41 protein-coding genes and 1 rRNA gene are annotated in these 41047 nt (G+C 51.2%); 13 read left to right on the top strand and 29 right to left on the bottom strand.

The genetic code is table 11. The features are described 5' to 3' along the window. Both D3P07_RS26615 and D3P07_RS26610 read right to left on the bottom strand, forming a co-directional pair. A 16S ribosomal RNA gene (locus D3P07_RS26615) occupies positions 1-329 on the bottom strand; the annotation flags it as partial. A gap of 371 nt (positions 330-700) precedes the next feature. Then, entirely contained in the window at positions 701-1582 is an 882-nt protein-coding gene (locus D3P07_RS26610) for a nucleotidyltransferase-like protein (protein WP_119804030.1), read from the bottom strand. Positions 1583-1737: 155 nt separating this feature from the next. On the opposite strand from D3P07_RS26610, the gene D3P07_RS26605 reads away from it, so the two are divergent. After that, positions 1738-2100 (top strand): YgzB family protein, encoded by a 363-nt coding sequence (locus D3P07_RS26605; protein ID WP_259391702.1) that lies wholly within the window; start codon positions 1738-1740, stop codon positions 2098-2100. Between the two features lie 74 nt (positions 2101-2174). On the opposite strand, the gene D3P07_RS26600 is transcribed toward D3P07_RS26605, so the two are convergent. The 11 genes from D3P07_RS26600 to D3P07_RS26550 all read right to left on the bottom strand — a co-directional run bounded on the left by D3P07_RS26600 (position 2175) and on the right by D3P07_RS26550 (position 14258). Continuing rightward, entirely contained in the window at positions 2175-3908 is a 1734-nt protein-coding gene (locus D3P07_RS26600) for a glycosyl hydrolase family 18 protein (RefSeq protein ID WP_259391701.1), read from the bottom strand. Between the two features lie 118 nt (positions 3909-4026). Continuing rightward, positions 4027-4458, bottom strand: coding sequence for a peroxide-responsive transcriptional repressor PerR (perR, locus tag D3P07_RS26595; RefSeq protein ID WP_119804028.1), 432 nt, complete (start codon positions 4456-4458; stop codon positions 4027-4029). Positions 4459-4538: 80 nt separating this feature from the next. Beyond that, entirely contained in the window at positions 4539-6593 is a 2055-nt protein-coding gene (locus D3P07_RS26590) for a DUF4097 family beta strand repeat-containing protein (protein ID WP_119804026.1), read from the bottom strand. Continuing rightward, entirely contained in the window at positions 6575-7291 is a 717-nt protein-coding gene (locus D3P07_RS26585) for an MgtC/SapB family protein (protein WP_119804050.1), read from the bottom strand. Before D3P07_RS26585 ends, D3P07_RS26590 begins: the two co-directional genes overlap by 19 nt. A gap of 143 nt (positions 7292-7434) precedes the next feature. Beyond that, positions 7435-8874: an Asp-tRNA(Asn)/Glu-tRNA(Gln) amidotransferase subunit GatB gene (gene gatB, locus D3P07_RS26580; RefSeq protein WP_119804024.1), complete on the bottom strand. Its 1440-nt coding sequence runs from the start codon at positions 8872-8874 to the stop codon at positions 7435-7437. A 42-nt stretch (positions 8875-8916) separates the two neighbouring features. After that, the gene (gatA, locus tag D3P07_RS26575) at positions 8917-10374 is read right to left on the bottom strand and encodes an Asp-tRNA(Asn)/Glu-tRNA(Gln) amidotransferase subunit GatA (protein ID WP_119804022.1); all 1458 of its coding nucleotides are present in this window, start codon (positions 10372-10374) and stop codon (positions 8917-8919) included. Between the two features lie 32 nt (positions 10375-10406). After that, positions 10407-10694, bottom strand: coding sequence for an Asp-tRNA(Asn)/Glu-tRNA(Gln) amidotransferase subunit GatC (gene gatC, locus D3P07_RS26570; protein WP_119804020.1), 288 nt, complete (start codon positions 10692-10694; stop codon positions 10407-10409). Between the two features lie 213 nt (positions 10695-10907). Beyond that, positions 10908-11288 carry an ATPase gene (locus D3P07_RS26565; protein WP_119804018.1) on the bottom strand — a complete coding sequence of 127 codons (381 nt, stop codon included), beginning with the start codon at positions 11286-11288 and terminating at the stop codon, positions 10908-10910. Positions 11289-11418: 130 nt separating this feature from the next. Next, complete coding sequence (locus D3P07_RS26560; RefSeq protein ID WP_119804016.1) at positions 11419-12159, bottom strand: GTP pyrophosphokinase; 741 nt, start codon at positions 12157-12159, stop codon at positions 11419-11421. A gap of 204 nt (positions 12160-12363) precedes the next feature. Continuing rightward, positions 12364-13380: a Gfo/Idh/MocA family protein gene (locus D3P07_RS26555; RefSeq protein WP_310732581.1), complete on the bottom strand. Its 1017-nt coding sequence runs from the start codon at positions 13378-13380 to the stop codon at positions 12364-12366. 35 nt (positions 13381-13415) lie between these two features. Next, positions 13416-14258, bottom strand: coding sequence for a sugar phosphate isomerase/epimerase family protein (locus D3P07_RS26550; protein ID WP_119804014.1), 843 nt, complete (start codon positions 14256-14258; stop codon positions 13416-13418). Positions 14259-14430: 172 nt separating this feature from the next. On the opposite strand from D3P07_RS26550, the gene D3P07_RS26545 reads away from it, so the two are divergent. Further along, complete coding sequence (locus tag D3P07_RS26545; protein ID WP_119804012.1) at positions 14431-15336, top strand: helix-turn-helix transcriptional regulator; 906 nt, start codon at positions 14431-14433, stop codon at positions 15334-15336. Positions 15337-15528: 192 nt separating this feature from the next. Further along, positions 15529-16275 carry a cupin domain-containing protein gene (locus D3P07_RS26540; protein ID WP_119804010.1) on the top strand — a complete coding sequence of 249 codons (747 nt, stop codon included), beginning with the start codon at positions 15529-15531 and terminating at the stop codon, positions 16273-16275. Positions 16276-16399: 124 nt separating this feature from the next. Here D3P07_RS26540 and D3P07_RS26535 read toward each other — a convergent pair whose 3' ends face one another. Both D3P07_RS26535 and D3P07_RS26530 read right to left on the bottom strand, forming a co-directional pair. After that, the gene (locus tag D3P07_RS26535; RefSeq protein WP_119804008.1) at positions 16400-17017 is read right to left on the bottom strand and encodes a hypothetical protein; all 618 of its coding nucleotides are present in this window, start codon (positions 17015-17017) and stop codon (positions 16400-16402) included. Between the two features lie 207 nt (positions 17018-17224). After that, positions 17225-18592, bottom strand: a complete 1368-nt coding sequence (locus tag D3P07_RS26530) for a dicarboxylate/amino acid:cation symporter (RefSeq protein WP_182914528.1) — start codon at positions 18590-18592, stop codon at positions 17225-17227. A 444-nt stretch (positions 18593-19036) separates the two neighbouring features. Here D3P07_RS26530 and D3P07_RS26525 point away from each other — a divergent pair, with 444 nt between their 5' ends. From D3P07_RS26525 to D3P07_RS26495, 7 genes are all read left to right on the top strand, one after another. Continuing rightward, on the top strand, positions 19037-19825 hold the full coding sequence (locus tag D3P07_RS26525; protein WP_119804006.1) for a hypothetical protein: 789 nt from the start codon (positions 19037-19039) through the stop codon (positions 19823-19825). A 30-nt stretch (positions 19826-19855) separates the two neighbouring features. Further along, entirely contained in the window at positions 19856-22774 is a 2919-nt protein-coding gene (locus D3P07_RS26520; protein WP_119804004.1) for an S-layer homology domain-containing protein, read from the top strand. A 295-nt stretch (positions 22775-23069) separates the two neighbouring features. Continuing rightward, positions 23070-24368, top strand: a complete 1299-nt coding sequence (gene uraA, locus D3P07_RS26515) for a uracil permease (RefSeq protein WP_119804002.1) — start codon at positions 23070-23072, stop codon at positions 24366-24368. A gap of 147 nt (positions 24369-24515) precedes the next feature. Then, positions 24516-24719: a PLDc N-terminal domain-containing protein gene (locus tag D3P07_RS26510; protein ID WP_119804000.1), complete on the top strand. Its 204-nt coding sequence runs from the start codon at positions 24516-24518 to the stop codon at positions 24717-24719. Positions 24720-24909: 190 nt separating this feature from the next. Then, on the top strand, positions 24910-25536 hold the full coding sequence (locus tag D3P07_RS26505) for a bifunctional transcriptional activator/DNA repair enzyme AdaA (RefSeq protein ID WP_119803998.1): 627 nt from the start codon (positions 24910-24912) through the stop codon (positions 25534-25536). Continuing rightward, positions 25533-26072, top strand: a complete 540-nt coding sequence (locus D3P07_RS26500; protein ID WP_259391700.1) for a methylated-DNA--[protein]-cysteine S-methyltransferase — start codon at positions 25533-25535, stop codon at positions 26070-26072. Before D3P07_RS26505 ends, D3P07_RS26500 begins: the two co-directional genes overlap by 4 nt. Beyond that, positions 26050-26868 carry an SPL family radical SAM protein gene (locus D3P07_RS26495; protein WP_119803996.1) on the top strand — a complete coding sequence of 273 codons (819 nt, stop codon included), beginning with the start codon at positions 26050-26052 and terminating at the stop codon, positions 26866-26868. The genes D3P07_RS26500 and D3P07_RS26495 overlap by 23 nt, the downstream gene beginning before the upstream one ends. Before the next feature lie 108 nt (positions 26869-26976). Here the strand turns inward: D3P07_RS26495 and D3P07_RS26490 are convergent, their stop codons facing one another. The 7 genes from D3P07_RS26490 to D3P07_RS27255 all read right to left on the bottom strand — a co-directional run bounded on the left by D3P07_RS26490 (position 26977) and on the right by D3P07_RS27255 (position 33441). Continuing rightward, entirely contained in the window at positions 26977-27180 is a 204-nt protein-coding gene (locus D3P07_RS26490; protein WP_259391699.1) for a DUF6199 family natural product biosynthesis protein, read from the bottom strand. 43 nt (positions 27181-27223) lie between these two features. Beyond that, positions 27224-28393: a MalY/PatB family protein gene (locus D3P07_RS26485; RefSeq protein ID WP_119804040.1), complete on the bottom strand. Its 1170-nt coding sequence runs from the start codon at positions 28391-28393 to the stop codon at positions 27224-27226. 165 nt (positions 28394-28558) lie between these two features. Then, positions 28559-29428, bottom strand: coding sequence for a MetQ/NlpA family ABC transporter substrate-binding protein (locus D3P07_RS26480; RefSeq protein WP_119803994.1), 870 nt, complete (start codon positions 29426-29428; stop codon positions 28559-28561). Positions 29429-29467: 39 nt separating this feature from the next. Then, a complete protein-coding gene (locus D3P07_RS26475) occupies positions 29468-30073 on the bottom strand; it encodes a methionine ABC transporter permease (RefSeq protein WP_397334626.1) in 606 nt (201 codons plus the stop codon). Between the two features lie 92 nt (positions 30074-30165). After that, on the bottom strand, positions 30166-31173 hold the full coding sequence (locus D3P07_RS26470) for a methionine ABC transporter ATP-binding protein (protein WP_119804036.1): 1008 nt from the start codon (positions 31171-31173) through the stop codon (positions 30166-30168). 340 nt (positions 31174-31513) lie between these two features. Next, on the bottom strand, positions 31514-32731 hold the full coding sequence (locus tag D3P07_RS26465; RefSeq protein ID WP_310732580.1) for a GTP-binding protein: 1218 nt from the start codon (positions 32729-32731) through the stop codon (positions 31514-31516). A 557-nt stretch (positions 32732-33288) separates the two neighbouring features. Further along, positions 33289-33441 carry a hypothetical protein gene (locus D3P07_RS27255; RefSeq protein ID WP_182914527.1) on the bottom strand — a complete coding sequence of 51 codons (153 nt, stop codon included), beginning with the start codon at positions 33439-33441 and terminating at the stop codon, positions 33289-33291. 139 nt (positions 33442-33580) lie between these two features. Here D3P07_RS27255 and D3P07_RS27825 point away from each other — a divergent pair, with 139 nt between their 5' ends. Continuing rightward, positions 33581-33832 (top strand): transporter, encoded by a 252-nt coding sequence (locus D3P07_RS27825; RefSeq protein ID WP_310732579.1) that lies wholly within the window; start codon positions 33581-33583, stop codon positions 33830-33832. Here the strand turns inward: D3P07_RS27825 and D3P07_RS26455 are convergent. After that, positions 33819-34733 (bottom strand): hypothetical protein, encoded by a 915-nt coding sequence (locus D3P07_RS26455; RefSeq protein ID WP_119803992.1) that lies wholly within the window; start codon positions 34731-34733, stop codon positions 33819-33821. The two genes, D3P07_RS27825 and D3P07_RS26455, sit on opposite strands and share 14 nt — an antisense overlap. A 197-nt stretch (positions 34734-34930) precedes the next feature. Next, positions 34931-35509: a TetR/AcrR family transcriptional regulator gene (locus D3P07_RS26450; RefSeq protein ID WP_182914525.1), complete on the bottom strand. Its 579-nt coding sequence runs from the start codon at positions 35507-35509 to the stop codon at positions 34931-34933. A 150-nt stretch (positions 35510-35659) separates the two neighbouring features. Between D3P07_RS26450 and D3P07_RS26445 the strand changes: the two genes are divergently transcribed. Then, complete coding sequence (locus tag D3P07_RS26445) at positions 35660-35944, top strand: DedA family protein (protein ID WP_259391697.1); 285 nt, start codon at positions 35660-35662, stop codon at positions 35942-35944. A 650-nt stretch (positions 35945-36594) separates the two neighbouring features. On the opposite strand, the gene D3P07_RS26440 is transcribed toward D3P07_RS26445, so the two are convergent. From D3P07_RS26440 to D3P07_RS27745, 3 genes are all read right to left on the bottom strand, one after another. Then, positions 36595-37374 carry a pirin family protein gene (locus tag D3P07_RS26440; protein WP_119803988.1) on the bottom strand — a complete coding sequence of 260 codons (780 nt, stop codon included), beginning with the start codon at positions 37372-37374 and terminating at the stop codon, positions 36595-36597. Positions 37375-37448: 74 nt separating this feature from the next. Continuing rightward, a complete protein-coding gene (locus D3P07_RS26435; RefSeq protein WP_119803986.1) occupies positions 37449-37844 on the bottom strand; it encodes a DoxX family protein in 396 nt (131 codons plus the stop codon). A 735-nt stretch (positions 37845-38579) separates the two neighbouring features. Next, positions 38580-38816, bottom strand: a complete 237-nt coding sequence (locus tag D3P07_RS27745; protein WP_259391696.1) for a hypothetical protein — start codon at positions 38814-38816, stop codon at positions 38580-38582. 121 nt (positions 38817-38937) lie between these two features. Between D3P07_RS27745 and D3P07_RS26425 the strand changes: the two genes are divergently transcribed. Continuing rightward, positions 38938-39717: an alpha/beta fold hydrolase gene (locus tag D3P07_RS26425; protein WP_119803984.1), complete on the top strand. Its 780-nt coding sequence runs from the start codon at positions 38938-38940 to the stop codon at positions 39715-39717. A gap of 441 nt (positions 39718-40158) precedes the next feature. Here the strand turns inward: D3P07_RS26425 and D3P07_RS26420 are convergent, their stop codons facing one another. Then, positions 40159-40737 carry a hypothetical protein gene (locus D3P07_RS26420; protein WP_119803982.1) on the bottom strand — a complete coding sequence of 193 codons (579 nt, stop codon included), beginning with the start codon at positions 40735-40737 and terminating at the stop codon, positions 40159-40161. A gap of 225 nt (positions 40738-40962) precedes the next feature. Beyond that, entirely contained in the window at positions 40963-41046 is an 84-nt protein-coding gene (locus D3P07_RS27995; protein WP_397334621.1) for an IS3 family transposase, read from the bottom strand. Between the last annotated feature and the right edge of the window lies 1 nt (position 41047).

Below are 41047 nucleotides of genomic sequence, written 5' to 3'. Positions count from 1 at the left end.
CCAGTGTGGCCGATCACCCTCTCAGGTCGACTACGCATCGTCGCCTTGGTGAGCCATTACCTCACCAACTAGCTAATGCGCCGCAGGTCCATCTGTAAGTGACAGATTGCTCCGTCTTTCCCGAATCAGCCATGCGACCGATTCGCGTATCCGGTATTAGCATCCGTTTCCGAATGTTATCCCAGTCTTACAGGCAGGTTACCTACGTGTTACTCACCCGTCCGCCGCTAACCATCAGGAGTGCAAGCACTCCATCAAGTCCGCTCGACTTGCATGTATTAGGCACGCCGCCAGCGTTCGTCCTGAGCCAGGATCAAACTCTCCATAAAAGTGTTTGACTTGCTCAATAACGTTTGTTGCTTTTCTATCAATTCCTTAGAATTAACAGGGCATTTTCGCTCGTTGTTCAGTTTTCAAAGAACAATCTTATGTCTTTCGTCGTCTTACTTGTCAGCCCAATGTCTCAGCGGCGACTTTTATAATATATCACAGGTGCCTATCTTATTGCAAGTACTTTTTTTCGACTTTCGACATTTTTTTATCCATGTCTCTTATCGATTTTGATCACTCGCAAAAGCGGCGAGTTCTAATGTATCACAGAGACCTAGAGCTCGTCAACACCAAATGACATATTTCTCACGTTATAAATGAAAAGAGACGCACCAAGCTTATTCGCTCAGCACATCTCCCTTTAACCCACCTATGATGTGGCGGCTACCATGTATCTAAGCTCAAGGGCTCCAGACTCTTTGGGCTCTTGCATAATGGCAACTTCTCTAATGTAAGCACGCTTGACCAGTTTGTGAATGATCAGGGACAGCTCGATTTGCAAAGGACTGATCGACGGATGGTTTTGCAGCTCCCCGATACTCCAAGGCTCCTCGCGGCTGTTCATTATATCCAATAAAATCGAACAGCATGCTTTCATCTTGCTCATAACGGAGAACTCGCAAGCTAACATAACAAGCTGCACACGCTGCTCCAGCGTCTCGGGACTTGCTGTCAACTCTTCGTACAACTTATATACGCCGGGATGCACCCGTCTGAGCTGCTTCCATACGGTAAGCTCCGGATGTCTTCCTTCTTCTATAAGCACAATATGCGCCCAGTGATGAAGGGCCGTCAGCACATGACTGTACGCATCCAGCAGATTGCCATCCAATAGATCTTGCTTTGCCTGCAAATACGTTCTCAGAAATCCGGTAAACTCGATGAATTGCTTTTGCTCACGCATGGATTCAGGGAACAGAAGCAACCGTTCACGTACGCCTGCCAGATAACCGTCGCGATCCAACCATATCTCCCCCCGCACTAACCATTCAATAATATTGCGATTCTCGCCGCCTGTAATCCACTTATCCAGTTCATCACGATGTACCAATCGAATAAGCGCTCGTTCATCATCCAGTTGAACATGCTCCGCGGATTCCACGTCGACAGATCGCTCGGTCACGAGAAGCACCAACATATCTAAACCATCAATAAGCGGGTTATAGGAGTACGGGTTCTTGATGACAGATATGGCCAACAATCCAGGCAGTTCCCGATAGGTGTCTATTACATGCTCTCTGATATGCTCCACTGGGTTCCTCCGTATAGCTAATCGAAGTAGATTAGGCTATAATAATAATCTACAGATTTATTCCTTTTCGACAAACCGGATGCACTTTCCTGCTTTCCGTCGTAGAAATTGCGTCTTATTTTCGTAAGCCAATAGTCACAGGAAGGGTATGAATGATGAAAAAGATCTTTTTTAAATCGGCAAAAATCAATGAATTCCGCCTTTGGGGACTTGTCTTTACACTAGTCGGCATGGGGATTATGATACTGGGGACCGCCGGTATTGTCCTCTGGGGACAAGCAGGCAAAATCATTGCGGGAATCTTCATGGTGCTCGGCATGATAGCACTGCTCATTAGTGTCGCGATTTATTTCTGGGCCGGCATGATGTCGACAAGTGCGACGATGCTGCAATGCCCGGAATGCGGACGACAAACCAAGATGCTGGGCAAAACCGACCGCTGCATGTTCTGCCGTACGATCCTTACGCTAGACCCGTCCCAAGCAACCGATCTGAAGGTGGAAGAGGTTAAAGCGTAACCTATCTGTTCTACATAACAAGACCTCCGAGCGCTAGCGCCCGGAGGTCTTGTTTTAGTTTATGAAGCAAAACATTATGGCATTTTGGTCAACGCTTCATTAATAGCTCCCCATATGGAAGGCGTCTGGAATGCTCTCTGCCAGGTGGCGACTCCAGCCAAATCATATTTTCGCGCAATCTCCACTCTCGACTTCATGGAGAGCTCATCTTCGATCCAGATCCGCTTAAGCGCCCCGTCCTCCTGGTATTCCACATAGTTCTGGCCAGCAGCCTCATCCAGTACAGGCTTCAGCTTCTTCTCGCTAATGATGGTTTTCACCGTCTCCATGCCTACGGCTTTCGAAGAAACCTTCACCGCCCCGGACTCATCCTTCTGCTCGGTCCAAATTCTCGTATACAGCGGCATGCTTAGAATAAGCTTGCTTGCAGGCACACCGTCTTCCTCCAGAATACGGGTAATCGATTTCTCTACCCAAGGGAGCGAGGCGACGGAACCCGCTTTCGGACTGGAAGCCCAATGCTCATCGTAAGCCATCACCATCATATAATCGACGACTTTGCCAAGTGCAGGACGGTCCAGGAAGACCGACCACATCTCGCTGTTCGACTTCGGCGTCACATCGATGGAGACGACCAGTCCCTGCTCATGGAGCAGCGGCGTCATTTCCTTCACGAATTGCACCAGATTTTCCTTATCCTTCGTATAGACGTTCTCAAAGTCAATGTTGATTCCTTGCAAATTGTAGATTTCGGCGAATGCCAACAGCTGTTGGATCATAGAGAATCGCGTCTCAACAGTCGACAGCGCTTCTGTCGTCTGCTTCGGCTCAAATCCATTGCTGAAGAGCCCCCACACCTGATAACCTCGATTATGCGCCCATTTCACGTAAGCCGGATCCGCTTTTCCTTCAATGGTGCCTTTGCCGTCCTTCAGCTCAAACCAGGTCGGGCTGACGACATTGACGCCCGGCATGTCCCCAATCTTGGACGTATCCGTCTTCCGGTTATAGACCGCTTCCCAGGTCAGATTGATTTTGCTGCCCATGACCTTCCAGGGGATAAAGGCTTTTGGCTTCTCCCGCTCTGGAATCTGGTCGATCTTCGTTAGTCTCAGATCCTTTTTGTTCATATACCCGACATGGCCTGCCGTGTTCTGGACTAGCATCCATCCGTCGGCTTCTTCCCATATGCGCACGGTATCTCCTTGAGCAAGCTTGAACAAATACGGCTCTCTGATGGAAGGCGCGACTCGAATCGCCGCTCCATCCTTCGGCGCTGCTTCCGCCAGCTGGATCACATCAGCTTCCCGAACGATCGTAATAATCGAGCTGGTCTCGTCATGTTCGGCATGAATGCCGAACAATTCCTCAAGCGGTTCCGTAGGGATATATACGGTGTTGTCCACTACTTCAGCCGCTATCGTAAGCTTATAGTCACTTTGATTCATAATGCCAGTCAAAGCATCCGTCTTCAGTCGCAGCACCTTGTCTGCCGTAGTCATCACAAGCGTCTTCGTCTCTTCTTCATAATGAATCGGCTTGTCCTCTCCAAGTAACGTCTCAAGCAACGGAAGCGGAAGCTTCACTCCCCCGTCGTCTATGATCGCCCCGTACCCCGTATCCTTGCCGGAAACGACAATCGGATTCGCGGAGCTATAGCTTGGCGCTTGCTGCTCGTTACTCGGGATGAACTTCATATATCCGAACCACCCGAAGGTAATAATGGCCGCCGCAAAAAACAATACAAGCATTAGGCCGCAGCCGCCTCTTCGTCTCTTGCGGGTTGCGCGCCCTGCATTCGTCTCCAATCCCTCACTCTCCAATCCACGTATTGAATCAAGTCCCCTCTCAAACAAAAACGTGCAGTGTAGCGTATGATCGCTTCCGGCACGTTATGTGTAAAGACTTATCAAGTTTATATACGTTTTATCTCGCGGTTGTGTTGCAGGAAGAACACAATCCGTATATTTCCATTCGATGCCCCTGTACCGTAAAACCCGTCTCTCTCGAAGCAGCCTTCTCCACTTCAAGCAGCGGCGGATAGCCAAAGTCGACAATTTGTCCGCAGCTCTTGCAGATCGCATGATAATGATCTGATAAATCCGCATCGAACCGGCTTGAATCGTCGCCATACGTTAGTTCACGCACTAAGCCAGCTTCTACAAACAATCGAAGATTGTTGTATATGGTCGCTACGCTCATGCTCGGGAATGCCGGTGAGAGCGCCTTATAGATCTCATCTGCTGTAGGATGAGACTTGGAATCCATTAGATAGCTTAATATGGCGTGACGTTGCGGGGTCATCCGGACGCCATTCATCTTCAGTTGCTCTAGTGCCAATTGAACGCTGGCCGCCATTCCCCTCACGCCTTTCTTCATAGTAGTTATTACTATTGTACGTTCACGTTCGCAAATTTGTCAATGAATGAGCCGTTTGCCTAAAGTCCCTGACCATGTATCGATATGCTGTTCGTCGCATTAATATGAATGCGATAATCACCGTCTCCAATGACTCCGCGCAGCGTTTTGCGCGTCTGGTCAAGCGGAAGATCGGTCGTAATATTGCCGAAAGTTACCGATCCGTATACAGCATAGCTGCCGCTATAAGGCACCCGAAGATTAATCTCACCCACGGAGCTGTCCAGATCCCAGTTGCCTCCGACGACAGGACTATCGATATCCACGTTGCCGTTCAAAGTGTTCGCTTTAATGTCCATTGCAGCGTTCAAGATCCGAATGCCGCCGTTTTTCGTCTCGCTGTCCAGATCGCCATAGATATCGATTAATTCCAGATTGCCGTTCATCGTGCTTGCGAAGACGTCGTCAGTCGCAGACTCGACTTTGATGCTTCCGTTTTTGGTCACGAGGCTGCTCTGCCCATGGATGGAATACGCTTCGAGACTGGCATTAATGCCCTCCACCAATATGTCGCCATGAATTGCAGTCAATTGCACGAGACCGCTGCCGCTCCGAACAAGTACGCCGCCCTTTGCGTGCACATCCATAACGGTTACCGAACCATTGCCGCTGTTAATGTTCAGCTTCAATGCTCTTCCGCCAGGCGCTCGCTGTTCTTCCGAGTCTACTAAATCGCCTGAGTCGATACCCGGCACCGGGCCGTCTTGTACCTGATCTACGTCTGTATCACCTTGCGGAGCCGAGGAATCACTCTCCACAGCCTCCTCTTCGTGCATCGTATCGCCCGACCCGACCGCCTCATCGGACTCTTGCGGAACGATAGTGGAATCTTGCGAATTTTCGGCTACAGGCGTACCCGAGTTTTCCCGTGGAAGAGAGTCACCGTTCGTCTCTTCGATGCCATTGGCCAGTCCTTCATCAGGCTGCTCCTCCGGAGGCGGGGTGGGCGGGCCCATCAGGTCTTCTTGCGGCTCGTCCAGCTTTGGTATAATGATCTCTACGTTCATCTTCGGCAGCCGATTGCCGTTCGCTCCGTAGGACTGCCCTTTTCCCTCTAACACCGTCTCCGTACCAGGTGCAGCATGAACAATAGACTGATCAGCAACAGCTTTGGCCTCAGCCTCATCAGTCAAATCGACCCATATCGTCGTATAGATCTCAATTTCGTTCACATCGCCAGAGCGGACGTGGATATCACCGTTGGCATTCTCAATCCGCAGCGATTCCACGCTTTCGTCAAAGGGTACCTTCATCACATTTTTGTCAAAACGGAATCCGTTCTCCTCCGCATATTCCTTCCTGCCGTTCAAATCCACATTGAACTGATCCAGCCACTTTACCGGAAAATCCGCATACTGCGTGACTGCATAAGCGGTAACCGCGATGACGAGGGAGGCGGCCATCCCCACCGCATCCAGTCGAAGACCCGATGCCCTCCGCTTCAGCAGCGTACTGTACAAGATAATCTCTATGCCCAGGAACACAAACACAACCGGCCACCAATCCCTCAGTACCGCAATGTCATTCCGGCCCCGGAGATGGTCCCAGAGCAGCAACGCGCCGATAGCCAGCAGGATCATGCATGCTGTCATTCTCCCCAGCCTGAACATAGTGGCTTCTCCCTTCCTTGTTGCGCGCAGCCATAAGAGCGAGACGAGTATAAGCAGCGGTCCGACCGACCACTCTGCCAGCTCATTCATCCATGGCAGCATAATGGCTGGCGGCTTCAGCAGAATCATCATGAACACGCCTGCCAGCGTCAGTCCTAGACCATCCTTAAGCCTTAGCGGAGCGCCTTCCATCTTCTGTTCATGGTCAAATTGCAGCACCTCAAAGACGCTAATGAAATAGAACACTGGCAACAGCAGCACCAAATATACAATCAGCAGAAGATGCCTGCCTCCGTCGGAATCCGCCAAGCGGAAGATCGCGACATAATCGAGCAGCAATCCTGCGAGCAGAAGAAAACCTCTGGCATACTGCCCGTTTCGAACATGGCCGAGACCTGGCAGCGCAAAAGCAAGCAGGACGGAAAGCAGCCTTCCGGCCCGCTGTTTTATTCCGAGCTTACCCAACGTATGCCCTCCAGTTTCTTCAGTTCGTCCATTAATTGCATCAGTTTCTCGTTCTTGCGCTGTGGCATTATAATATGCAGCACAAGCTTGGTAAGAGGCTCATCGCCGCCCTTCCGCTTGTCGCTATCCGCCACGTCTTCCATATACATTTTTCTAATCGTCACTTTGCGTTGATCCAAGATGTGATTAAGCTTGTTCATTACGGAAGACAAGTCTGCGGCATGGACACTGATGAGATGTTCTTTTTTAGCTTTAATATACCGCTTCTCCAATTTGTTAAACAGCCATAGCGTAAGCAAAACCATTACCGTGACGCTTGCCGATGCAAAATAAAACCCGGCGCCCACTGCCAGACCAATCGCCGCCACGACCCAGAGCGAAGCCGCAGTTGTAAGTCCTGTAATTGACTTGCCTGTGAACAAAATGGTGCCAGCGCCCAAAAAGCCAACACCTGTAATAACCGCAGCGGCCAGACGTGCCGGATCGACGCGTACATTCGGCTCCTCGACGAAATCCGAAAAACCGTAGATGGACAAGAGCATCAGCAAGCAGGCTCCCAGACAAACCAAAATGTTCGTGCGCAGGCCCGCCGCGTGATTGGATTGCTCCCGCTCCAGCCCGATCAATCCGCCAAGCAGCAAGGCAAGCGACAATCGGATCAATATGTCCACTTCATCAATAAACCATGGATTATGCAACGCGCTTAATGTCATCATCGTCGATCTTGACCTCTCATCTTGTAATCTAAGCACCTTATCCCTGCCTATCTTATCCTATGCGGCAAAAGGCGCGACTCATCTCTACATGATGAATCGCGCCTTACAGAATACAGGGTCAATCGTTATTGAAGGCGCTCAAGCAGCAGCTTGTTGACGAGTGCCGGATTCGCTTTGCCCTTCGTTTCCTTCATAATCTGTCCGACAAGGAAGCCGATGGCCTTCTCCTTGCCAGCACGGAAATCCTCGACTGATTGCGGATTCTTCTCGATGATCGCATCGACAATGGCCAGAATCGCGCCTTCATCGCTTATTTGGACGAGGCCTTGCTCCTCTACGATCTGCTGCGGCAGCTTGCCGCTCTCCAGCATGGACTTGAATACGGTTTTGGCGATTTTGCCGCTGATGGTGCCTTTCTCCAACAAACCAATCATCTCGCCAAGTCCTTGTCCGGTAATCTTGACATCGGACAACTCCTGACCGTTCGCATTCAGGTAGCCTAGCAGGTCGCCCATAATCCAGTTCGAGACGGCTTTCGCATCCTTCGTGTAGGAGAGGCTCTCCTCAAAGAAGTCAGCCAGCTTCTTCGAAGCGGTGATGACCTCTGCATCGTATGCCGGCAAGCCATAATCTGCCGTATAGCGGGCTTTGCGAGCATCAGGAAGCTCCGGGATGGAAGCGCGGACGCTCTCCTTCCACTCTCCGCTAATATGCAGGCGAACCAGATCCGGGTCCGGGAAGTAGCGGTAGTCATGCGCTTCTTCCTTGCCGCGCATCGAGAACGACTTGCCCGCCGCGTCGTCGAAGCGGCGCGTCTCCTGTACGACTTCTCCGCCGGCGTCCAGAATCTCTGCCTGACGCAACTGCTCATATTCGAGTCCGCGCTGTACGCCGCGGAACGAGTTCATGTTCTTCAGCTCGGCGCGCGTGCCGAACTTCTCTTGACCGTATGGACGAAGGCTGATGTTGGCATCGCAGCGCAGGCTGCCCTCTTCCATCTTCACGTCAGACACATCGCAATACAGCATAATGGCCTTCAGCTTCTCCAGATACGCCTTCGCTTCCTCAGGCGTGCGGATATCCGGCTCCGATACGATCTCGACAAGCGGCGTGCCGACCCGGTTGAAGTCAACCAGCGAGGCGTACCCGCCGTCCACGTGCGTCAGCTTGCCCGCGTCTTCCTCCAGATGAAGGCGCGTAATGCCGATGCGCTTCGTCTCGCCATTCACTTCGATATCAATCCAGCCGTTCTCGCCGATCGGCTGATCGTATTGCGAGATTTGATACGCCTTCGGCGAATCCGGGTAGAAATAGTTTTTGCGGTCGAATTTGCTGACGTCGGCAATGGTGCAATTCAGCGCCATTGCAGCTTTCATCGCGTATTCCACAGCCTGGCGGTTCAACACCGGCAATACGCCGGGATGGCCTAAGCATACCGGGCAGGTATGCGTATTCGGCGGAGCGCCGAAGGAAGTGGAGCAGCCGCAAAAGATTTTGCTGTTCGTATGCAGCTCGACGTGCACTTCCAGCCCGACGACCGTCTCGTATTTGTTCGCTACAGACATTCTTATCGTTCCTTTCCTAAGCGTCCTACTTGTACGCGATAATTACAGCTGCGGGCGCAGCTTATGATGGTCGGTATGAGCCTCGAAGGCATGGGCGGCGCGAAGCACCGTTGATTCGTCGAATGCCTTGCCGATAATTTGCAGGCCAATCGGCAGTCCGTCAGCCGTTCCGCACGGAACGCTGATCGCAGGGATGCCGGCCAGGCTGACTGGAATCGTACATATATCGTTGAGATACATCGTAAGAGGGTCGCCGACTTGCTCGCCGATACGGAAAGCCGGAGTCGGAGCCGTTGGTCCGATGATCAGGTCGTATTGTTGGAAAATGTTATCGAAGTCGCCTTTGATCAGCGTGCGCACCTTCTGCGCCTTCAAGTAATAAGCGTCGTAGTAGCCGGAGCTAAGCGCATAGGTGCCGAGCATAATGCGGCGCTTCACTTCCGGTCCGAAGCCTTGGCTGCGCGACTTCCGGTACAGATCGATCAGATTGTCCGGATTGTCTGCACGGACACCATAACGAACGCCGTCGAAGCGAGCCAGGTTGGAGGACGCTTCGGAAGAAGCAAGCAAGTAGTACGTCGCGATCGCATAGTCGGTATGCGGAAGCGACACTTCCTCCCAGGTTGCGCCCAGCGATTCGTAGACTTTCAGCGCATTCATAACCGCTTCCTTCACGCGCGGATCGATGCCTGCGCCAAGGTATTCCTTCGGAACGCCAATGCGCAATCCCTTCACATCGCCTGTCAGGGCAGATGTGTAATCCGGAATGTCGACATTCGCAGACGTGGAGTCGCTGGCGTCATAGCCTGCAATCGACTGAAGCACGTAAGCGGCGTCTTCGACATTCTTTGTCAGCGGGCCGATCTGATCCAGCGAGGATGCGAAGGCTACCAGGCCGAACCGCGACACGAGGCCGTATGTCGGCTTGAGGCCTACGATGCCGCAATATGCGGCTGGCTGGCGAATGGAGCCGCCTGTATCGGAGCCGAGCGAGAAGTAGACTTGTCCCGCCGCTACGGAAGCCGCAGAGCCGCCGCTGGAGCCGCCCGGCACGTAGTCGGTATTCCACGGATTGCGCGTCGGGAAGTAGCTGGAGTTCTCGTTCGAGCCGCCCATCGCGAATTCGTCCATGTTCAGCTTGCCGATCGTGATTGCATCCGCATCCTTCAGCTTGCGTGCGCTTGTCGCGCTATAGATCGGATTATAATTGCTCAGGAATTGGCTTGCGCATGTAGTCAGCAAACCTTCCGTTACGATATTGTCCTTAATGCCGGCCGGAAGGCCGAACAGCAGGCCTTTGTCGCCGCCTTCTTGCAGACGCTTGTCCATTTCATGTGCTTGCGAGCGGGCGCCGTCTTCGTTCAAGGTAAGGAACGCCTTGATGGATTCATCGGTCTCCTTGATTCTCGCGTATGACGCGTCTACGAGCTCCGTTACGGACAGCTCTTTGTTGCTTAGCTTGTTATGTACATCCTGCAGGCGTAGGTCAAACAGTGCCAACAGTAGCTCCTCCCTTCAAATAAACCCGTAATTTATTCAAGCACCGCCGGCACTTTGAATTGACCGTCTTCCTCGTCAGGCGCGTTAAGCAGCACCTTCTCGATCGGAAGCGATTCTTTCTTCACGTCGTCGCGCATGACATTCGTAATCGGAAGTACGTGGCTTGTCGGCTCTACGCCTTCCGTATCCAGTTCGTTCAGCTTCTCGGCATATTTCAATATTGCGTTGAGCTGCTCGGTGAACTGAGCTTTCTCCGCATCGCTCAGATCCAGGCGGGCCAGATTGGCGACATGCTCAACATCCTTCAATGTTATGCTCATCAGGGTACTCTCCTCTGCAAAAGTCATTCTTTTTATTATAGCCTACTTGTGCGCCGATCAGCAATGATAGGGAACGGATTGATGCGGGCCCCTTCCATACAAAAAAGGACGGAGGGGACCCTAGTCCCAAACTCCGTCCTTATGCATACGCGTATCAGCCAGACGCTCGGCGTCACAGTCTCTTGAACCGTTGCGCCAAGCAGCGCCCTGCCGCTAGATCCACGCCTTCAGATTAACCTGGCGAATGAAGTCCTCGCGGCTGATAGGCTCCTTGCCCGCATGCTCTTCCTCCGCTTCTTCCTCATCGCCCTTCATAATCCGCTTGAACAGCTCCTCGTTATGCGTGACAAGCGCATAATCGATGAGCGCCTCCCGCTCGATGCGATCGACTTCCAATTGAATCAGCACCTCTTCCAGCTCCACGTCTTCGTCGGGAACGAGAAAGTTGCGATTCGCCTTCGGCACGCGCACCACATAGTCAAATACATTGTCGGCATTGCGGTCGTAAGCGATTATATAGCCATACTCCCCGATGGGAAGCTTTTGTTCGTATTGATCAGCCACTATGACAACCTTGGATCCTAGCTGCAGCATAAGTCTCAACCCCTATTTCATCGTCGCTGTGCTTTTTACTTTTCTATTATCCTACTAGAAATTAATATTCATGTCCAATAGGAGAATCATAGAGTCGAGATTGGAACAGCAACGAGAGGTAAATGAGGGGCTAGTTCCCTTCTCTTCCAAGTTCAAGCAGCGCGGAAGGCAGCCTGAACTGCTGGTTGCCCATTAGCAATTGTGTCAGTTCCTCCGCACCGTCCTCGCCCTGCGTTTCCTTAATGACGGAGATTTCCCGGTGCAGGCGCTCCATCTGCAGATCAAGGCGATTGGCGGAGTCAGACGCTTCCTTCAGCTCCTGAAGAAGGCTCGATGGAACGGACTGATTATATTTGTAAAATATTTTATGCTCCAAACTCGCCCAGAAGTCCATCGCAATGGTACGAATTTGGATTTCTACGCAGACACTCTCCTGCCCGTCCGACATAAAGACCGGGACCTCAACAAGCAGATGAAGGCTGCGGTAGCCGTTGGGCTTCGGATTCTCGATATAGTCTTTCTCCTCATTAACACGGAGGCCAAATTGATTAGTCAGCATATCGCGAATTTGATAGATATCCTTAATGAATGAACAAGTAATGCGAAGTCCTGCGATATCTTTAATTTGATGCTTGATATCTTCCAGTACGAACGGAATGCCTTTGCGGCTAATTTTTTTCATGATACTCTCAAGCGACTTTACTCTTGATTTGGTATGTTCGATCGGATTGTAATCATGAAGGAATTGAAATTCTTCTTTCAATATTTCTATCTTGGTCTCCAGCTCGTTAAGCGCGAATTGATACATCATCATAAAGCGTGTAACTTCATTCTTCATCTTCTTGAACTGTTCGAATTGTATTGGTTTCATAACGAATCTCCCTCTATAGAAACGGCAATCGCCGCCCTTCACTTCGGATGAATCCATCTTAGTATGAATGAGACCGCAATTGCAAATGGGACGGCCGGAGGAAGCCTGTATATGGAAGAGAGGCATTCCTCTCTGCAGACAACCTGCAGGCGGAATGCCCCATATGTGCAATATCGAAACGACCTATGCCGCTATTTCGGTCCGCTAGACCTTCTCCAACGCTCCGCGATTGTCCGCCGAACGAATCTCGGCTTCTATAATCTCCAGCGAAGCCGCCGCACTCTCCGGCGTGCATACCGATATCGGCTGATTCTTCGCTACAGCCTCCAGGAAATGCTTGATTTCCCGGTAATAGCCCATATCCGCCGGCAGATCGGCAACGAAGCCTGGCTGATCGTTCGGATTGACGCGAAGCTGATCCCGCTCGAATATCAGATTGCCGCCTTCGAAGTTGATGCGGTAAGACATGGCGAAGCCGAAGTCTCCCTGAAGCGTCCAGTCGGCCTGCGCGTTCAGCACCTTCCCGTCCGCATAGATATAGTTGGTCGAGACGCTGTCATAGGCGCTGCCGGGAATGACATTCCGCGCGATGGAGGATACTTGATCCGGCTTGCCGAACAGCCAGTTGATCATATCCGTATCATGAATATGCATATCCAGCATGCAGCCGCCGCTTAGCTCCCCATTCAGGAACCAGCCTTGCGGCGCCGCGCTGCCGCGGAAGAAGCTGCCGGACAATGCGCTGCCGTAGCGCCCATCGGTCACGCATTGCTTGGCATACTCGTAAGCTGGCCAGAAGCGGAGGCATTGACCGATCATTAACGTCTTGCCCGTCTGCTTGGCTGCCTCGGCCATCCGATGCGCTTCCTCCGACGTGCGGGCGATCGGCTTCTCACACAAGACATGGATGCCCCGCTGAAGCAACGAGATCGTCAGATCGGCATGAAGAGGTGTAGGCAGTGTAATGTTGACGACATCCAGCTCTTCCTTCTCCAGCATCTCCTCTATATTCTCATACAATCTGTAAGGCGACAGGTCGTACACCTCTTGGGCCGTTGCAATGTTGCCCCGTGCAGATGCATTCTTCAGCTCTTCGATGCGAGTGTCGCATATGGCAACCAATTGCACCTCTGCTCCTTCGCTCATAAGCCGCACATAATTGTCAAAGTGCATTCGTCCCATAAAACCAAATCCGATAAGTCCCACTTTAAGCATCATCATCTCTCCTCTTCATTTAGGTTAAGGACTGGTTTTATTTAGCTGCGCCCCAGAATGGCATCCATCGCTTTTGAAGTATTAAAGATGATCTGGTCCGAATGATGGGTATAAGGCGGGATCATCTCGGCCGTCGCATAGCCCTTATAGCCGATATCCGTCAATGCCTGTACAACAGCAGGATAGTCGACATCGCCAGCCAGCAAGTCTACAAACCCGTGCAAGCCGCCGGCCTGTCTTCTGTAGTCCTTGAAATGAACTTTCTTGATCCGGTGGCCCAATATCCGGATCCATTGCTCCGGGTAGCCGCTGTGCACGACATTCCCCACATCAAAGTAAGAACCGACAAACGGAGAGTTATGCGCGTCGATGAAGCCGCGAAGCTCCAGCGGCGAGAGCAGGAACTTGTTCCACACATTCTCGATGGCAATGGATACGCCTGCTGCTTCCGCATGAGGCGCCAGCTTGCCAATCGCCTCCAGCGCACGGTCATAAGCGCGGTCATAGGATACAATCTCAGAGCCCGGAATAAAATCAACGCCCACGGCGCCCGGAATGACCAATATCGCATCCACGCCAAAAGCTGCAGCGAGCTCCAATTGCTTCTTGCATATATCAATAGCCTTCTGGCGCTTGCCCTCATCCTCGCTCGTCATGGCATAATCCCAATACAGCCCCGTCGCAAGACCCGCGATCTCCAGCCCTTCATCCTGCAGCATCGACTTGATGGCAAGGACTTCCTTGTCAGTCGCCTCGAGCCCCAGCTCTCCTGTCTCGTTCAAGGACAGCTCCAGACCGTCAAAACCAGCCTGCTTCGCAATCCGTGCGCATTCCTGAATCGTGCGGTCAGACCGGAACGACCAGATATTGATTCCTTTTTTCATCTGTAATGCTCCTTCCTATTTGTCGGATTCCGCTCACTTGTGACGAACGGTTTTTCATGCCATAATACTTTTATATTAACCACTTAATAAGCATTATTCTTTAGCGGGAAAAGTTATTATTTGCACAAATCCGTTCAATCGACTGCAGATGAAATAGAGGAGGAAAAACATCATGAAGGCAAACCGGAGCAGCTTTCCGCTGCGGCGCCATGCCCCGGTCAAAGAATGGTCGCCGCGCATCCATTACGCCCAGTTCCAACGGATGCCCACAGGCTCGCTTCCCGATCGGCGCATCTATGACTTCGAGCTGCTCTATGTGAGCCAAGGCGAAGCCGCCACCACGATGCTGGGCCAGCGGCATCAGCTGTCCGCCGGGCAGCTGATCGTCCTGCCGGCGGGCGTCTACCACCGGAATGAAGCGGTATCCAGCCCGGATACGCGATTTTTGGGCATTCACTTTGATTTCTTCGACGAACTGGATATCCAGACCGAAGCGGATATGATCGTGAACGAAGATCATATTCAGGAGCACAGGTTTGCGCATGAGGCGGTCGCTGACGGCTTCCAGCCCTTATCGCAGCAGCCCGTCTATACGCCAACCTTGGCTTGTGTGCAACTGATGGAGCAGTTGGTGCAGGAATTCACGCTTCGGCCTATCGGCTATGAGCTGGCCTGCAAGGCTTTGATGCTGAACATTCTGACTCATCTGCTTCGGCTGCAGCAATCCCGCTCCCGCTCGCTCACTACACAATACAGCGGCAAGCTGATGGCGATCATCGACGAAATCGAGCGCAAGCCAGCCGAGCCATGGTCGAATGCGGGCATTGCCGAACGGCTGAATCTCAGTCTCGATCATGCCGCCAAGCTGTTCAAGCAAATGGCCGGCTTGCCGCCCAATGAATTTCTCCACAATGTCCGCCACCGCGAGGCGCGACGCCTGCTCCGCGAAACCGATCTGTCCGTGGAGCAAATCAGCGAGCAATTGGGCTATTCCGGCATTCACTACTTCAGCCGTCTGTTCCGCAAGCATGAGGGCATCTCCGCCACCGAATACCGCAAGCTGTCACGCGTGCTATGAGCACTTCGCAGCCTTGCTCCGAGCTGTTCCGCAAGCATCCTCTGCTCAGCCGGATCAGCGACTGATTACACGCGTGTAAGAGCACTATTTCGCTACAGACCCGCATTTGTATAAGCAGCTCTCACCTTCATCTGGGCGGATACATACAATAATCCTGTCAAATTCTACTTACGAAAGGCAGGAACTACAAACATGGCTGATTCCTACATGGACTTCACTTCGCCGAATACCCAATTTACTTATACACTGTCCGACAATCCTTTTTTCCAAAAAGATGCCCAAAATGTCATTAATACGCTATCGATCAATCAATTGAATACGCTAGGCAATGTATCTTTGCTCGATATCTTCCTCAGCAAAGATAACGTGGTGGAACCTCATATCCATCAGAATGCAACCGAACTTGTGTACTGTATTACTGGCGGGGCCGTCGTATCGCTGATCAATCCTTATACGAAAGAGCTGCTCAACTTTACGATCGCGCCCGGCCAAGTCGCCAATGTGCCGCAAGGCTGGTGGCATTATGAGGTAGCGAATCAGGACAATACCCATCTGCTGGCCATCTTCGACGCTCCGGTTCCGGAGGTCATCTTCGGCTCAGATATCTTGCGCCTTACGCCTGCGAATGTGCTGGCGCATTCGTATTGCCTGGATGAGGCGAAGGTGAAGGACACTCTTGCGCCAATTACGGACACTGTCATCATCGGACCTCCCGCTTCCTGTTCCAAGCAGCATCCCAATGGGATGCCCATGCAGCAGATGATGAATCACGGCGGCATGAATATGGCCCAAATGGCGCCTGGCTCTTATCAGCAAGCGATCCAAAACCAGACCTATCATTATCCCTATCGTCCGATATCAGGCGAATCCGAAAGCTACAATGCGCCGCTGGATCATCCCTTCCATCCGATCCCGTTCCTGTACCGGAGATGGGATTAACAAAGGCCACAGAGCCATTCGAGAGACTAAAAGCAAAGGAGTTACGCCGCATCAGCTGACGTAACTCCTTTATTTGTTTTCGCGCTATGGATCAAACAGCTTTAGTAATAGGCTAGAACGCCTATTAGTCTGCTAAAGAAATCTCATGCTCAGCAAATCGGCTTCTTAGCCCCTCTTCATGCGGAACCCACTCCCAGTCGCTCCATAGCGACAGGCCTGTAAGCTCGGTTAGCTTGTCTACCGCTTGCGCCGGACTCGTGATCTTTATGAGTTCATCCATCTCTTCCTGAGGGATATCCAGCGCTTCCCGCAGATGGTCATCATGAAGCCGCTCTTCTTGAAGTCCATACTCGCTTCTGGTCCATTCTTCGCAAAAAATTCGTTCGGCCTGCATCTCTCCATCCTTGAATACTGACAGTTCAAAAATCTCATCATGGATAAATCCGACCGTCACGACCGGCTCTGAGACAAGTCTGGACAGCGATTCGCCGATGCGCTTTACCGTCCCCCATACAAAAAAGTCTTGGAGCACACTGACCCAGTTTTTGTTGGTTTGGCTAATATACAGAACAAGCTTGTCCTTATCGGATTCATAGTGAGTCCCGGTTAAGTCCGCTTGTCCTTGCTCTTCATCCGATAACCCTAACACGTCAGGGTTCTGTGTGGCTAACGCTCTGAATGCTTCAATAGACCTCTCCAAGCTGTCCGACTTCATATGCAAATTCGCAAATGATCTTCCCAAAGTCTCGCCTCCTGTATGCTGCCGGCAATCCTATGCTTCTTGCGGGCATCATGTTGGTATCTTATTTCCATTATAGGTATTAACCTTCCAGGGTCTACCGACTTTTTACCTGAATATGGAGGCGCCCGGTCCCGCTTCCTGCATTTATAAAAATAAAAAAGAGCCCCAAGTCACATATGGCTTGGGGGGCTCCCTCTAATTTCATGCTTATACCGCGTTGACGACAATCTCCTCATCGTCATTGCGGTTGAACGCTTCGCGATCGAACTCGCCTTCAGAATTTGCTACAAGCAGCGACGTAACTGTTGTACCTGTCGCATTAACCGCTGTGCGGCCCATATCGATCAGCGCTTCGATACCAGCTACAATTGCAATGCCTTCAAGCGGCAGACCAAGTGCGGTCAAGACGACCGTCGTCGAGATGACCGCCGGGCCCGGCACGCCTGCCACGCCGATGGACGAGATGATGCTGACCAGCACTAAAATAATGTAATCCGTCAGGGACAGCGTGATGCCGAATAGCTGCGCCGAGAAGACGGCGACGATAGCCGGCCATACGCCGCCGCAGCCGTTGAAGTTGACCGACGCGCCAAGCGGAGCGACGAAGCTCGCGATCCGAGGGGAGACATGCAGCCGCTTCGTAATAACTTCCAGGTTAATCGGAAGCGTAGCGTAGCTGCTTCGCGTCGAGAAGGCGACCGCGATCATCGGATAGATTTTGCGGAAGAACTTCAGCGGGTTCACTCTGGCTACGAGCAAGACGAGTCCGCCGAAGATAAGCACAAAATGCAGAATCAGAGCCACATAGGAGGATACGATGACACTGCCAAGCTCCGTCAATGTCTCCCAGCCATAGCGGGCGGTCATGCCTGCGATCAGGGCGAATACGCCATAAGGCGTAAGACGAATGACGAACTTAACGACCTGGTGAAGAATCTGAGTCAGCGAGTGGATCAAATCACGAACCGGCTTCACCGTTTCTTCGTTTTTGGAGCCTACTTTAATAATGGCGACCGCAATGAAGATCGCGAAGATCAGGACAGGCACAACCTTCCCTTGCGCCGCTTCGTTGATCGGATTGGAAGGCACCAGCTCCAAAATAACCTGCGAGAAGGTCGGAATTTCACGCGCTGCGAATTCTGCGGGAATATCGAGGTGCAGCCCCTTGCCCGGATTGAAGGCCAGCGCCACAAGAAGACCGATAATCGAAGCGATTCCCGTCGTGCCCAGAAACCAAGCGAAGGTCTTAAAGCCGATTTTCCGCAAATAGTCCAAGCTCTTCAGCGACGCAATACTGTTCAGCACCAGTACGAATACGAGCGGAATAACGAGCATTTTGATCAAATTGACATAGATGCTGCCGAAGGTGGTAATGCCCTTAATCTCGAATGAATCAAGGCTTTGGAATACGATGCCTGTAACGACCCCGATCCCTAGTGCGATCAGAACCCGGGAACCGAATCCTACCCGCTTCCGGGCGAGGAAGAACAAAAGCGCAAACACAAATACGGAGACGACAAAGCTGTACCAATTCGTTTCGATGGCTAATAACAAGTTGTTATCTATTTTATCCATCCGATTAAAACCTCCTAATCCTATAATATTTATCGGAATATCGTATTCAATTTACAAACAATAAATGACATTGTCAATCCGTTTTATGAAAAAAATTTTTATGGGATGTTATGGTAATTATTGCTTTTCAATTAATTCCGACAAAAACTATAGGAAAAATTAAAATAATCATTGACAATGTATATCCGCCAGCATAAACTATAGCCAGATACAGTAGGAACAGCCACTTTTATAGGGACTGCGAACGATCAAATTAATCGACTGGATAACCAGAGATTCAATGAGAGCGAGTTTTTGCTCTTGTTGGGTCTTCTTTTTTTGTCCGAATTCATGATAAAGGAGGGTCTTCGGCGGACTGTATCCCTCTCGTACAGCAACAAGCAATCAACAACAACAATCAAGCTCCTCTTATGGAGCCACTCGCGAAAGGAAGGTCTACCCATCATGAAAAAACCAAAAGTAAACAAGCTGTCCATTACACTGCTCGCATCTGTCGCCGCGTTCACCGTGCTAACCTATGCAGCCGTATCCGCCAATAAGGCTCAAGTGGAGTCTCCCCCTAATGATCCCGGCACGCAAGAGATTGTCGCTGCCGCTGAGAACAAGCGGGAAGCTCCGGCTGTAGATGAGCCGGCTGCACCAGCGAACGAAACCGCTATAACGCCACAGATTGAAGTGAATGCTCCCGAAGCTGAAGTTCAGCTTGCCGTCGATGCGCCAGTGGCTGCTCCATCAGCAGCACCTGACGCGAAGGCAGCTGTTGAAACGCCTAAGCAACAATCGAATAATGGAGCAGCGAAGATATCCGCTCCAGCTCCGGTCCCAGCTCCGGCTGACAATAAGCCTGCGGTAGACACGGCAAAAACGGAGCCTCAGCCATCGGCGGCGCCGCAGAAGGAAGCTCCTGCAGCAACCGCTCCAGCCAAAGAAAGCAAACCTGATGCAGCGAATACGCCGAAAACAGCGCCTGCAGCGCCTGCTGCGGAATCCGGCCCAAGCAAATCGATAAGCTTCGTCAACAACTCCAACTCGTCGAAGCCTGTAACGGTTGCAAAGCCTGAGCCGTCCCAGACGAATGTTGTATCGGAATCATCGTCTTCCGGTTCTTCCGGTTCTTCCGGCAATTCCTCTTCCGGCTCGGCTCCAGAAGCGCCTTCGAAGCCGACGCCTGCTCCTTCCGCTCCTGCGCCATCCACTGGCGGCGGCGAAGGCAGCACGGAAGAAGAATGCTAATCACCTTATACTCAGAGGAGAGAACCCACTATGCAAAAGCGCAGCTTTAAAACGATACTGACTTTGTTATTGGCGCTCACTCTGGTGCTGCCGGCGGTCTCCGCCGGCCCTGCCAGCGCAGCGGACAACGCTCCTGCGAAAGTCGCCAAGTACGGTACTTATACCTCCTATTTCTCCGACTCCTACAGCGAGCTGGCTGGCAAGTCGAACGTATTCGAAACCTTGACTTACCACCAGCTGTGGAACTTGTTCAATTCGGACGGTACATACGTCGTTCTGTTCGGAGGCGCGTGGAGCGATCAAACGCAATCCGTCATCGGTTATATCAATGATGTAGCGAAAGAATATGGCATTAAAGCGATCTACAACTTCGATACGAGATTAGACGGGGACACGGCTTCCGCCGATATTGCGGACAGCAGCAGCCCGGATACATACCGGAAGCGTTATGTGGAGCTGGTGAACCAGCATTTGACGAATCTTAAGCTTGAGGGTGCGGAGAAGATCTCCTATACCGTCGGCTCCCAATCTGGCGAGGCTGACCGCATCGAATCGCCTTACCTGTTCGTCTATAACCGGACCAACGGCGATGGAGCAGCTCCGATCGTATCGGACCTGCAGGAGCTTCTGTCGGCGGAAGACTTCCAGACCGGCGGCAAGATCGACCCTGCCAAGGTGGAAGCCTACAAGGCAAAGGTTCGCGAGGTATTCGATCCGATCTCCAAGGAAACGGACGGCAAGAAGGTTGCCTCCCACACCCTGATCGATAACGAAAGCTATTTCAGATCCACTTACGCTGCAGCTGCAGGCCGCACCGTCTTCACAGGCGCTCGCGTCGTATTCCAGGCTGTCACATATGATGAGCTGAAGAAACTGCAAGAAAGCTCCGGCGACTACGCCATCCTGTACGGCGGTCCATGGTGCCCGAACACGCAGCCAGTCATCGATCTGGTCAATCAATGGGCGATTGACGAAGGCATTCAGACGGTCTATACATGGGATACAAGACTGGACAACGGTTTTGACCCCATCACAAAAGAATTCAAGAGTGCCGAGCTTCACGTACGTGACGTGAATCATCCCAATGCCCGTATCTACGTCGATCTGGTCAATCAGTATTTGACGAACATAACGACAGCGAACAGCAAGCATGCAAACGGCAATCCGGCTGCACCGCCAGAGACGCCTAGCGGCAGCTATCTGATCTGGTCCGGTGAAGGCGAGGGCAGAGTCTATGCGAAGCGACTGCAGGTTCCTTATGTATTTACGTACAACAAGGACAATGTCGACCATACGGGGGCTTCCGCTCCAATCTACGGACATGTTGAACTCATGTACACTTGGACCAACATTGAAGAAGGCCATGCAAGCGGCAACCGCGACCGCTTCAAAAAAGCGCTGAATCTGCTGTCCACCCGACAAGAATCGGTGCCGACTGATCTGACTACAGTTAATGCTTCTTCGGTCAGCAACAAGAATGGCCAAATTAAAGGCGTATCCGAGGCGCTGGAATACAAGGGTTCCGGCTCCGAAACTTACCTGCCTGTAGAAGGCACTACGATTACCGGCTTAGCGGCTGGCACCTATCAAGTCCGCTACAGGGCAAAAACTGGCTATAATGCAGGTGCTACAGAGCCTACAGATAATTATTATGAAGCCGGACAATCGGTGGATGTCATTGTGAGAGCGAACTCAGGCTCCCCTGGAAGCGGAGACCCAGGTCCGTCGACTCCAACTCCGGAGCCGACAACAACACCTGAACAATCCGGCAGCAATGGCAAGCCTGTTGTCGTGACGCTCCCTGCAAGCAAGGATGCAACAACGGGGATTACGGTTGCTGTTGTAAGCGAGGACGAGGCTGCGAAGCTGATTGAAGTTGCGAAGCAAGATGCAACTGCCGGCAAGCCGACTACCGTAGAGCTGATCGTGAAATCCGACTCTGCTGACGGATCGACGCAAGTAACGCTGACTCGCGAAGATTATGACAAGCTGATCGCAGGCTCGAATGTGGAGTTGAAAGTAAATGTAGGGTACGCCTCCCTCGTCTTCGATTCCACAGCCTTGAAAGCGATCGGCGGGTCGAAGGATACAGGCGACATCAGCTTTATTATCGCCAAATCCTCATTGACAGAGGAAGGCAAGCAAGTGCTCGGCGACAGACCGGTCTATGACCTGAGCGTATTCTCAGGTGAAACGACCGTATCCGAATTCGGCGGAAGCGAAGTAAACGTCAGCATTCCTTACCGTCTGCGAGCCGGCGAGGAAGCACAAGCCGTCATCGTCTACCATGTAACGGATGAAGGCGAATTGCATACGGTGCGCGGTCAATATTCCGCTGCTGCGGGAGCTGTTGAATTTGCGACTACTCACTTCTCGCAATACATTATCGGCTACAACAAAGTCGAATTCTCTGATGTCCCTGCAGGCGCTTGGTACAGCAATGCGGTTACCTTCCTCGCTGCAAGAGACGTTACGAACGGCTCCGGCAACGGCGAATACAATCCTGGAGCGGCCATTACAAGAGGACCATTCATCGTCCTGCTGCTGAAAGCATACGGTATTGAAGCAGATGCCGCAGGAGCGGCCAACTTCTCCGACGCCGGGGATACGTATTACACCGGCTACCTGGCTGCTGCGAAGCGTCTGGGCATTACGACAGGCACAGGCGACAATCTGTTCAAGCCGAACGATCTGATCACGCGCCAAGATCTGTTCACGCTGCTGTACCGTGCGCTGGAGGTTCTGAAGGAAGTGCCCGCTAAGCAATCAGATGCTTCCCCGGCGAACTTCAGCGATGCGGATCAAATCGCAGCGTACGCTCAGAAAGCGTTCGAGACGTTTGTGGCCAGCGGAGTCGTATCCGGCAGCGACGGACAGCTCTCGCCAAAAGCGAATTCGACAAGAGCGCAAGTTGCTCAAGTGCTGTACAATTTGCTGGCGGCAAATTAATTCCTTCTATATAGAAGGTTCTCTACCAAACGATTGAACAACTGTAGCATGATTGCACAACAGGCAGCCCCTCGGCTGCCTGTTGTTTTTGCTGTTCATAAGGTGCAACGATAAATGGGCACTATCATTGCACCGTCGCTCCTATCGCGTTCATTTCGCTGCCACATGGGCATTTTGCGCTTTAACCGGATAAATCTCGGCAGGTGTGAAGAAAACGCTTGCCAATTTCAGAGGAAATCTGTAGAATCATCAAAGGAATTTGTCGAATTTCATTATAATTCAAGGAGAATGATCTATGAGTAAAACGATCGGCGTCCACGAGAGGCCGCCAGCCGTCCCAAGCCTTCTGCTCAGCTTGCAGCATCTGTTCGCGATGTTCGGCTCGACGGTACTCGTACCCAACATTTTTGAGATCGATCCCGCCATTTGCTTGCTGATGAACGGTATCGGCACCCTGCTGTACATTCTCGTTACAAAAGGAAAGATCCCTGCTTATCTGGGCTCCAGCTTCGCCTTCCTCGGCCCTGGCGGTGCGATTATTTTTAGCCAAGCGGCAGGCGGCGGCTATGCGGCAGCGCTCGGCGGCTTCATCGCGGCAGGCGTTATCTTCACCGTTCTGGCCTTCATTATTCAAGTAGCCGGCACGGAATGGCTGAACGTTGTCTTCCCTCCTGCGGCCATGGGCGCGATCGTTGCGATTATCGGTCTTGAGCTTGTGCCGGTTGCAGCGAAAATGGCCGGTTATATTCCGGGCGATAAGGATGATCCGCTTACTTGGGCTATGAATCCAGATATTGTGATTATTTCGACAGCAACACTGGCTGTCACAGTTCTCGGTTCGGTGCTGTTCCGCGGTTTCATGAGAATTATCCCGATCCTGTTCGGCATCATTTTCGGCTATGTGCTGGCTTACTTCATGAAGGAAACCAACTTCGACAATGTGGCCGATGCTTCCGTCTTCACCAGCCCGACCTTTACATTCCCTGAGTTCCACTGGTCGGCGATTATCGCGATCGCTCCGGTTGCGCTCGTTGTTATCGCTGAGCATATTGGACACTTGATCGTAACGGGCAATATTGTCGGCAAGGACTTGACCAAAGACCCCGGCTTGCATCGTTCGATGCTCGGCAACGGGCTCTCCACGATTCTGTCCGGCTTCGTCGGCTCCACGCCGAATACGACCTATGGCGAAAATATCGGAGTCCTTGCGATTACGAGAGTATACTCTACCTTCGTCATTGGCGGCGCAGCGGTGATCGCCATCATCCTGTCGTTCTCCGGCAAGTTCTCGGCGCTAATATCCGGTATTCCTACTCCGGTTATGGGCGGCGTATCGCTCCTGCTCTTCGGCGTTATCGCAGCTTCCGGCTTGCGGATGCTGGTGGAATCGAAGGTCGACTACAGCAAACCGACCAATCTGTTCCTGACGACCGTTGTACTCGTCATCGGCCTCAGCGGCGTGAAGCTTACGATCGGCGAAGTATCCTTCAGCGGCATGGCGCTTGCGACTATCGTAGCGATCGTGCTTAGCCTGCTGTTCAAAATCTTCGAAGTGCTTCGCATGACGAACGACGATGACGCAGCCGCTCATTAATAGGACAAGCCGTCCTGCCAGTAAACCTTCGGGTTTGCCGGCAGGACTTTTTTTATTATCGAAACGAAACAGGTCCGGCAATCGTACTTAAAGTTATAGATCGATAGAGATAAATCACGCAGTTGCTTCTGTAAGGAGGAGTGCTTTATGTCCGGATTCGGAATACTGGGCTTGCTTATGCTGCTCATTATGTTCATGCTGTTTCTACTGAATATTGCTACCAGCGTATGGGCTTATCGGGATGCCAAGCGCCTGGGTAAAAGCAATGAATATGCTCTGCTCGTGCTCGTCGGCACGATTATATTCCCTGTCGTAGGCCTGATTATTTATTGGGTTATTCGAAAAGACTAATCCCCGCACTTCCTCACACTATCATCTCACTCATGACCAAGACCCGATATATCCAATAACCACGGTCACTTGGCCGTATTTCCTTTGTTCTTCCACGTAGTCATCGATTTCACAATCTTGCTTTTCCATCTTATACAGCGTACATTCGTTCCTTCTATCCGCTATACTAGGAGCAGAAGGAGTGAGACGGATGGCGAATGAGCCGAATCGGCAATCAGCTAATCGTGCAACAGATGTCCCGCAGAACAGAAAGCCCGGATCTATCTCCGAAGAGCAGTGGACGGCCATCTGCGCCAACGATGGCTCGTATGACGGACGTTTCTATTATGCGGTGCGAACGACGGGCATTTATTGCAGGCCCTCCTGCAAATCCAGACCCCCGAAGCGAAGCAACGCAGAGGTCTTTCCCACATCGGCGGACGCCGTATCTGCCGGCTACCGCCCGTGCAAGCGCTGCAAGCCTGCTGGCGAACGTCTGCCTGACGAAGAATGGTCAGCTCAAATTGCAGCATATGTGGACCGTCATTATATGGAGGAGCTTGATCTTGCAACCTTGGGCGAGATCTGCCATGGCAGCCCCTATCATCTGCATCGCACGTTCAAAAAAATAATGGGCATGACGCCGCTTGCTTATGTACAGCAGATTCGGATGCGGCATGCTGCGAGACTGCTGGCCGAGACGGACAGCCCGGTATCCCGCGTAGGCGAGCTTGTCGGCATTCGCAATACGCCTTACTTTATTACCCTGTTCAAGAAAACAAACGGATCTACGCCTGCTGCATTCAGGCAGCGGCTCCATATAGGAGGGAATGGATGATGACATTAACGCAAACCCGCAACCAAACGATTTACGGAGCGCTGCTGGAGCACGGCAGCTGGACTGTGCCCATTGGGGCTACCGGGGACGGACTAAGCTGCGTAGGAGCAATAGGAGAGTCATTGGAGGATTTGATCCGGCGTGGGTCGTCCCGCTTTAAGGCCTCGCAATGGGTGCAAGATGACGGCAGGCTTAAAGTATATATGGATCAGCTCAAGCAGTATTGGGACGGAGAGCGCAATTCGTTTTCGTTCCAACGCGATGTATGGGGGACGCCCTTCCAGCAAACCGTCTGGGAGGCGCTGCTGGCCATTCCTTATGGCACTACAGTCTCCTATTCGGATATTGCGCAAGCGATCGGCAGGCCCGCCGCGGTACGGGCGGTCGGGACCGCGATTGGAGCCAATCCCGTGCTGATCACCGTCCCATGCCATCGAGTCGTAGGCAAAAATGGCGCCCTCACAGGCTATCGTGGAGGACTTGCGATGAAAACCAAACTATTGGAGCTAGAGCATGCGAACCTCGCTTCATTATAAAGAGCCGCAATCGATTTTGAACAAAGGGACAGGCTTCCTCTCCGGCTACACGCATTCGCTCAACCCGTACGCAGGCTGCGCATTCGCTTGTTCCTTCTGTTATGTCAGGCAAATGCCCGTCTCCCTCTTCCGGCAGCAGGAGTGGGGAACATGGGTCGACGTGAAGCAAGGCGCTGCGGAGGTACTGCGGCGCCAGCTTCGCACAGCGAAGAAGAAAGGGCCCGTCACCATCTTCATGTCCTCCAGCACCGACCCCTACCAGCCTGCCGAGCATAAGGAGGGGGTTACCAGGTCGCTGCTGGAGACAATGGTCGAGGAACCGCCGGACTTTCTGCTCGTGCAGACGCGCAGCCCGCTGATCACGCGCGATATTGATTTACTGAAGCAACTGGGAGAGCGTGTGCGCGTCAGCATGACGATCGAGACGGACCGCGATGATATGCGCAAGCTGTTCTCACCGTCTGCGCCACCTATTGCTGCGCGGCTGCGGGCGCTGACTGCGTTAAGCGAAGAAGGCATTGCCACGCAAGCGGCAATCGCACCGCTCCTGCCTAGCAGCGAGAACTTCCCTCGCCTGCTTCGCCAAGCGACTGGCCGCGTATGCATCGACGATTACTTCAACGGCGATGGCAGCGGCGGCAAGCGGACGCAGCGGCTGGGGCTGGAAAATCTCTATCGTAAGCATGGCCTATCGGAATGGTATCATCCGGATGCGCTGCAGACCGTCATCGAACGCATTCGCGGGGAATTCCGGGATGGCGAATGGCTCGTTAGCCAAGAGGGCTTCGAGCCGTAATCAGGAGCAATCATAGGTCCCCGTAAGCTTACTTGCGGAAGCCTTCGGGTACAGAAGAATAAGAGCTGAGCAAATAAAAAGAGCGGCATCCAGGTGCCGCTCTTTTCCCTATAAGAAAAAACTCGCAATAATGCCGCCCAGCGCCACCAGCGTGCTTATGGCGCCGCCGAATCGGGTAGAAAATAAGTAGAGATCGAATGGCTCGGTCGCATCATTAGACTTCCACTCCTCGGAAATGGCCCATATCCATTGCGGCTGAATGAGCATGACAAGCCCAAAAGGCAATAACAGGATCGAGAGAATGAACAACATCGAACGGCCTCCTTCTGCTATGAACCTATACCGTGCTCATAAGCTATTGCTTAGCGGCCTCGCAGAACTGGCGCAGCGCCTGCTCCACAATAAACCGCGGGCATGCCAGGTTGACGCGCAGCCAGCCTTCGCCCTCCACGCCGAACATAGAGCCTTCATTGAAGGCAACCTTTGCTTTCTTGTGCATCAGCTGCTTGAGTCCGTTTTTGTCCAGGCCGAGCGCCCGGCAATCCAGCCACAGCAGGTAAGTGCCATCGGGCTTCATCGGCTTCACTTGCGGCAGGTGCTCCTCCAGATATGCAAGCGCATAATCCAGATTGCCCTTCACGTAGACAAGCAAATCTTCCAGCCAAACCTCGCCTTCATTATAGGCCGCCACAACCGCATCCTGCGCGAAGTGCTGCGCCATATGAATGCTCAGCGTCTTGATCCGCTTGTCGAGGCGCGCTCTCATGCCGCTGTTCTGCACGACCATAAAGGAAGTATGAAGGCCAGGCAGATTAAAGGTTTTGGTCGCAGCCAGGCACGTAATCGTAATAGCTGCAAGCTCTTCCGACAGCGATGCGAACGGTACATGCTCATGGCCGGGGAAGATCAAATCGCAATGGATTTCATCCGACACGACAGTAACGCCATAACGGAGGCACAGATCTCCAAGCGCCAGCAGCTCATCCCGGCTCCATACGCGCCCGCCCGGATTGTGAGGATTGCAGAATAGCATCAGCTTCGCACCCTCGCTGAACAAAGACTCCAGTTGCTCCAGGTCCATCTCGTAGCGGCCGTTCTGATTAATTAGCGGATTAAGGGCCAGGACGCGGTCATTGCTCTCGATGACATCGTAGAACGGATAATAGACTGGCGTCTGAATGACGACCTTATCGCCAGGCGCGGTGAATTGCTCGACAGCCAGGCTCAGCGTCGTTACGACACTTGGGCTGTCGACAATCCAGTCTTTCTCCAACTTCCAATGATGCCTGCGCTGAAACCAGCCCATAATGGCGTCAAAATAATCATCCGTGCGGATCGCATAGCCGTAGGCTCCAAGCTCCACCCGCTTGTGCAGAACCTCCCGGACTGCAGGAGGGCTAGGGAAATCCATATCGGCCACCCATAGCGGCAATATATCCTTATCTCCGAATAACGGGCCTACTTGATCCCACTTGTAGGAACGCGAATTTTTACGATCAATCAACTCATCAAATGAATAAGACAAAGCTATCACCCCGTCGTTGTTATCGCTCCTCATGCCAGAGCTGGTCTATTTCTCTATCTTAACCATTCCTCTATCTGAAATCAAAGAAAATCAAGCAGCAGCAAAAGATCGCCATCCACTGCCGCATGATGCGAAGGGATGGCGATCTGTACCTGACCGACTGCGCTAGTCGAATGCCGGTATGACCGCGCCTTTATACGTATCGTTGATAAAGGTCTCGATCTCCGGCGATTTCAATGCCTGTACCAGCTTCTGAATGGCATCACTGTCCTTATTGTCCGCCCGGACGGCCAAGATATTGACATAAGGGGAGTCCTTGTCCTCGATAAAGAGCGCATCCTCCGTCGGATTAAGGTCCGCTTCAAGCGCAAAGTTGGTATTGATCGCCGCGATATCCACCTCGTTCAGCACCCGGGGCAGAGTAGCCGCCTCCAGCTCCACGAACTTGAAGCCGCGCGGATTATGCTGGATATCCGATACTGTCGCTTCGACGCCGACGCTCTCATCCAGCTCGATCAAGCCATGTTGCGCCAGCAGAATGAGCGAGCGGCCGCCGTTGGTCGGATCGTTCGGGATGGCGATCTTCGCGCCGTCCTTCAGCTCTTCGATCGTTTTGATTTTATGCGAATAGACGCCGAAGGGCTCGATATGAACATTGGCCGCTTTCACCAGATCGTAGCCTCGATCCTTATTGAATTGAACCAGATAGGGCTCGTGCTGGAAGAAGTTCGCGTCCAACTGCTTCTCGTACAGCTGCACATTGGGCTGGATATAGTCGTTGAATTCCACAGCTTCCAGGGTGACACCCTGCTCTTTCAGCACGGGAATCAGATGGTTCAAGATAGCGGCATGGGGAACCGGGGAGACGCCAACCTTAAGCTTGACGGTCTCTCCTTCCGTCTGGCCGCCTTCAGTACCGGGGGAAGGCGTGGCGCCGCCCGTTCCGTTGTCATTGCTCGCTCCATTGTTGCCGCAAGCTGCCAGCATCAGAGTCAGCAGGATTAGAACCAGCATTTTAGTCGAATGGTTTCTCATGTGCATCTTCACCTGTTTCTATATCGGATGGTTGGATCGTTACCTTCGGCTGAACGCCCGGACCAGCATATCGCCCACCGATTGCAGAATTTGAACCAGAATAAGCAGTAATGCGACGGTTACAATCATGACATCCAGACGGAAGCGCTGGTAGCCGAAGCGCAGGGCAAGATCGCCTAACCCGCCGCCGCCGATCACGCCGGACATGGCAGTATAGGAGACAAGCGTAACAGCCGTAATCGTAATCGCTGCAATCAATCCTGTACGCGCTTCCCGAAGCAGCACATGCAGCACAATCATGCCCTTCGAGGCTCCCATTGCCGTCGCTGCCTCCACCACGCCTTTGTCAACCTCCCGCAAGGAGGTCTCCACCAGCCGGGCAAAGAACGGAGCGGCGGCTACGACGAGCGGCGGAATCGCTCCCTTCACGCCAATGGACGTGCCCACGATCATTTTCGTAACCGGCATGATCAGAATCATCAGGATGACAAACGGAACGGAGCGAAGCACATTCACGATGACCGACAATATGCCGTAGAGCGCCCTGTTCTGCAGCAGCTGGCCCTCAGAGAACAGGAACAGCACAATGCCCAGCAGCAGCCCCAGTATAACCGTGAACAGCAAGGAGAATACGAGCATATACATCGTTTCATTCGAAGCTTGGAAGATGTCGTCCCATCGGACATCCGAGAAAAAAGAAAACAGGTTCGAACCCGCCATCGTGGCCACCTTGCCTGTCATAATCTGCTCACCTCAAGTCCCTGCTGGCCCAATTCCTCAATAATGCGATCAACCTCGGATTCGCTGCCCCGTAGCTCCACAATCAGCTGCCCGTACGGAACGTCCTTCATCTTAGATACGGTGCCTTGCAGGATGGCAAATGTCGCTTCCGTGCGCCGTACGGTCTCATACAGGACAGGTTCGTAGGTCTGATCTCCCCGGAAGTGAATGCGTACCATACTCCCTTGCGCGCGATAAGCGTCAATCGCTTCGCTGCCAATTGTTTCAGACACCTCACTGACGAACTCTCTCGTGATGTTGTCCTTCGGATTAAGAAACACATCCAGCACGGTACCGCTCTCCACAATCCGGCCATGCTCCATCACGGCGACGCGATCGCATACAGAGCGAATAACCCCCATCTCATGTGTAATGAGCAGAATCGTAATGCCCATCTTGCGATTGATCTCCTTCAGCAGCGTCAATATGCTGTCTGTCGTCTGCGGATCAAGCGCCGAGGTCGCCTCGTCGCAGAGCAGCACCTCAGGATCGTTCGCCAGCGCTCTAGCTATGCCGACACGCTGCTTCTGTCCGCCGGACAGCTGCCTCGGATAGTGATGCTGATAGGCAGTAAGCCCGACCAGCTCCAGCAGCTCATCGACACGCGTCTTGATCCGGTTAGCGCTGTGTCTGGCAATCCGCAGCGGGAATGCAATGTTGTCCCGGACGGTCGCAGTCGTGAGCAGATTAAAATGCTGAAAGATCATCCCGATCCGCTTCCTTTTCTCCTGCAGCTCCTTCACGCCTAATGCCGTCAGCTTGTCCCCGCCTACGATAACGATGCCTCCGGTTGGCCGCTCCAGCAGGTTCACGCTGCGGAGAAGTGTGCTCTTCCCCGCTCCGGACCGGCCGATCACGCCGAAGATTTCTCCCTTCTCCACCTTCAGGTTAACGCCGCGCAGGGCGATAAAGGATGATTTCTTGCCAGTCCGGTATACCTTCTCGATATCGATGAGTTCAATCAGCGGGAACACTCCTTTCTGGATGAGAAGGATAGACTTAACGAAAAAGACGGAATATTTGCTTCCCCATGCAAAATCAGGATTTGACCCTATTTTTCATATTAAGCACCCATAATATTCATGGGGCGAATGCTGCTTGGCTAAGCAAATAAAGCCAGTTTGGAAGGGAAGGGATAGAGGCTTGAAAATGGTTCGGGAGACTCGGAAGGTAACGTACAGAAGAAAAGGGAATGGCGTTTACGCTATCGTGCAATGCAGAAAGAGGTTAACCCGTTAGACACGGATTAACCTCTTGAACCTCATGATACAAGGAACGTACAAGCTATAATGCTTCCTTAAACGGTCATATCGCGTTCGGCATTGGATCGGCGAACAATCGCCAATCCATCGCCATCTCCTGATCGGTCAGCAGACAATCGTCAAGCCCTGCCGTAATGCCGTCCCTGTCCATGCTGATGCCGATAAAAACAAGCTTGTTGATCCGATCCCCGAAGTCCGGATGCCATTGCTTCGCAAGGTCAGGCTCCTCCAGCAGGATCGCCCTCTGCTCCGCAGCCGGAAGCGCGGCTACCCAGTAGCCCGACGGGCCGAATTGAACGGATGGCCCCGCTTGGCTGAGGCTTTGAGCCAGCTCGCTGCGCGTAGCCAGCCACACAATTCCTTTCGCCCGGACCACTTCTGGCGACCAGTCCTCCATCCAATTCATGAGCCGAACCGGATGGAACGGTCTTGCACGCTCATAGACAAAGGATGAGATGCCGTATTCCTCCGTCTCCGGCGTATGGACGGGCTTCGACAATTCTTTCATCCAGCCCGCCGAGACGCTGGCCTCTTCAAAGTTGAACAAGCCCGTATGCAAAATGTCGGACGGCTTCACGCGTCCCTGCTCTGTACGGATGATGCGCGCTCTAGGCTGCAGCTTGCGCAAGACTCCTTCCAGTTCGGCAAGCTCCTCTTCCTCTACCAGATCGCATTTGTTGAGCAGCAGCACATCGCAAAATTCAATCTGATCCATCAGCAGATCGACCACATCGCGCGTATCCCCTTCCCCTACCGCCTCATTGCGGTCAAGCAGCGATTGACCCGAAGAGAAATCATGCCAGAAACGGTAGGCGTCCACGACTGTCACCATGCAATCGAGCTGGCAAAATTGCGATAGATCAATGCCCAGTTCTTCATCCACATAAGTGAATGTTTGCGCGACGGGCACCGGTTCGCCTACCCCGGTAGATTCGATTAATATGTAATCGAACCGCCCCTCCTTCGCCAGCCGCTCAACTTCTTGAAGCAAATCATCACGCAGCGTACAGCAGATGCAGCCGTTGGACATCTCCACCAGCTTCTCTTCCGTCCGGCTCAGTCCACTCCCGCCCCGCACCAGATCGGCGTCTATGTTCACTTCGCTCAAATCATTGACGATCACGGCTACGCGCAAGCCCTCTCTATTGTTCAGCACATGGTTAAGCACCGTCGTTTTGCCGGAGCCCAGATAGCCGCTTAATACCGTTACCGGGAGTTTATTCTGATTGCCAGGGGCCGCTTGTTCATGATTCATGTTCATGTTATTGTACTCTCCTTATTCGTAATCGTAATTATTACGATTATAAAACAAGAAATAAGGAATAGCAAGTCTTAATAGGATCTGATAAGGGAGGTTTCGCTCATATAGTTAAATCAGAAGGCTGCTCGGCATAGAGGGCTCTCTTCTGGAGTCGAACATCTCGTTATTGTTATTGCGTACGAACTGTGGGACATGCTCGCTCAGAGATTGGGATTAAGTCGATAGAATCGACTTAACTGAATGCAGCAATTTCATCTAACTCGAATAAGTCGGTAACACCCACTTAAATACTCTTAGAAGCCTCTTCTGACCTGAATAAGTCGATCAGATCGACCTTGAAAGTAAGGAAGGATTCGCGCTATCGATTCAAAGGATGGTTGAGCCGGCGAGCGTGTTTGGGTAAATGAAAAATAACCGGGAATTCCGGCGTTTTCTGCCTATGCTTGCGTTTTTAATGATGCGAGTTATCTCATCAAGCAAGCAAACCTGCTTATTGGACAGCCTAATATGACAACCAGCTATCCGGTGACATTTTCCGTTGACGACCACATGTTGGTTCATGCTCCCGACAAGTTGGGCGTACGGCTGCCTGCCAATTGCATCACCTGTAGGCGGACAGCGGCATAGAATACAAAAAAAATCAGCACCACATGTGCTGACTTCTCAAGCTTCCTCATACGTTCATCCTGATGAAAATGGAGTGATTTCATGTCATATTTACCACCGTTTGGCCCGCCCTTCGGACCACCAGGTCCTCCGGGGCCTCCCGGACCGCCGCCAGGACCACCATTTGGCACTTTTCCTGGACCCGGCCCGGGACCAACCCCCGGCCCTCCAGGAGGACAGCAAATGGCGCCAACCTCGCCTCCGCCTTCCTTCGTTCCGCAACAGCAATCCGCATCCTTGCTAGCTGTCGATCCGGGCGGCATTCGCCGCTGCATGTTCCGCTTCACGTATATCTGGATGCACCATGGCGGACAATTCTGGTTTTTCCCCGTGTTCGTAGGACCAAACTCGGTAGCCGGGTTTCGATGGACCGGCTTCTCCTGGATGTACGCCGGGTTTGATCTGAGATCGATCCAATCGTTTACCTGTGTTTAAGGACGATCATTTTGTCTTTGCAGATAAAATTAAACGTCGTATTCAGTTTATCCGGACCAGCCTTCTTCAGCAGCTTAAACACATGTTCATTCAATTTTCTCACCCGCTTCGGAATAGGCACACAGATATAACCGGGGTGATGTTCTTGATCGCAGCACGAACAGCATCCTCCTTTTTTCGATGAAGAACCGGCAGCGGCAGCATTGTTCGTGATGGGAGAGAAAGCATTCGCCCCAGCCATAGCTGCCACCGGGGTTGCACCGGCATTCTCGCGGATGACTCGGCTTTGGCTCGCCACGTTGCATTGCGCGGCATTGATGAACGGATTACTTGCAGGGATGAACGGGAACATGATATTATTCGGAACGTTGTTATGAGCTTCTCCCGGGTTCGAAGGATCGTTAATCGTAAAGCTGTCCGAGTTATTATTCAGGAATCGGCCAAACAGAACATGTCCCGCTTCATGCGCCAATGCGTAGGTATCGATGGCATCGTCGCTCATGACACAATTTCCCACTAGCCGAAAATTTGTTGTGCTGACGAAATTATCGAATTGCGGTCCTGCATTGCCAATTGCGCCAGAGCTTAAGGTTGGTCCGCTAACGTAGATAACATAAATCGCTACTGCGTTGTTCACAGCCGCTTTCGTCTGCGAGATCAGATTGACGATTCTGGGATCGCTAATACCCGGCACGGTGTTCGCTTCCAGCGTCACGTCATCCCGGAAGATAATCTGCAAGTTGTTAAAATTGATATTGCAGCTTACTCCCGGGAAAAAACCTGTGCTCCATACCGCTGTCGCTCTTGCAATGTCATTCGCTACTCTTGTCTGGCGCAGCGCAGCCGTATCGCTTGACCTTGCGCCTCTTGTAAACACACTAACTACATCAACAGTCGCCATTCTTTAAACGCCTCCTTTTGGAAATCCAAGATTAGGGGTTGTACACTTATAGAAGATGCAGCGCATGAAGGAATGGCTTGGACAAACAGATGTGGCATCCATCTGTTTTATGCAAAAAAAAGAGCTTAACCGGCAGCAAATGCCTGGTTAAGCTCTTTTTTTCATCTGAAAAGGGACATTGCGTAATGACTTGTGCTTTATCTTTGAATCCCCCTTGTAAAAATGCGAAAAGCCTCCATCAATTGATCTCCGAGGTTCGCCTCAACTCTGCTTGTGCACCAATCCATCAGTGTGCCTTTATATAATTTCAGCGCTGTTTGCGACATTTCTTCGGCTGGAATGTCTCCGGTCAACTCTCCCGCTTGTTGAGCTTTTTTGAAAATAACCGTTAAGGCATCTACTTTGGCTTGCATGCTACCTTGAATCGTTCCCGCCGAGCCGCCGGACAAGAGCTGCTGAAGGGATACGCGCACCAGAGTTCGGTTGCCGTTAAACGAGTCTCCTAATTCCTTTACCAGAGACAAGACCTTTGGTGTAAAGGGGCTGTCTGCCTGCTCGCTGATTTGTGTGATTTCACTAAAAAACAACGACTTTTGAATGCGAACTAAAACCTCGTCTTTCGTACGAAAGTAATTAAAAAATGTGCCTTTTGCTACGCCAGCCAATTCGGTAATATCCGCTACGGTTGTTAAGTCATAGCCTTTGCTGGAAAACAACTGATAAGCAGCGTCAATGATGTTTTCTTCTGTTATGCGCTTCTTCTCTTCCCGATTCACACATACAGCCTCCCTTGCCACTCATTGTATCATGACATCGGTTTTTCTTTAATACGAAACGCCAACCAAAAAGTTGACTGACAGTCATAATTTTGTTTATAATTCAAATTGTATTCAAAGTCATGCTATAGGAGGCATTATATCAATTTCATGATGAATGAGTCCGAATTAGCTGACTGGATCAATCAGCTCGGTTATACTGCAATGTTCTTTTCGCTATGGCTTGGTATAATAGGTCCGCCTTTTCCTGAAGAAGTGATTGTCATGACTGGCGGTGCCGTCAGCAACGCCGATTCCATGCATCCGATTGCCACGTTTCTTTCGGCTTATCTGGGCGTTATATCCGGACTAACATTCGGATATGTGTTTGGCAGCCGGATAGGAGCTCCTATATTAAATAAATTACGTTCCAGGAAGTCATTGCTTTCCAGCTAGCTTCATATGGACGCTGCTCTTCTTCTCCTTAGGCCGTTTTATTACCAATGATCCCATGCAACTTTGCACCTTACTCTTTGAACACACATGCTATATTCTATTCGCCATCATCGCAGCAGCAAGCGGAGGGCTTATCATTAGATCGAAAATAAAAAGCAAAGCGGTCGTTCAGGATACATGAACCTGCTGCTTATACGGGGTGAAGCAATTGTACAGTCGCTTTTATAAAAATATGAGGCATAATAATCTGGTCAGAAAGAAACTGGGCATGCCGCCGTTTCGAAAAGCCTGTTTATTTTATTTCAGGAGGCTGTGCTTCTTCAAGTGAGGCCATACTCTTGGGCGGATGTCCACTAAAACCATGAATGGCTTCGAGTGCCGCTTACGAAAATGACTTCCGCTACGACGATCTGCGTCGTGCCCGTTCAGAAGCCTGGACTGGAACACAACCGAACTCAGGCACCGGCTGCCGTTATGAGCAAAAAGCCCGGAAGTTATCGATCATGAATCGATATCTCCCGGGCTTTTTCCCTTCGCGTAGTTATTACTCCATCTCTGCGGATTCCCAGCACAGACCGGACGAAGCCGTGAAATCCTGGGGTCCTCGCAGCATATGGGGTATCTTGATGTCGCTGCCGTCCGATTGGCAATCAGCGCTTCGGGTACAGCGGGTAATCAACCGTCGGCGGCACATCGATCAGAATGAGCCGGAGCGGCGCGTCTTCATCGGCTGTGATGATGACATCATGATCCTCATCGGCACGCGCCACGATGAAGTCTTTTGGCTTGAAGGGAGTCGATGTGCTGCCGTCGCCTTCACCCTCGGACCATGAGCCGCCTCCGCGTATGGCGAGCGCCGTCAGCGCACGGCCGCCTGATACCGGATGCCTGTACGGCCTGCCGGCATCGATGACTACGTCCCACATTTGTGCGTCGACCGTAATCGAGATGGGCGATCCGTCGCCAATAATTGTTTTCTTCAAGTAGCCATCGCCCGACTCCTCAGGAAACTGCTCGTGCTCGTACTGGCTGTATGTCGGCTCCATGAGCAGCGCCTTGTCGATATACGGCTCGAACCAGATCTGGAAGCCTTCCATATTCGGCCCGACGAACCGCTCCTCATGGCTGACGCCCGAACCGGTCTGCATCAGCTGTACGCCGCCTGCTCCGACCGTACTGCGCGTTCCCAGCGTATCGCCATGCTGGGCCTGGCCCGAGATGACATAGGTCATAATCTCAAATGCTTGATGGGGATGAAGGGGAATGCGGCCTTCGACAGCTGTCTTCGCCCAAGCCCAGTAGAATAGCGGGCCCACCCGCTTGATTGCCGAGCCTTCCCCGGAGAAGCCAATCGGCTTCTGCTCTGTAATTGTGCCTCCGTCGAAGGCGCCGATCGCTTGAAGTGTTGGTCCATATACCATGGTTTGCATAATGTGTTCCCTCCCGAATAATGTTTATCTGTACTCTTTTCCCCTGTGCTGCGCAGCAGGATGTGCTCAGCGCATTACCAGCTTCCGATGGCGTATGCTCCCGGTCCAATTAAAGCGAGGCCGACAGCGACAACGATTAGGATCAAATTGTATTCGATGCCATTCTGCGTAATCCACAAGCCGTTCTTGCCATGAACCTTGACGATCGCACCGATCATCGGAATCACGATCAGCGCGGCGGCGATCGGCATCCAAAGGCCGAGCGCCAGCAGCAAGCCGCCGCTTACTTCGAACAGCCCGATCACGATAGCCGCTCCGACACCAGGCTTGATACCGATGGAATCGAACCATCCTCCGGTTCCTTTAAGCCCTGGACCTCCGAACCAGCCGAGAAGCTTCTGGGCGCCATGCCCGGCAAAAATCAAACCAATTACCACTCTCATGATAAGCAAACCTGTATCCATATTCATTTCTCATTCTCCTCTAATTTAAAATTGTGATTCTTTAATTTAAGATATATAGTTTAAAAAAACCTCTGTCAACCGCTTTGGGCAAATGGCTATCCTTGCCGCATATCCGTCACTCTATATGTTCACGCGCTAATCTGCAGCAATTGTTCGACTAGTGGACCCTCGACAGAACGATAAACAGCTGCAGCGAATAATTCTGCGGTCCCTCATTTCCGTATCCCTCGCTTCTGTTTTACTATTTTATCTTAAATTTAAGATATATGATTTTAAGGAGAATGTCAAGCGCCTTAAAAGGATAATTTGCAGTTTCTTTTCCCTGCATAATACCAGCCGCCGATGTATCCGCTCCTTCTTTTCGTTTCCTACTACTATGCGATATAGAGCGGCCTTTAACAGGACATATTTTTGACTCGGATGTGCATTTTTTTGACATAGAATGATTCTTCACACTTGTACATCAAAAAAAAGCAAACGGATACGCTCCGATGCTCTTTGCTTGCCAATTCGAACAGTAAGCCGCGCGGCTTGATTATAATCGCTCTTTGACTATATATTTAAGAATTTCGATATTTACCCTCATAAGCGGAATTGATATGGGCAGGAACAAAAAGCTATAGATCGTCCCCCACAATAATGTATCCTCAACATTAATCGTTTCATAATTGCCTCTAACGATATACTCACCGAATATAGCCCCTATTGTTCCAGTAAAAAGTGAAATGAACATGGCAGAGATTAACTGACAAGCCATTTCGTTTTGTTCGTCATTTCTTTCTTATGATATAAGACATGGCCAAGTATGGATGACGTTAATACGAATGGTATCAATGCTGCAAAATAAAACCAGCTTTCTCCCCAAAGAGAAGTTATCCCTCCTGCCAGGGCCTGAGCGATAAACATGAAGATTAACGGAACGATACCAGATAGAAGAATCCCATATACAAAACCCTTTAACCACGCCAAGTTTTTCATGAGTGATATTCCACACCCCTTTTAGGTTTTTATTAACCGGCATTGGGAATTAATAAATCATGGTCAAAGATGAACTTAAGATTATTGAATCTTGCTAATTCTATTGAAAAGGTGATCACAAATGTCCCATTTACATATAAACGGATACAATATGTATTACACCGATCGCGGCAAAGGAACAGCAATCATATTTATCCATCCTCCTGTGCTGACCAGTTTAGTCTTCCAATATCAAATTCAACCATTATCGGCTCATTTTCGAACGATCACCTTTGATATCAGAGGCCATGGCAGTAGTGAATCATCCAAGGAAGAAATCACTTATCCTTTGATTGTAGAGGACATCAGGCGGTTAATAGAGCGATTGAAGATCGATAAAGCCTTTTTGTGCGGTTACTCAACAGGTGGTTCGGTTGTACTCGAATTTCTGTTAACCTATCCCGATCTGGCATTGGGTGGAATTGTAATCGGGGGAATGTCGGAAGTAAGCGACAGAAAACTAAAAAACAAAATAAGGCTTGGCCGCATCTTTTCCCGAATCGGTGCGGTTAGCACGATTGCCCTCTCCGTCGCTTGGGCGCAAGCACAAACAAAGATGTCTCTGATTCGGCTATTATTTAAAGACGCCAAGAAAGGAAACGCCAAAAATGCCACCCAGTATTACCAATACAGTTTACATTATAACTGTACAGCACGGTTAGAGAATATACATCAACCCGTCATGTTGATCTATGGAGAAAAGGATAAATCGTTTCACCCTTACGGCAAATTGCTTCGACAACGATTGCCGAAGAGCGAGCTCTATTATATTAAGAAAGTCGGCCACCAAATACCTACGAAGGCAGCAAATAAATTAAATGATCTGATTCATCAGTTCCTTCTGCAAGCTAAGGATTGGTAACTGTCAGCGGCAATGAGATGAAGCATTAATGGTTGATGGTTGATACCATTGTTAAGATTCTTTTTGTTGCTGTCATATCCAAATATAAGGGAGAAGTTCTTTATTCTCAGTATCACGAATGGTTTGAACTGACTAGAAAGTTCAATTAATTAAAAAAGATGAGGCGCACCCCTCATCTTCAGTCACCCCATCGGCTAAGAGTTCAATCTGACCGAGATACTCCTCGGCTGATGTAACCACTTTCGAGTTTGGACTTTTGGAAGTCGTTATTTCTTTTTACCGAGCTTCTCACGAATCCATCGATACACTTTAGCACGGTTGACAAAAATTTGATATCCAGTGCGTACTAGATAGGAAAGGTAGAACGGTTAATATTTACTATAATACTATGGGTACGAATTATAATACGTCACAGGGATTCCCCTGTGACGTATTCTCAGATTACCAGTTACCGTATACGGACAGTGTACTTTTTGTGGAGCCATGGTTTAGTCCAATCGGAACAAAACCATGATAGAGATTAAACTCCGACACGCTGCCGAGAATGGATTGCCATGCCGAGGATGATGTCTTTTTGTAGTAATGGATTAGCATCCAATCCGGATTACTTGTACCGGATTCGCCAGCATACGAAGACATCATAGCTACTTGACCACCAGCCGAGATTGTGTCGATGATCGTTGTACCATCCGGCTTATAGATATTTGTGGAACGTCTAACGTTATAGATTTTGTGTGTCACGTTGTTCAGCGTGCTGTAGTCCTTAAGAGTTACAGTTCCAACATGTAAATTCGTCCATGGTGTGTCAACGTCTCCAGCAGCACCGCCCCAGTCAGCAAACAAATAACCTGTTTGAACACTGCCCGAGGAATTTCGGAATCGAATTTTTAGGTACTGTGGAGAAGTATGTTGGCCAAACGAGCCATATGCCTCACCAACGTTGATCTTACCGATTTTATTAAAGTTAATGTCCTCTACATCTACTGCTTGATTCAATGTATTTACCATAAGCCATCCCATACGTAATACCCCCATAAAATAATGTTAAGCTGGCGAACGGATTAATTCTTACGCGCGTCTTAGAATCTTTCCATCGATGCTTACACTCTCCTATGTTGGCACTACTCCTTTGTTTGTGACACTTCATAAAAATAGATCGCATTCGCGATTACGGTCTAGATGAGAAAAGCCGCCTCGATTCACTGAACTGCTCCCCGTCAAGTAGACAGTACAAAAAATAAAGATCTATGATGCGGCCTTAGCCCTAAATTCTTTGGGACTGAGGCCGTTTAGTTTTTTCTGTAATCGTTCGTAATTGTAAAAGTGGATA

Source organism: Paenibacillus sp. 1011MAR3C5 (genome assembly GCF_003591485.1).
In the GTDB taxonomy this organism is placed as follows: Bacteria; Bacillota; Bacilli; order Paenibacillales; family Paenibacillaceae; genus Pristimantibacillus.
Note: the sequence above shows the minus strand (reverse complement) of the source record. Positions and strands in the feature narration are given on the sequence as shown.

What these genes read in the sequence shown, in the direction of transcription:
- D3P07_RS26605 (WP_259391702.1), top strand. Translation starts at nt 1,738, where the DNA reads ATGAAAAAGATCTTTTTTAAATCGGCAAAAATCAATGAATTCCGCCTT.
- perR (WP_119804028.1), bottom strand. Translation starts at nt 4,458, where the DNA reads ATGGCGGCCAGCGTTCAATTGGCACTAGAGCAACTGAAGATGAATGGC.
- gatB (WP_119804024.1), bottom strand. Translation starts at nt 8,874, where the DNA reads ATGTCTGTAGCGAACAAATACGAGACGGTCGTCGGGCTGGAAGTGCAC.
- gatC (WP_119804020.1), bottom strand. Translation starts at nt 10,694, where the DNA reads ATGAGCATAACATTGAAGGATGTTGAGCATGTCGCCAATCTGGCCCGC.
- D3P07_RS26565 (WP_119804018.1), bottom strand. Translation starts at nt 11,288, where the DNA reads ATGCTGCAGCTAGGATCCAAGGTTGTCATAGTGGCTGATCAATACGAA.
- D3P07_RS26560 (WP_119804016.1), bottom strand. Translation starts at nt 12,159, where the DNA reads ATGAAACCAATACAATTCGAACAGTTCAAGAAGATGAAGAATGAAGTT.
- D3P07_RS26555 (WP_310732581.1), bottom strand. Translation starts at nt 13,380, where the DNA reads ATGATGATGCTTAAAGTGGGACTTATCGGATTTGGTTTTATGGGACGA.
- D3P07_RS26550 (WP_119804014.1), bottom strand. Translation starts at nt 14,258, where the DNA reads ATGAAAAAAGGAATCAATATCTGGTCGTTCCGGTCTGACCGCACGATT.
- D3P07_RS26545 (WP_119804012.1), top strand. Translation starts at nt 14,431, where the DNA reads ATGAAGGCAAACCGGAGCAGCTTTCCGCTGCGGCGCCATGCCCCGGTC.
- D3P07_RS26540 (WP_119804010.1), top strand. Translation starts at nt 15,529, where the DNA reads ATGGCTGATTCCTACATGGACTTCACTTCGCCGAATACCCAATTTACT.
- D3P07_RS26530 (WP_182914528.1), bottom strand. Translation starts at nt 18,592, where the DNA reads ATGGATAAAATAGATAACAACTTGTTATTAGCCATCGAAACGAATTGG.
- D3P07_RS26525 (WP_119804006.1), top strand. Translation starts at nt 19,037, where the DNA reads ATGAAAAAACCAAAAGTAAACAAGCTGTCCATTACACTGCTCGCATCT.
- D3P07_RS26520 (WP_119804004.1), top strand. Translation starts at nt 19,856, where the DNA reads ATGCAAAAGCGCAGCTTTAAAACGATACTGACTTTGTTATTGGCGCTC.
- uraA (WP_119804002.1), top strand. Translation starts at nt 23,070, where the DNA reads ATGAGTAAAACGATCGGCGTCCACGAGAGGCCGCCAGCCGTCCCAAGC.
- D3P07_RS26510 (WP_119804000.1), top strand. Translation starts at nt 24,516, where the DNA reads ATGTCCGGATTCGGAATACTGGGCTTGCTTATGCTGCTCATTATGTTC.
- D3P07_RS26505 (WP_119803998.1), top strand. Translation starts at nt 24,910, where the DNA reads ATGGCGAATGAGCCGAATCGGCAATCAGCTAATCGTGCAACAGATGTC.
- D3P07_RS26500 (WP_259391700.1), top strand. Translation starts at nt 25,533, where the DNA reads ATGATGACATTAACGCAAACCCGCAACCAAACGATTTACGGAGCGCTG.
- D3P07_RS26495 (WP_119803996.1), top strand. Translation starts at nt 26,050, where the DNA reads ATGCGAACCTCGCTTCATTATAAAGAGCCGCAATCGATTTTGAACAAA.
- D3P07_RS26490 (WP_259391699.1), bottom strand. Translation starts at nt 27,180, where the DNA reads ATGTTGTTCATTCTCTCGATCCTGTTATTGCCTTTTGGGCTTGTCATG.
- D3P07_RS26480 (WP_119803994.1), bottom strand. Translation starts at nt 29,428, where the DNA reads ATGAGAAACCATTCGACTAAAATGCTGGTTCTAATCCTGCTGACTCTG.
- D3P07_RS26475 (WP_397334626.1), bottom strand. Translation starts at nt 30,073, where the DNA reads ATGTATATGCTCGTATTCTCCTTGCTGTTCACGGTTATACTGGGGCTG.
- D3P07_RS26465 (WP_310732580.1), bottom strand. Translation starts at nt 32,731, where the DNA reads ATGAACATGAATCATGAACAAGCGGCCCCTGGCAATCAGAATAAACTC.
- D3P07_RS27255 (WP_182914527.1), bottom strand. Translation starts at nt 33,441, where the DNA reads ATGAAATCACTCCATTTTCATCAGGATGAACGTATGAGGAAGCTTGAG.
- D3P07_RS27825 (WP_310732579.1), top strand. Translation starts at nt 33,581, where the DNA reads ATGGCGCCAACCTCGCCTCCGCCTTCCTTCGTTCCGCAACAGCAATCC.
- D3P07_RS26455 (WP_119803992.1), bottom strand. Translation starts at nt 34,733, where the DNA reads ATGGCGACTGTTGATGTAGTTAGTGTGTTTACAAGAGGCGCAAGGTCA.
- D3P07_RS26445 (WP_259391697.1), top strand. Translation starts at nt 35,660, where the DNA reads ATGATGAATGAGTCCGAATTAGCTGACTGGATCAATCAGCTCGGTTAT.
- D3P07_RS26440 (WP_119803988.1), bottom strand. Translation starts at nt 37,374, where the DNA reads ATGCAAACCATGGTATATGGACCAACACTTCAAGCGATCGGCGCCTTC.
- D3P07_RS26435 (WP_119803986.1), bottom strand. Translation starts at nt 37,844, where the DNA reads ATGAATATGGATACAGGTTTGCTTATCATGAGAGTGGTAATTGGTTTG.
- D3P07_RS27745 (WP_259391696.1), bottom strand. Translation starts at nt 38,816, where the DNA reads ATGAAAAACTTGGCGTGGTTAAAGGGTTTTGTATATGGGATTCTTCTA.
- D3P07_RS26425 (WP_119803984.1), top strand. Translation starts at nt 38,938, where the DNA reads ATGTCCCATTTACATATAAACGGATACAATATGTATTACACCGATCGC.
- D3P07_RS26420 (WP_119803982.1), bottom strand. Translation starts at nt 40,737, where the DNA reads ATGGGATGGCTTATGGTAAATACATTGAATCAAGCAGTAGATGTAGAG.